Origin of the sequence: Holdemanella sp. MSK.7.32, from assembly GCF_024460475.1 — a bacterium.
Classification (GTDB): Bacteria; Bacillota_I; Bacilli_A; order Erysipelotrichales; family Erysipelotrichaceae; genus Holdemanella.
Genome location: NZ_JANFYN010000004.1, coordinates 1 through 57671, shown reverse-complemented (window position 1 = coordinate 57671; position 57671 = coordinate 1). Strand labels below are relative to the sequence as shown.

Genomic DNA, 57671 nt, shown 5'->3' with positions numbered 1-57671 from the left:
GTTTTTCAAAACAAGCTTACAAGGTACCAAAGATGCAAAGATAGGCATGTGATTTGGTAAAATTGTTGTTTCTCCAACCACCGTCTTTACATGGATACTTTTGACTTCCTGCTTTAAATATTCGCCTTTTGGTGTTACTACTTTAAAAGCAATCATGACTATTCACCAGCCATTTTTTTAGCTTTTTCTTGTGCTTCTTCAATTGTTCCAACAAACATGAATGCTTGTTCTGGAAGATCATCAAATTCACCTGCTAATAAGCGTTCGAAACTTCGAATTGTATCTTCCAAAGGTACATATTTTCCAGGAATACCAGAGAATACTTCGGCAACATTAAATGGTTGAGACAAGAAGTTACGAACACGACGTGCACGGTTAACAACTTTCTTATCTTCTTCACTTAATTCATCCATACCTAAGATGGCAATGATATCCTGTAAATCTTTATATCTCTGTAGAATATTTTGAACTCCACGGGCTACTTTATAGTGCTTTTCACCAACTACAAGTGGATCCAAAATACGTGAACTTGATTCAAGTGGATCTACGGCAGGATAAATACCTAATGCCGCAATGTCACGGTCTAATACCGTTTTTGCATCCAAGTGAGAGAATGTTGTTGCTGGAGCTGGGTCAGTCAAATCATCCGCAGGCACATAAATAGCCTGTACAGAAGTGATAGAGCCATCTTTTGTTGATGTGATTCTTTCTTGCAACTGTCCCATTTCTGTAGCTAATGTAGGCTGATATCCTACAGCACTAGGAACACGTCCTAATAAGGCACTAACTTCAGATCCTGCCTGTGTAAAACGGAAAATATTATCAATAAACAATAATACGTCCTGGTGTTCTACATCACGGAAATATTCTGCCATTGTTAGACCAGTTAATCCAACACGCATTCTGGCTCCTGGACTTTCATTCATCTGTCCATAAACCAATACTGTTTTATCTAATACGCCGCTGTCTTTCATCTCGTGATACATATCATTTCCTTCACGAGTTCTTTCTCCAACGCCTACTACAACGGATTTACCACCATGTTCTTTGGCAATATTGTGGATCAACTCTTGAATCAATACGGTTTTACCTACTCCGGCACCACCGAACAATCCAATCTTACCACCCTTTGCATAAGGACATAGTAAGTCAATAACTTTAATACCTGTTTCCAATGGTTCGCTTGTTGTACTTTGTTCATCAAATGCTGGTGCCTTTCTGTGAATTGGCATAGTTTGAGCATCTACATCACCTAAACCATCAATTGGTTTACCCAAAACATTAAACATACGACCCAATACATTTTCTCCGACAGGAGCCTGAATTGGTTTTTTAGTATCAATGGCATCCATACCACGAACCAAACCATCTGTACTTCCCATCGCAATACAACGTACTCTATCAGCACCGATATCTTGTTCGACTTCTACAATTAGATTTTCTTCATTTGGGCGTTCAATTTCAATTGCCGTTAATAAATCTGGTAAATTATTTTGTGAAAATTGAATATCCACAACCGGACCAATGATCTCAACGACTTTTCCAATATTTTGACTCATGTTTACCCTCCTTTATGAAAGTGCATTTGCACCACCGACAATTTCAGTGATTTCTTGCGTGATAGCACCTTGACGTACACGGTTATATGCAAGTTCAAGATTATCCTGCAATTCTTCTGCATTGTCAGTTGCACTCTCCATTGCCATTCTTCGAGAAGCCTGTTCACTTGTTTTACTCTCTAGATAACGAGAATAAAGGATTGATTTTGTCACCATAGGAATCATGTTTTGTAGCATGGTTTCCTTATCTGGCTCAAAAATCATATCCGCATGCATACCTGACTTCTTTTCTTCCTGAGGCTTAGAAACAGGTAAAACCGTTTCTAAAGTAGGAACAAATGTCAATGTGTTCTTATAGTGCGTATATAAAATTTGAATTTTTGAAATTTCTTTCTTTTCAAACAAGTCTAATGCATCCTGCATACATTTCGATAAAGCATCATATACATCATCCTCGTCAAGATCACTTAATACATTTTTAACGTTGTAGTTTCTTTTTGAAATCCATGCAGAACCACGAATCCCTATCATAACTACATGATCCTTTTCAGAAAACTCATCTTGTATCATACGATACACGTTTGCGTTGTAGCCACCACAAAGTCCCATATCACTTGTGATCACAAAGATAAAGCTTGGCTTTCCTTGATTCTCATTTAAATACATAGAATCATCTCCAGCACTACGAAGTACCATTGTGAATAGTTCTTGAAGACCTTGTGCATAACTACGGTTTTCTTCCATAATTTGTCTTTGTCTAGTTAATTTACTTGAAGCAATCAGCTGCATTGCTTTTGTGATTTTTTTAGTTGAACTAACGGAACTGATTCGGGCCTGAATAGCCTGTCTACTCTGTGCCATGTTGCGCACCCTTTTCTAGTGCATATTGTTTTGCGTATGCATCCAAAGCCTTCTTAATATCCGCTTCTAATTCATCGTCAATTGCCTTTTTCATTTCAATCTGATCTAAAACATAAGGATATTCACGATGTACATACTCCAACATTCCTTGTTCAAATTCACCAACTTGGTCTACTTCAACAGGTTTTAAATATCTATTTTTTGCAGCATACAAAGATAATACTTGTTCAGGCACTGTTAATGGTGAATATTGTTTTTGAATCAATAATTGAGTTAATCTTGCACCATGATCCAATACATCTTTTGTACTCGCATCCAAATCTGAACCAAACTTCGCAAAAGATTCCATTTCACGATATTGAGCTAGTTCAAGCTTTAATGAACCAGAAACCTGTTTCATTGCTTTTGTCTGTGCAGCACTACCTACACGACTTACACTTAAACCACTATCTACACTTGGACGAACGCCTTCATTAAACATATCTGTTTTCAAGAAAATCTGTCCATCCGTAATTGAAATTACGTTTGTAGGAATATAGGCAGAGATATCTCCGGCCTGTGTTTCAATAATTGGTAAAGCTGTTAAAGATCCACCACCATAATTCTCATTTAAACGTGCAGCACGCTCTAATAAACGTGAATGTAAGTAGAATACATCTCCAGGATACGCTTCACGTCCAGGAGGACGACGAAGAAGTAAAGACAGTGTACGGTAAGCTACGGCATGTTTTGATAAGTCATCATAAACAATTAATACGTCTTCTCCGTTTTCCATCCATTCTTCACCCATTGCACAACCTGCATAAGGTGCAATATATTGTAATGGTGCTGCTTCAGATGCAGTAGCCGCTACGATCGTAGTATATTCCATAGCTCCGTGTTGTTTTAATTTTTCAACGATTTGAGCTACAGTACTTGCCTTTTGACCAATCGCTACATAAATACATTTTACATTTTGACCTTTTTGATTCAAAATCGTATCGATTGCGATTGCTGTTTTACCAGTCTGACGGTCACCAATGATCAACTCACGTTGTCCACGACCAATTGGAATCATAGAGTCAATAATTTTTAAACCCGTTTGTAATGGAACCGATACACTCTTTCTTGTCATTACACCTGGGGCCACACGTTCTACTGGACGTGTTCTATCTGTTTTGATTTCACCTAAACCATCAATCGGTTGTCCTAATGCATTGACAACACGACCCATCAAACTATCACCAACTGGAACTTCAATGATGTGACCTGTACGTTTTACAACGTCACCTTCTTTGATATCGGAATTATCACCTAGTAATACGACACCTACTTGTTCGTCTTCTAAGTTCATGACCATACCATATACATCGTGAGGGAATAACAACAATTCACTCATCATGGCATTTTTCAATCCATATACCGTTGCGATACCATCACCTACTGTTAGGATAGTACCACTTTCATTCATTTCAAGATCCTGGTCGATACTTTGAATTTGAGCTTTGATTAATTTTGAAATCTCTGCTGGATTTAAACTCATCATATCACCTGCTTATCTATTAATTGCTTCCTTCATTGCGTCAATCTTCGCAATGACCGTATTATCCATCACTAAATCATTTGCCTGTACTTTAATACCTGCAATCAAAGATGGATCCACTTGTACTTCAAGTTCAAGTGTCTTATTCATTTTTTTCTCTAACATCTCTTTCAATCTTGATAATTGATCTTCATCTAGTTTTGATGCACTCGTTACTTTGACGATTTCAATTCTATGTTTCTTTCGATAACACTCTTCATACGCATCACTGATTTTATCAAGATGAGAAAGTTCATTATGCTCATTTAACACAAGCAAGAAACGAAATACAGTTGTATCTAATTCGGATTCGAAAGCTGTTTGGATGATTTCCTTTTTCTTTACTCGAGGAATACTTGGATGTGCTAGAATCTTGCTTAATTCTGGTACTGAAGTAATCACTTGCGCTACTTGCTTTAGCTCTGACATCCAAGCCATTTCTTGCTTTGAATCTTGTGCTAATTCAAATAGAGCCTGGGCATAAGGCGTGTAATCTACCATTGTTTATCGCCTGCCTGTTCAATAAAATCTTCCACAAACTGCTTCTGTGTTTCTTCATCCATTTCTTTTTTAATCAACTGACTAGCTGCGCTTAATGCAACATCGCTAATTGCTTTTTTCATTTCTTTTTGAGCGTCACGCTTCTGACGTTCGATATCTTCATTTGCGTTTTTCTTAATACGCAAAGCTTCGTCATTTGCTTCTTTTATAATCTGCTGTTTTTCTTGATCCGCATGTGCTCTAGCTGAAACAAGAATGGTATGAGCTTCTTGCGATACATTACGCAATTTTTCATCATACTGTTCTTTGACATCTTCAGCCTGCTTTTTAATAGCTACTGAAGAATCGATATTTTCTTGAATTAAATCTTGTCGTTTTTGAATTAATGTTAGTAATTTTTCCCAAAAGAATTTTTTGGCAAACATTACAATCAAAAAAGTAGAAATACAAACTAAAACAACATCGGTCAATGAAATTCGCAAATAATTGTCAATATTAAAGTCAATCATTACCGATTCTCCTAATCATTAACCTTTAATGAAAATCAATAAAATCGCAATGATCAAAGCATAGATACCTGTTGTTTCGGCTAAGGCGATACCTAATACCATGATAGATTGAATTTTACTTGCTGCATCTGGGTTACGACCAACGCTTTCTGCACCTTTACTAGCTGCAATACCCTGACCAATACCAGGACCTAAACCAGCAATCATCGCAATACCTGCACCTAAGCAAGCCATACCACGTACGAAAAATTCATTAAACATTTTATTTTCCTCCTATTTATTAATCTTCTTGAATCGCCACTTGCTGTCCTAAGAAGAACGAGCTTAGTGTAAAGAAGATATATGTCTGAATTACACCTGAGAATATATCAAAATACATATGCAAAAATGGTGTTACTAATAATCCTAACAATCCTATTGGCATCAACATTTTAATCAATGTATACACCAACATAGAAATGATATATCCTGCCAAAATATTACCAAATAAACGCATTGTTAATGAGATAGGCAACGCCAACTCTCCTATGACATTCAATGGTGTCAACAAGAACATCGGCTCTGTCAACTCTTTCATTCGTGCTAATAATCCACCTTTTTTAATACCATTACCTTGGATCATCAACCACATTGTGACAGCCAATGTCGCATTAAAACTTACATTGCTCGTTGGATTTTGAAGCCCAATCAAACCAATCAAGTTACTTACAATCATCATCACAATCAAAGTGCCAAACATAGGAATATATTTCTTTGTAGTTTCCCTTAAGTTATCTTTAATTACGTAAAGCACTAAGTTGTAGATCTCCTCACAAATATACACAATCCCTTTACTAGCTTTTGAAGGATCTTGTTTTTCAATTTTCTTCCCCGCAAAGTAGAAGAAAAACGCAAAGAAAACACAAATTCCAAGCCATACAAGAATAGATTGTTGAATCTGTAAAGAGAACTTTCCAATGTGAATGATAATTGCACTTACATCACTCATGGAAATCCTCCTTTTCTTTTAGTGCATATAAAAGAATAGCTCCTTTATTGCACATAAGCCCAACAAGAACTGCCAAAATTGGCAACTCCATTAATTGACAAATAACTAAAACTAGACCATACATAAGATATCTTTTCATGTATTCTTGTGTACCTATCTTTTTTCCAGCTATTTCATCTGTTGGAATATTTAAAGCCATTTGAACAATCTTACGATACCCCACTAAGCCTGTAAGGCAACCTATCCAAACCGCTATAAATACTTGAATCATTTGAGAATGAAAAATAACTGCACAAACCAAAGAGCAAAATAAACTAAATATCAAAGTATACTTTACTATTTTTTTATTCATTTGCTGCATTGCTTTACCTCGATTTTTTTATTAATAAAATAATACTACCAATAATGCTGTACATTAAACCTACAATCACAAATAAAGGCGTAGTATGTAACCAGCCATCAATATTATAACCAATAAGTCCAAATATGAGCATGCTTGTGCATAACATTCCCGAAAAAGCATAAGGTTTCATCAATTACTTCGTACCGAAAATACGATCTCCAGCATCTCCTAAACCAGGAACAATATATCCATGTTCATTTAAATGGTCATCTAATGAAGCTAAGTAAATATCTACATCTGGATGTGCTTTTTCAACTGCTTTAACACCTTCAGGTGCACCAACCAAACAAACCAACTTCACATTTGTAGCCCCTTGCTTCTTAACCATATCGATTGCTGCTACACTTGAACCACCAGTTGCCAACATTGGATCCACAACGATTGTGATCGCATCTTCTAAGTTCTTTGGATATTTTTCAAAATAAGTATGTGGCTCTAGCGTTTCTTCATCACGATACATACCAACATGTGCAATCTTTGCGGTTGGAATCAAATCCTGAATTCCATTTACCATACCTAGTCCAGCACGTAAAATTGGCACAATCACGACTTTTTTAGCCAATTCATAACCTGTGTACTGACAAATTGGTGTTTCGATTTCAATTGGTTTCAAAGGCAAATCACGAGTGATTTCATAAACCATTAATCCTCCAATTTCATCTAAATTTTGACGAAAATCTTTCGTTCCCGTTTCTTTTTTTCGCATAACTGTTAATTTATGCTTAATCAACGGATGATCAATAACTTTTAACATTTAAATTACCTACCTTTATAGCCATAATTATACCATCCTTGTCCATAATAGAAAACACTGAAAGAAAGGGTTTTCCCCAAATCTTCCAGTGCTTAATTATATAGATATTCAATTTTTTAATCAGTAAACAATTCTACTCAATTGTCAAAATTTCAAACTGCTTTGCCGCTCTTACATCAATTCCAGAAGGATGTAAGTCCTTTCGTAATAGTACATTCGAAAATGTATCCAATGCTAGATCTTGCGTATTCGCCTCTTCACTCAAATGCGCAAGAACAATATTTTTTGTCTTCGCATTGATCAAGGAAGTTAAATTTAAACTTGAATCTTCATTATTCAAATGCCCATTATCACTCAAAATACGCTGCTTTAAAAACATCGGACGCTTTGTATGCATCAAACGATCCACATCGTGATTGCTTTCAAAGATATAATGGTCTGCATTCGCAATATACGGTTTGATTTGATTGGGTACATAACCTGTATCTGTTACATACACAAGTTTTTCTTTATCCGACTCTACCACAAAACCAATTGTATGTGGCGAATCATGAGACAAACCTAGAAATTGAATGCTCAAATCTTTGATAATCAACTTTTGATTCGGTACTACATCATGTTTACCTAACGCATCCTTTAAATCACAATAAGAATACACATCCAAATGCTTAAAATGCTTTAACTGCGAAACATGATCCGAATGAGCATGACTAATCAAGACACCATTTGTATCATCAACACAAGCTCCAACCTTTTTAAAGCTTTCCATCAAATACTTTTTTGTTGAACCACAATCAATCAACAATTGCGTATCGTCATGACGAATCAAACAACTGTTGCCTTTTGAGCCACTACACAATAAATCAATGCGCATAAATATCATCTCCAGAGGCTTCTAAATTTGTAAAACGAGATATATTCTTTTCAAAAGCCAATTGAATCTTTCCAATACCACCATTACGATGTTTTGCCAAAGATAAATCAACAACTTCTGTTTCTTCTTGTGATTCCTTATCTTTATCATAATAATTACTACGATATAGAAACATTACGATATCGGCATCCTGCTCGATTGATCCAGACTCACGTAAATCGGACAATTGCGGTTCATGATCCGTTCTTTCTTCAACCTTACGAGAAAGCTGAGAAAGCGCAATAACTGGACATTCCATTTCTTTTGCCAAAATTTTTAAATTACGCGAAATATCACTAACCTCTTGTTGACGAGAATCTGCACGTGTTCCCGTAATCAGCTGCAAGTAGTCAATTACAACTAAAGAAATAGAGCCATTTTCACTCTTTAATTTACGACACTTCGAGAAAATCTGAGATACCTTGATACTACTTGTGTCATCAATATAAATCTTTCTTTCACTCAAATGTGAACCTGCCTCATATAAACGAGACATTTCTTCATTTGTCAATTTACCACTACGAAGCTTATCCGAATATACCTGAGATTCCGAACTCATTAAACGCTTCATCATCGAATCACTAGGCATTTCCAGTGAAAATATCGCAACAGCTCCTTCATTACGTTTCGCAACTTGAGCTGCAAAATTTAAAGCCAAGGCACTCTTTCCCATGGCAGGACGAGCTGCAAGAATAATTAAATCGCCTCGCTGAAAACCATTCGTCATACGATCCAATAAGACATAACCCGTTTCAATTCCAGTTACACCTTTCATCGTACGAAGCTCTTTTAATTCATTAATGACACGAGTAACGATTTCTTCACTTGATTCAAATTCGCTTCCCCTACGATGTCTAGTTACATCCATAACTAAACGTTCCGCATCATCTAAAACTGTATCAATATCTTCGCCAGATGAATAGCCTTCTTCACTAATTTTATCCGCAACATAAATCAACCTTCTTAGCTGTGCCTTGTTTTTGATCGTTTCAATATAAGATCTTGATGTTGCACTCGAAATAGCTGAGTCTGCCAAACGAATAATATAATCTGCTCCTTGACTAGACTCTAACTGATCTGTTTCCTGTAAACGATTGACCACCGTATTCATATCAATAGGCTGACCATTTTCATGAATTGTACAGATAGCCTGATAAATCTGCTGATGAGAAGGCAAATAAAATTCTTCTGCATGTAGATCGAGTTCCTGACAATCTTGAATGACTTTAGGATATACCATCAAAGAGCCAAGCACTGATTGTTCTAAGGAAACTGCGTTAGGCATTTCACGCGACATATTATGCCTTTTCACTTACATGAACAACAATTTCACCAATCACTTGTCCACGATATAAATCCACAGGAACACGAGTCACACCTAAAGATGCGATAGATTGTTCCAATTGAAGTTTTCTTTTATCTACACGAATCCCTTTTTTAGATAAAGCTTCCACAATTTGTTTACTAGAAACAGAACCAAAAGTAGCTCCATTTTTACCTGTACTCAAAGTAAACTCTAAAGTAATACCCTTTAAAGTTTCGCTCAAAGCTTCAGCTTCTTTTTTTAACTCAGCCTCATGTTCAGCTCTTTCTTCCATTTGTTTATCTAAAACTTTGGCAGAACCCTTTGTATACGCAATCGCCGATTTATTCTTAAATAAGAAATTTCTTGCGTAGCCATCACTTACCTCAACTACATCATCTTTCTTTCCTAATTTACGAATATCTTTAAGCAATATTACCTTCATTTTTAAGTTCCTCCTCTATACAATTTAAGATCATATCCTTCATCTGTTGCACGGATACACCTTCTCTTTCGACAGCAGCCGCACTAAAGTGGCCACCACCATTTAACTTTTCCATAATTTTTTGAACATTATAAGACCCATCACTACGAGCACTTACCGCAACGGCATTCGGATTTGTCTTTACCTTTGCGATGGTAAAACTAGCAACACAGCCTTTAATCAATAATAAAGCTTGTGAAACCTGAGCCATCATCGTCTTATCTAATGTTTCATCATCAATCGCTGCAATCATAAAATGATTGTAGTAAGGTTTTGCCTGCTGAATCAATGCATTCTTCATAGAGAAATACAAATAGTCTTCACACAAAGCTTTTTCAGCACGACTTGTATTAGCTCCCCAATTTTGTAAGGCAGCTGCTGCTTCAAACGTACGGGCATCCGTATGCATTTTAAAACGATTTGTATCCACTAAAATACCCAAATACATAATCGTCGCTTCCATTTCATAAATAGGAATATGATTTGGAATATTTTGAAGCAATTCAACAATTAATTCACACGCTGAACTTGCACTGCTTTCAACATATGTCAACAAAGTATTCTTAACAAACGCATCACTACGTCTATGATGATCAATCACAAGGATACGATTGCATTGATCCACAAATTCTTTGACACTTGATATTGCAGGAATACCATGATCAGCCATAATCAATAAATCTTTATTATAATCTATAGAATCCATCGCCTCATCTGGAGTAATCAAAGTATGTCTTTCTTGAATGACAGTAACAAATGAATTCATCATTTCTTGAAGCTGCTCATCCCTAGGAACATCCTTTAAAACAATAAATACTTCCTTGCCTAACGCATGTACCCAGCTAGATAAAGCTAGACATGCTCCCATACAGTCAAAATCACTCATAACATGCCCTGCAATATAGACACGATTCGATTCCATAATAGCTTCTTGAATAGATTGTGCCATAATGCGTACACGAACTTTAGAACGTGTTGAACTTGTTTCTGAGTTTCCACCCACAAATTGAACCGTTCCTCCACTTGAACGAATAGCCGCCTGATCTCCACCACGACTTTGTGCAAGTTCAATCAATTCATTGACCATATCATCGAGTACCGTAAAATCATTTGATCCATACGCAAAAGCCATACTTAACGTAATTGAAACATCTAATTTATTTGCCTCATCCTTAATAAGTTGTAAAATAGTAAAATTCTGCTTCCGTACTTCCGTTAAGATTTCTTTATTCAAAATCACCAAAAAACGATCTGAACGTAAACGTCTAACAAACATCTTATTATCTTTAGCCCACGTTACTAAAGCAGCTCTTAAATGTGTATTGATTTGGGCCATGATTTCTTCATTTTCATAAGACTGATATTCCATATAGTTATCTAGCTGCAACAACCCAATCACTATTTCATTGTCCAAATACTGCTGACGCATATTATAGTAATCTGTAATATCTTTCACATATAAAATTTGAGCATCTCTTTTTCTCGTGATTTCGTAAATTCGACCTTCCGATTTTCCAATAACCATATCCACATCGTCATCAAACAAAGTACGAATATTACTGATCCAGCTGGTTAATTTACTATTAGTCAACGTAATACCCTTCTCTTTAAAGAAAGGTGAAGCCCAAGTTACAATGTATTCTTCGTTATAAGTTAAGATACCCACATCACCAAAATTCAAAGCATCTTTGGCATCTTTACCTAAAACTCTTGAAATATCTACTTCCGTCTTCATTCCATGTTCTTTTAAAGATTTCCAAAAGCCAAAGAAAGCACAGATAAAAACAATCCATACAATCAAAGCGGCAATCATATATATATATTCTTTCTTTAAAAACAACAGGATTGATAGTATAAGGCCCAAAGCTAGACCTGTAATGCATAGACTACGCCACTTTTCAAACTGTTTCATATAGAAAACCTCTATTCTTTTCGTAACTGTAAAAGACAGTCCAACTCTCCCATAAACATCCACAATAAATTAAGTCCAGGCACAAACGCACCAAAAATAGAAAGAAATGACCATTTCTTCTTTTGGTATTTGACACATAAACTCATAAAATAAACAACTCCAAAATATAATAACAAGGTACAATCCACAAAGAAAATAACTTGTGCTAAATCAACGATCCCCGTTGGACATTCTATCACATTTTGAACAAAAAAGAACGCAATCCACACCACAACAGAACCTATGCCTATCCATCTTGGGCTTTGTACCTTAGATAATGGTTGCGGCGGAATAATGTCCATATGCATACGTAAACACACCATTAATGCTACTAAATGAATACATAATGCCTGTAATAGACCTAGTAATCCTATCATCAAGTATGTAAATACTTTTAAGCTTATGAAAGGAATATATTGTGAAATCAAGCGGAAATCCTCATAGAAATCAATGCCAAACAAAGTACTCCACAATAGAATAATGCATAAATTGGCTATAATAGAAAGAATAAAACAAATAATAAAATTAGTCATATTCTTAGCATGTTTAAACACGCCCACCCCATATATAAATCCAATTAATAATGAGGTCCAACTATAAAACCAGGTTGTAAAGCCACCAAAAAACATCGTCATCAAACCCATGCATATGGTAACCAATGCGCCCATTTTAACACCATTCATGGCTGTATAAATAAGTACAGGAAATGCAAAAATCCAAGAAGCGCTGGATTCAATCATCAATGCACTCTGTTGATTTAAAAATAATAAAGCTCCATAAATAGCGCAAACCATCGCGCCTTTAGTAATTTGTTTTGTTTTTATCATACGACTATTATATAAAATAAAAAAAAAGACTTCAATATATGAAGTCTAATTAGTCAACCACGTAAGGTAACAAAGCCATTTGACGAGCACGTTTAATAGCTGTTGCTAACATTCTTTGGTATTTTGCACGAGTTCCAGTCACACGTCTAGGAATAATTTTTCCGTTAGCGTTGATGAAACGTTTTAATAATTCTACGTCTTTGTAGTCGATTTCCTTAATTTTGTTCTTAGTGAAGTAACAAACTTTTTTACGACCCATACGTTGTTTTTTAAATGCCATAAGTAAGTCCTTCCTTTCTAGAATGGTAGATCATCACTAGCAATATCTAGTGAATCATCTGCATTGAATGTTGAATCAAATGCGTTATTTGTATTCTGCACAGGATTTGAATATGGATTTTGATTATATCCATTCTGTGCAGGAGCAGCATATGTATTTTGAGCAAAACCTTGATTCATTCCATAATCCTGGCTTGGAGCTGAATAACCTGATTGTGCATTTTTAGGTTCTAAGAATTGAACACTTTCTGCGACAACCTCTGTAACATATACCCTTTGTCCTTGTTGATTGTCATAAGAACGAGTTTGAATACGTCCTTCTAAACCAATCAATGAACCTTTGTGTAAATACTGTGTCATTAAATCAGCTGTTTTATTCCAAGCAACACAGTTAATAAAATCTGCATCTGGCTGTCCTTGTGTTGAAACACGACGACCAACTGCCATTGTGAATGAGCAAACACTTGTTCCACTTTGCGTTTTACGTAATTCAGGATCACGTGTCAAACGCCCAACCAATACTACTCGATTAATCATATTTATTTAACCTCGATTATTTTTCGCCTTCAGTTTTAACAACCATAACACGAATTACATTGTTGCTGATACGAGACAAACGTTGGAATTCGAAAACTCCTGCATTATTTGCAGTTACATTGATAACTACATAGTGTCCCTTTTTCATGTGATCGATTTCGTAAGCGAATTCTTTCACACCCCAGTCATCTACTTTGTCAATTGAACCACCGTTTTCAGTGATTGTTGCATGTAAACGATCTGAAACTGTTTTGAACGCTGCATCATCTAAAGATGCATTCACAATGTACATAATTTCATATTTTTTCATGTGTACACCTCCCTTTGGTCTTTTTGGCTTCTTACGAAGCAGAGAACAGGCATAAACCTGCTTAGTTATTATAACAAAAAAAGACTTTGCTTGTAAACCACAAAGTCTAATATTTTTTTAATTGATATTGAGCATTATAGTAAAGCTCATTATATTTTGTTCCTTCAAACACTTCTAGAACATCATTTAAACCTGAAATCAACTTATAATCATGAATATTTGACAGTGGAATCCACTTTGATTCTTCATTTTCAATTCCATTAAACACATTTGTTTTATATAAGAAAACAATATGTCTGCAATTATCACTCGAGATAAATTGTTTTGTTCCACACAAACATAACTGTTCAACATTTAAACCAGTTTTTTCTTTCACATCACGCATTGCTGATTGTACAAATGATTCACCAAGTTCAATATGACCAGTTGGCAATGTATATCCATTTGGATTTTTGCTATTTTGAACTAACACATTACCCTTTTCATCCTGAATCATAACCATATTTGTTAATTCGCAATATTCAGCTTGCTTATTCGCATTTAATCGTCTTCTTTCAAGTGCTAATTTACCATCCGCTACAATATTACGAATTTCTGTAGAAATACGACGTTCTGGGAAAGCTTTTGAAATATGTTTTTTTGCTTCTAAAGAGAAGTTGTCCAAACTGCTTTGGAATTCTTCTATACGCTGGGATAAATCAGGACGAGACAACATCCATTCTTGGAAAGCTTCTTGCGCTTCTTGAACACGCAATTGACTTTCGGCTTCGAAATCCTTTTTGAAAGCTTCCATTTGAACTTGTACTTTCTGGAATACTTGTTTGCGACGAAGTAAGGCAAGTACAGTAAATACACAGTCGATACCAAATCCAATTGTAAAAGCTGATAAAAAACTCATCAATGCCGTAAAAGGAATATCCATTACGATATCTTGAATTACAGGATGAATGATATAAACCACCACAATAGACATAATGCCAAATAAAGTGGAATTCAACAAACATACGCGCCCATTAATATTCATAAATCTTTCCGAATAATCCCACCATCTTGTTTTAAATAAAATTTCCATTACCCAACTTGTAATATATTCCAAAGCACTCGTAATAATGACACCTAAAACAAACACAAGTATAGGATAATCTTTCACAAACAATAAAGGATATAAAACCAGTAAAGCACCTACTCCATAGATTGGGCAATACGGACCATAAAAGAAGCCTCGGTTAATAAATTTCTTTGCGGGAATTCCACAATATAAATCTTCACAAACCCAACCTAAAAAGGCATACAAAACAAAGTAGGCATAGGCATATACAAATTCCATCATATACTTGCCTTCATTTCTTCACTTAACTTGGCATTTGCCAACATCAATCGAATACGATTTTCCTGATTTACCTTTGATGCGCTTGGATCATAATCAATCGCAACAATATTCGCTTTCGGATATTCATCCTTAATCTTACGAACCATACCTTTGGCAACGATATGATTTGGCAGACAACCGAATGGCTGTGCACTAATCACATTAGTAACGTCAGATTTAATAAGTGAAACAACTTCACCTGTTAAAAGCCAACCTTCACCCATTTTTACACCTGGATCAATAAATGCTTTTCCGTTATCAATGACTTCACTAAAATCGTCTGGTGCAATAAAAGTGCCATCTTTTTTTACTATATCTCTAAATGTTTTCTGCATACGCATAATCACATCTTTTACTATATTGTATATATAGTGATTTTTTTCGTGCATATGATAATACTCATAATCAATAATTGAATTTTCTACACAATATAGCGCAAAATCCATGACGCCAGAAAGCACTGGTTCAAAGCCTTCTTCAATTAAATAATCTTCTAAGTGTTGATTACCTAATGGAGAATATTTCATATAAATTTCCCCAACAATTCCAATACGAATCTTTATCTGAGTACGATCTTGTGGAATCGCCTTAAACATTTCCAACATCTTTTTATAAATACGCTTTGATTGTTTATAAGATCCATGTTCAAACATTGGAATCAATTCATCAATAAACTGATTTACCGCCTTATCTGTAGCTCCTTTTTCAAGTTCATAAGGCTTCACCTGATTGCTTAACCACATTAAAGCATCACCATATAAAGCTCCATAAAGAATGCGAAGAATCAAAGGCATTGTAAATTCAACGCTACTACCTTTTTCTAGACCATTCGCATTGGCAGATAAACAAGGAATGTGTTGCCATCCTTCCATAGCCAAAGCTTTTCTCAATAAAGAAAGATAATTACTTGCACGACACCCTCCTGCCGTTTGTGTAATAGCACAGGCTACATGATCCATATCATATTTTCCACTTTTTAACGCATCAATCATCTGTCCAATAACCAACAACGCTGGATAACAAGTATCATTATGCACATGTGCTAAACCTTCTTCACGTACTTGCTCCCCTTCATTTGTCAAAACTTCTAATTTATATCCGCTTTTCGCAAAGACAGGTGTCAATAAGCGAAAGTGAATAGGAAGCATAGAAGGAACTAAAATTGTATAATCCTTCTTCATATCTGAATTAAATAATGTATATTCTAAACTCAATTTTAGACTCCTTTCTGTTGGCCAATTGCCTCTTTCAACGAACGCAAACGAATTTTTGCCGCACCTAAATTATCAATTTCATCAATTTTGATTTGAGTATAAAATTTATTTCCATCCTTTAATATATCTCGAACCTCATCACTTGTAATGGCATCAATACCACATCCAAAGCTTACAAGTTGAATCAAGTTCATATCTTTATTCTCAACTACATAATGTGCTGCTTGATAAAGTCTTGCATGATACGTCCATTGATTTAAAACATTCACTTTATGATTCTTTTGACGAGGGACACTTTCCTCACTAACAACCACAAAGCCAAGTTGTGTCAACAACTGATTCATTTGATGATTAATCAGTGGATCTAAATGATATGGGCGTCCACAAAGCACAATAATTGGATGATTGTTTTCGCGTGCATACGCTACAGCTTTTCGATGTTCCTTTACTAATTGTTCATGGAATGCTTCATACTCATTTGTAGCTGCATTTTTCGCAATAATAATATCTTTTTCGCTAAAATGAATACCCACCTTTTCAAAATGCATACGAATGGCCTTCGCAAAAGTCGCATCATGATCAAAATTAATGAATGGATATACAATTTTTGTCTTATCAAAATCCATATTGGCCGCAATCACTTCTGGATAGTAGGCAACCAATGGACAATTATAATGGTTATCCGATTGATGTTCATCTACATTATAGGTCATACATGGATAGAAAATCACATCCACACCTTTATCAATCAATTGTTGAATATGTCCGTGCACAACTTTAGCAGGAAAACATGCCGTATCACTAGGAATGCTTTGTTGTCCTGAATGATACATTTCTTTAGTACTAGGTGTTGACCACACAATTTCGTAGCCTAAACTATCAAAGAAACGCGTCCAGAAAGGCAATAAGTCATAGTTATTTAAAACTAAAGGCATACCAATTTTTTTATCATGTTTAAATTTTTTCTTTTGCGCATTCAACATGTCCGTTTTGATTTTGTATAAGTCTGGTAATTCTTCCTTCTTTGTGTCTAAATTATGCACCATTTTTTCACATTTGTTTCCTGCAACTAAGCGTGTTCCATCATTGAATGTATTAATTGTCAATGAACAATGATTGTTGCAGCCTTGGCAAGCAACAGATTGTGATTTATGCGTAAATTTAACTAGTTGTTCATAATTCAAAATATTGCTTCTTGTTCGATGTAATTTTTTCGCATATAAAGCTGCTCCATAAGCCCCCATTAAAGGTGCAATGCTTGGTCGAATGACTTCAAGTCCAAGTTCTTGTTCAAAACAACGAAGTACAGAATCATTTTGGAAAGTTCCACCTTGCACAACGATATGCTTTCCAATATCGTCCTTATTTTTTGCACGAATAACTTTATATAACGCATTCTTTACAACAGATTTACAAAGTCCAGCCGAAATATCTTCAATACTTGCCCCATTCTTTTGGGCTTGTTTAACCCCTGAATTCATAAACACTGTACAACGAGTTCCTAAATCAACAGGGTGTTTCGATTTTAATCCAAGTGTCGCAAATTCTTTTGCATCATACCCCAATGATTTTGCGAACGTTTCAATAAATGAACCACATCCACTTGAACAAGCTTCATTCAATACAATATCATCAATGTGTCCATCACGAATTTTAAAACACTTAATATCCTGCCCACCAATATCTAGAATGTAATCTACTTCTGGATTGAAAGATCGAGCAGCTGTATAGTGTGCCATTGTTTCAACGATTCCACCATCCAAATGGAAAGCATGACGCATTAATTCTTCGCCATAACCTGTCGCATAGGATCCATAGATTTTAATATTTGGATTTGTTTCATAAATTTTCTTTAAATCCCCTAATACAACATCCAATGGATTTCCCTTATTTGATGTATAAGAATCATATAGAATTGCATCGTTTTCATCGAGTAAAACGAGTTTTGTGGTCGTTGAACCCGAATCAATTCCTAAATAAGCTTTACCTGCATAATTTTTTAAATCTGCATACTTCGCATCATGTGATTTATGACGTTCAATAAATTTTTGATAGTCTTCTTCACTTTCAAACAAAGGTTTTGATTCAGTTAATTTAGCCGGTGCATGCACCAAATCTTCTAAAGCCTTATACAATTCATCATATGTATATTCTTGATCTGCACAAATGGCAGTTCCTAAAGCCACAAAGTTAATGGCTGTGTCAGGACAATTTACTTGTACATCACTTAACTTTAAAGTTTCAACAAATCGATTTCTTAATCCACTCATAAAGTAAAGTGGTCCGCCTAAAAACAGAATGTTTCCTTCAATTTTTCTTCCCTGTGCTAGTGAAGTAATGGTTTGATCCACTACTGCCTGAAAAATACTGGCACATAAATCACATTTATCCACACCCTGATTGATCAATGGCTGAATATCTGTTTTCGCAAACACACCACAGCGAGATGCGATGGGATATAAACGATGATAGTTTAAACTAGCTTCATTCATTTCTTCCAAAGACATATTTAATAAGGTAGCCATTTGATCAATAAAAGCTCCTGTACCCCCAGCACAAGTTGAATTCATTCGTTGTTCTACACTTCCTTGAAAGAAAAGAATTTTCGCATCTTCTCCACCAAGTTCGATAGCACAATCTGTTCCCGGGTATAATTTACTAACTCCAGTCGCACTTGCAAATACTTCTTGAACAAAAGGCAATTCTCCTTGTTCGCTTAATCCTAAAGCCCCTGATCCGCTGATTGCGAATTTAAATGGTTCTTTTGTATATTTCTTTAATTCTACTAATTTATCTAAAGCTTTTTGACGCACTTGCGCCTTGTGCCTTTCATAACTTTTATAACAGATTTGGTTATTTTCATCTAAAACAACTGCTTTGATTGTTGTACTTCCAATGTCGAATCCTATACGATAACCCATAATCTCCTCCATTTTATTTTATTATCAGTATTATTATACTCATTTTTCATTTATTTTCATGTATTCAAATGAAAATAACGACAACTTACAAAATATGTTCACTTTGTTGTAGATTATTCGAGACAAAACATATATCATTAAATTAACGAATAGTTAACATGTTCAATACATGGGATTGTTATAATTATTTTTGGAAAGTTGGTAAATCAAATGAAAAACAAATTAACAAAACTTGAATTCAAGTGGATTTGTTACGACATGGGAAACTCTGCCTTTATTTTATTAGTCGCGACAATTCTTCCTATCTATTTTAATTATCTTTCAAGCTCACAAGGTGTAGCCGAACACAACTACCTAAGTTATTGGAGCTATGCAGCAAGTCTTTCAACATTAATTGTTGCACTTGCTGGTCCAATTCTTGGAACACTGGCTGACTATAAAGATCACAAGAAAAAAATCTTCTTAACTTGTGCAATGCTAGGTGCATTAGCCCTTGCATGTTTTTGGATTCCAAGTTCTTGGTTTGCATTTCTAGTCCTATTTATTGCTGCCAAAGTTGCCTATTCTTTATCTTTGATCGTATATGATTCAATGCTTACAGACATTACTACAGAAGAAAGAATGGATGCCGTAAGTTCAAAAGGTTATGCATGGGGATATATCGGTAGTGTTGTTCCATTTATTATTAGTTTAGTCTTTGTATTAATGTATGACAAAATGGGAATGACATTAAAGACAGCCATGATGATCGCATTCATCTTAAATGCTGTATGGTGGATTGCCTTTACACTTCCTTTAGTAAAAAGCTACAAACAAAAATACTATATTGAACCAGAAGCACATCCTGCATTAGATACATTTGCTCGTTTGAAAGACACTTTAATGAAGGCAAAAGAACAAAAGAAAGTCTTCTTATTCTTATTTGCATTCTTCTTCTACATCGATGGTGTTTATACAATTATTGATATGGCTACCGCCTACGGAACAAGTTTAGGATTAAATACAACTGGTCTTCTATTAGCTTTATTATTGACGCAAATTGTTGCCTTCCCCGCAAGTTTAACATTCGCTGTATTATCCAAAACAAAAGATACGGCTTCATTGATTAAGGTTGCGATCATCGCATACTTCTTAATTGCTTTATTTGCCGTACAATTGGATAAACAATGGGAATTCTGGATATTAGCGGTTGCGGTTGGATGTTTCCAAGGTGGTATTCAAGCTTTATCTAGATCATACTTTGCAAAAATCATTCCAGAAAATGCCAGTGGTGAATACTTCGGACTATTTGATATCTGTGGTAAAGGTGCTAGCTTTTTAGGAACTATGTTGATTGGTGTTGTAACACAGATTACGGGTAAACAAAACTTAGGTGTTGCCGCTATCTCCATCATGTTTGTGATTGGATATCTGATCTTTAATAAAGTATCTAAAATGGACGACTAAAAAAGATTGTACAAGTAACGTACAATCTTTTTATTTATCTAATTTCATGACCATTCTTATAATTCCATACATGGCTGCATATAAGACAGCTGCAACAGGCCAGATAATATAGGTGATATCCCATTGTTTTGTCCATAAGCTCCAACCAAGATAAACAGCTGTTACAAGACACCAATATGCACCCGTGAATGTTTCCGTTTTCTTCTTTGCGAGCTTTTCTTTTTTCGTAAAGTCACCTTCTTGCAGCAATGTATCATAGCTACTTTTTATTGTGGAAACACGAATTAGAATATTCACGCCAATGGAAACCAAAATTAGTAATACAGCTAAACATAATGTACACACATAATCAGATGTTTCCATGCAACCTGCAATGATCAACGGAATTACCGATAGGATACATAGAACAACACCACATGCTAGACAGAAAGAATAATGTTCTTGATAGCTTTGATTCTTTTCTTTGATAAGTCCTGTTACACCATATTCTGTTTCAAAGGGTTCTTGTTCCAAATATTGTAAAGGGCTCAATTTAATTCCTATTTTAATGAAGATAAATACTGCAAGTGCAACCATACCTAATAATGTGGTACACGCAATTCCAATGGCTAAGCCATTATTGAAAGTTGAAACTAGAAATAAAGGAATTGGACTTAGGATACATAATGTTGTCGCATTCGCAAGCATAGGTGCTGCTTTTTTCTTTTCATTCATATATGCATTTGCTTCTTCCATACTCATACGATGTAATTCACAATCTGTATCGCATATTGTCTCTGTATTTTCTTTTTCAACTTCATCTTTTAACAAGTAATCTGTACGCACTCCAAATAAGTCAGCCAACTGAATGATCTTTTTTAAATCTGGAATTGCTCCTGCACTTTCCCATTTTGAAACCGATTGTCTGGATACGCCTAGTTTTTGTGCCAAATCTTCTTGTGTCCATCCATTCTTTTTTCTTTCTTCAATTATTTTATCAGCTAGAATCATAGTTCTTCCTCCTTAGCCAAAGTTTACTAAAATTTGCAGTTGCATTCCACCAACAAGACTTGTCAATTTATCAATTTACAGTTGCATATACTAGAAAAGACTTGAATTCAAATCAAGTCTTTATCTATGCCACATATTTACTTAATATATGATTAAGCTTTTGTTCATCAATTGGTTTTGAGATCGAATCATTCATAATCGTTTGATTCATACTATATTCTGATTGCGCACTCATGGCGACAATTGGAATGGATGGATTGATTTTACGAATGCATTTAGCAGCTTCATCCCCATTCATTTTTGGCATCATAATATCCATCAAAATCAAAGAATACTTATTTGGTTGTTCCTTAACTTTTTCAACTGCTTCTAATCCATTCCATGCCTTATCTACATTGGCATGTACGGCATTCAAGTAAAACTCAGCCACTTCCATATTGATTTCATTATCTTCTACTAAAAGAATTCTTTTATCCTTTAAATCCAATTTTGAAGTATCTTGTTTTGCAGTATTGGATGTATCCAATTGATAAGCAAGAATGACCTTAATTTGTGTACCTACACCCACTTCACTTTTGACTTCAATACTTCCGCCAAGCTTATCCACTAAGCCTTTCACAATCGACATACCTAAACCAGTTCCTTCATATCTTGTTCTGGCATCTTGTTTAGCTTGTGAAAACGGCGTAAACAAGTGATTCTCAATATAATCTTCACTCATACCAATTCCTGTGTCTTTGATTTCAAACTCAAATGTAGCTTGTAAATCATCACTAGACACTTCTCGAACAAATGCATCAATCGTACCATTCGGTTTGTTGTACTTAATGGCATTCGTTAATAGATTTACAAGAATTCTTCTAAGTTGTAATGCATCTCCAATTAAATGCGTATGGACTACATTCTCCATATGCTTGTGATATGTAATATTTTGAAGTGATACTTGGGCATCAATCAAACTATTCAATTCTTCAACCATATAATTTAAATCAAATGGCTCATTCACAATCTCCATATGATCTGATTCTAATTTAGACATATTCAAAACATCTTCAACCAATTCATTTAAGTGTTTTGTCAAAACTTCCATCTTATTTAAAGAATCATCCAACTTATCCATATCACCCCAGTTTTTACGTATAATCTGCATCATACCTAAAATACCATTGATTGGCGTACGAATATCATGGCTCATACGATTCATAAAATCAGTTTTAGCTTTACTTTCTAAATCTACTTTTTGATATGCTAGTTGTAACTTTTTCTTTTCTCTATCTTCTTTCTCATGAAATGCCGATGTATTTCTGAACAAAATAATAGCACGTACTATATTACGTTCCTTTTGAATATCTATATCATAAATAACATCTTCACTCATCAATATCATTTCTTGAATCCAGATCACACCTTGATTTGGCATTTGAATCTGATATTCAACCGTAACATGTTTGTCCCCTGCTCTATATCGATTTAAAAGGCTTTGACTCGATTCAACAACGCTAAAGCTTCCCAAACAATCCTCTAACACATTCGCTTTTATTTGTTTAAAATATGCATTATAATCACATGGTAAATTCGGCTTTTTATCTGCACACATATAATTGTCGTAAATACCATCGATTTGATTCTGCGTTAAATTCACGGAGAAAATTGATTGTGCCATTGCCATCAAAGCTTCAATATAATGATCGTTTTCTAAAATAGATTGTTTCAACTGATCATAATAACGCATCAATTGTTGCTTCTCATCCATTTCAATTGTGTCATAATAAATTTTAAAGCCTAACGCAAAATGATGCAGATGATTCTTTTCATCGCTATCTAAATAAACGGCTATAATTTTCCCTTTTAATTTTGTACGCTTAATTTGATGACAATATGAAATTTCTAATACAGGATTTTCCTTTGTGAGACACTCATTTAAATAGTCAAGCTGTAACACATGACGATACTCTTCCTTCTTATTCTCTTCAAACAATTCATTTAGAATTTGCTCAACTGCACCCGAATAGATGCCATCTTCTGCTAAGAAAAAGGAATAGCTAGCCCGTAAAGTAAAATATGCATCGATTTTGGCATCACAATAAATACAATCCGAAAAATTATACCCTTTATCTTTTAATTGTTGTATAACACGAAGAATCAAATCACGTTTTTCTGTAGCCTCATTGATTTTCGCCTGGTTTTTATCAATATACATATTTTTATCCGCCTGACAAAATAACTCACGCATTGTTAATTTTGAAAAATCATTTGAATACGCAAAACCAGTCGCATAACTTAATGGAATTTCTGAACATTTAGCACATTCTTTTTTGATATTTTCTAAATTTCTTTTTACATCTTCCTTTGTCACATTTTTAAAAAAGGCAATGAATTCATCACCGCCACAGCGACCTACAAATTGATTTTCATCCACACCGTTACGAAGACTTTTCGCAAACGAGTTGATATATAAATCCCCTCTTTCATGTCCTTGTTGATTGTTGATGATTCTAAGATTATTTAAATCAAACACACAGATTGCCATATTTTGTTCAGCTTCTAAAGTTAAAATCTCTTCACACTTATTTTTATTTGGCAATCCTGTTGCTTCATCTAAATAAACTTTGTTCTTTAACTCACGATTTACTTTTGCATAACGCAAAGCCTTGATAAGCTCATATAAAATCATAAAGATGAGAATTACAATATCAATGATTGTCAACGCTTCAAATTGTCCTAAGCGTGTTGCGATTCTTTGTGCATATGTTTCTGCAAGCCCTGTGGCCACATCACATAGAGAAAAGAAAGTTTCACTCTTTTGAATAATATTCGTATTCTCATATCCAACTTGTCGAACAAGATCAATTTCTTGTTTTAAAGTATCAAAATACGCATCTAATTCTTCCATCTTTGCCTGAAAAGCCTTATCATCTAAAGATACTAAATCTAGTTCTTCACTACCAAAACGAAGTCCTTTTATATAGCCTTCCACATCCGCAATCATTTCATCTTGTGGCATTCCTGCATCTTCCAATTTAATAATTTGCTGTGTTTTTCCACGAACTAATCCTGCATAATTGACAACACGAGCCGTTCCTTGAATACGTGATACCATCAAAATGATGATTAAAATCAGTACAATCAAAAGACTGGTTAATGCCGTCATTAAAAAACGTATCATTTTTGAAATATGTTTTTTCCGTCTATCTTTCATACAATTATTCCTTATATACTTATTGTATTAAGAAAATGAAATTATCACAAGAAAATAATAAAAGGACAAACCTAACGATTCATCCTCTTATTGATCCATACTATGATCCAAATGCCAATGCCAATACACACTAAAGCTAAACCAATCAGCATTAAAGCAGTACCATCATGCATCATACCATCATATCCTACATATGCGTTTATTTTCCCCTTTAAAAGCAAGAAAACAGTTCCTGCAATCAAAAATAAATTCGCAACAAATGCAGGTGTAAAGACACGATCCTTTTGATCCATAATAACATCCCCTTATTGTTACCGATGTATTATATCATTTCATTCCTTTATTAAACCTTAAATTTCTCTTAACTTTCTTAGCATTTGATTGTACAATAGATAAGAATAAAAGAAGGAAGGATTCTTATGCAAAACATTGATGAATTAGTTGATTTACACGAATGCCCTCTATGTGAAGGTGGTTCGATTCTAGAAGAAGAAGGAAACGGATTCTATGCACAATGCATGGATTGTGGCTGCTATACAGTTCATGTTGATTATAAAAACGAAGAAGATCGTTTAGAAGCTGCTAAAAGAGCCGCTGAATTATTTAATACAGGTAAAGTATTAAAATCAAATCCTGGTGAATAAGAAAATGAGTGGAAATTCCACTCAATTTTTTTATTTAACTGAATTTTGATCTAACCACTTACCTCGAACCATACGAATAAAGAATATAATACCCCTAAATACCAGTTCGAAAGTCATTGTAGCCCATACACCAATAACACCATATCGCTTTGTGAAAATAATAATTGGTAAAACACGCATTCCCCACATGCTCAACGCATTTAGAACAAAAGGACGTTTACTATCTCCAGCCCCACGTAATGCCCCCATGACTACAATACTAATCGCAAATAACGGTTCAGAAAAAGAAACAATTCTTAAGCACTCACTAGCTCCATTAATAACTTCTTGACTATTCGTTAGTGTTGAAGCCAAAAATGGTGCAAACACAAACATGATAACACTCATAAATATCACTAGAGCAAAAGATAATAAGGTTGTTAAATACGCAAATCGTTTTGCCATATCCTTTCGATTGGCCCCAATACTTTGTCCAACCAATGTAGTTGCAGCACCACCAATTCCATAAGCTGGCAAATAACATAATCCTTCTGCTGAAACAGCCACATAATTAATAGCCACACTGATTGCACCCATCCCTGAAACGACACCCGTCATCACAACTTGAGCTAAAGATAGTGTCACTCTTTCAAGACCTGCTGGAATTGAAAGATTCACTACATTCTTCAAGATAGCTTTATCAAATTTCCACGATTCATCACCTAGAAGTCGTAATGATTTTTCCTTTTTGACTACAATATACATTAAGATAAAGCCTACAACCAATTGCGCCATTCCCGTTCCTAGTGCAGCTCCGGCAACGCCTAAATTTAGTATATAAATAAAGAAATAGTTAAAAATAACATCAAATACACACATTGAAATATTCATAAGACTTGGAAGCACGGCATTCCCTGAACATCTTAACATTCCTGAATGTAACATCGCCATCATATTAAATGGAATAAAAGCACCTACTATTGCCAAATATAAAGTGGCATCTCTACAAATTGATGGGTCTGCCCCCAATAATTTTGGCAAATAAAAACTGGATGCTACCACAACTGATGCCATACATAAACCAAAGATAATATTAAAGAGAATCGACTGACATACTACCTGTCTTGCCAATTTATTTTTACCAGCCCCTAAATATTGAGCTACCTGCACTGAAAAACCTAATACCGCAGCTGTACAAATTCCTCCAAAAAGCCATGTTGTACTGGCAACAACACCAATGGCTGCCGTAGCCTTATAACCTAGTGATCCAACCATAGCTGTATCAATATAACTCATGGCCGTTCCAACTAATTGTTCTAATATTGCAGGCACAGATAATAAAATGACGATTTTTAATTGATCTTTGAATTCTATTTTTTTATTTTCGCGCATTTGCGCTGTTATTTCCATCATGTTCATAAGATGATTATACAAAGAAAAAAGATGTATGTCACCATACACCTTTTAATCTTCTACCTCTTCACGCCACATTTTGGCTCCTAAATGAGCTAACTTTCCGTCCAAGTTATCATAACCACGATCAATGTGATAAATATCATGGATTTCTGTCACACCATCAGCCATTAAAGCTGCAATGACAAGCCCAGCACCACAACGAAGATCTGTTGCAGTTACTTTAGAACCATGTAACTTTGTCTTCCCGTTGATAAACGCACTTGGTGTGTGTACATCAATGTCAGCACCCATCTTATTTAACTCTGCACAATGTTTGAAACGTTCTGTATAAATTGTTTCTGTTACTACAGATTGGCCTTCACATTGTGTTAATAATACAGTAAATGGTTGTTGAACATCTGTGGCAAAGCCTGGATATGGTTTTGTCAAGATTTCTGTACGTTTCAAAGGTTTATCTGTTTTAAATACATGAATAAAATCCGAACCAACTTCCATATTGATTCCCACTTCTTGAAGTTTCATAACAATGGCTTCCAAGTGTTGAGGAATAATATTTTCGATGCGCATGTCATTGGCCATAGCGGCTGCCATAATCACATAAGTTGCTGCTTCAATACGATCTGGAATGATTTCATGAATACAGCCCTTTAAATATTCAACACCATCAATCACAAGAGTACTTGTCCCCATACCATGAATTCTAGCACCCATTTTATTTAATAATGTTGCGATATCAATAATTTCAGGCTCACGTGCGGCATTTTCAATAACCGTTCTACCTTTTGCGTAAACAGCTGCCATCATAATGTTGATTGTAGCTCCTACACTCGAAATATCTAAGAAAATATTTGTTCCTTTTAATTCTTTCGCATCCAATATATAACATCCATTTTCATATTGAATATTTGCACCCAAAGCCTCAAACCCTTTTAAGTGCAAATCAATAGGTCTTGGACCTAAGTAACATCCACCAGGCATCTTAATTTCTGCATGCCCAAATTTTCCTAACAAAGCTCCCATAAAATAGTAGCTTGCTCTTAATTTAGAAACAGCTTTAGATACCATAGGAATATTTTCCATATGAGTAGGATCTATATATAATGTTTCTTCATCTCGTTTTTCAACATAAACACCAAGTTCATTTAATAAAACGATCAAAGACTGTACATCTGAAATATTAGGTACACCATAAATTGTAACCGGCTCATTTCCTAAAACACATGCTGGAATTAAAGCCACAGTCGCATTCTTTGAACCACTAATACGTACTGTTCCATTTAAATCATGTCCACCTTCAATTTTAATGACTTTTTCCATTCATTTTCCCCCATTTCAAGGTAATGCCTATCTATTATAGCCTATTCAATCCGGATAATCTAGAAAAATATTGTAAATTCCAAAAGCCATCTATTTTAAATGTTTTTCCATCCAATTTGTGATTTCATTTAAACGACGCAAACGATGTTGAGGAAGTCCCGTACGTGATAAATCATGATTTTCACCATGGAACAAGCACATGCGAGCTTCAATATTCTGATCTAATAAAGCATTCAACATTTGTAGGCCTTCACAAAGTGGACAACGATAATCCTCATCAGAGTGAATAAACAATGTTGGTGTTTTCACATTACGTGCATATTTCAATGGTGAATGCCACCACAATTTTTCTGGATTTTCATCATATGTAGCAGATTGTTGATCTTGTGCAAAGTATGGTCCAATATCACTTGTCTGAGAGAATGAGATCCAGTTGGCAATACTTCTTTGACTAGCAGCACACGCAAAACGATCTGTATGACCAATGATCCAGTTTGTCATAAATCCACCATAGCTTCCACCAGTTACACCAACTCTGCTTGAATCAATTTGAGGATATGTTTCTAAGACTTTATCTGTAAACTGCATCAATTCATCATAATCAATCGTTCCATATTTTCCACGGATGTCCATAAATTCATTGCCACGTCCATCTGATCCATGAATATTACAGAAGAATACAAAGTATCCCTTACTTGCCCATACTTGCATTTCATGATAGAACACTTTTCCATATACTGTTTTAGGTCCACCATGAATATCTAAAATAGCCGGATATTTTTTTGTTTCATCATAATCTTTAGGCAATAATACCCATCCTGTTAAATCTTCACCAAAATTAACTTCTACAGGATCTGCCACATATGTATCTTCCATTTTATTAAAATCAGATAATTGAACGGCTTTACCATCTACAACTTTATACAATTGTTGAAGACTTGCCACATCAGCTCCAATAAAATATAATGTGTCATCTTCAAATGCGAAAGATTGAATTGTTCCTGACCATTCAAATACAAGTTCAATGTTTCCATTTTCTAATTTATACAAATTGTTGTGATCATAGATCGTAGAAACAAAATATAACGCATCTTTATTTACTAGAGTCGCATTACCTGCAACTAAAGCACAATCTGTACCTACACTGTTTCCAACACATTCTTGCCAATCAGCAATTAAATTAAAGTCTTGATCAAAGAATTTTGGATTCTCATTCAAACCATATTTTTCATGTGTGCTTGCGATAAGAACCAATTTACCATCCATAAAATCAAAACTTTGGATACTTCTTTCCTTAGCATCTACAACTGTACTTACAGAGCCATCATATTTATAAAGATTTTCATATAAAGCTTGTTTTCTTGTCCAATTTTGTCCTGTATAATACAAAGCACCATCATGAATCTTTGCGTTTGACACATCAAAAGTACCTTCTGTAACGCAAACAAGTTCTTTTGTGTCTAAATTATATGTATATAAATGCGTACGATGTTTATTGGTGATTCCCTGACCATTCATATAGAAAGGAATCTCATCAAACACTTCATAATCACTTTCTTCTTCAACAAGTTTTTCTTTAGTCATAAAAGCCAAAGTATTCTCGTTTAAATATCCCAAAACATTCATTCCTGGTTTATCAAAGCGAGCAATTTCTTTGGCTTCTCCACCATTCAATGCCAAACGATATAAAGATGTAGATTTTTCAATATTCTTACGATTTCCACAGAATAGAACCGAATTTTCATTTTCAATATAAAACCCTGCTTCTTTTCCAAAAGAAGTTAAATCATATACTTTATCGTCCTTTACGCATTTTAAAGTATATTCATAAGCATTGTCTTTTTCAGCTGCTACTCCATCAACAAAGACTTTTACTCCATCTTTCACTTTTAAATTTCCATAAAAGTGATAAGACAATAAATCATTAATTTCAACTGACTTCATATATTTCCCCTCCAAATTATGCAAAAAGCAGGCTTAAAGCCTGCTTTATTTAAAAACTTTAATTATTCAGCTTTTCCAGCAGAACCAAAGAAGTTTTCCATCATTTCTTTACATAATGCTGTGATTGCATCAGCACCTGGTTTTAATAATTTACGTGGATCGTATCCTTTTCCTTCTTGGTCTTTTCCAGCTTCGATGTATTTACGAGTTGCTTCAGCAAATACTAACTGACATTCAGTATTAACGTTAACTTTAGAAACACCTAATGTGATAGCTTTTTGAACTTGTTCACGAGGGATTCCTGAACCACCGTGTAATACTAATGGTTTTCCGTTTGTTACGTTTTGGATTTCTTCTAAACGATCAAAGTTTAATCCAGCCCAGTTTGCAGGATATTTACCGTGGATATTTCCGATACCAGCTGCTAAGAAGTCTACACCTAAGTCAGCGATAGTTTTACATTCTTGAGGGTCAGCTAATTCACCAGCAGATATGACACCGTCTTCTTCTCCACCGATTCCACCAACTTCACATTCAATTGATAATCCTTTTGAGTGTGCTAAGGCGATCATTTCTTTTGATTTTTCTAAGTTTTCTTCAAATGCATAGTGAGAACCATCGAACATTACAGAAGTAAATCCTGCTTCGATAGCAGCTTTTGCACCTTCATATGAACCGTGGTCCAAGTGTAAAGCTACAGGAACTGTAATTCCCATTGCATCGTGGATTTCTTTTACCATAGCAGCAACTGTTTTGAAACCACACATGTATTTAGCAGCACCTTCAGATACTCCTAACATAACTGGTGATTTAGCTTCTTCAGCAGCAGCTAAGATAGCTTTTGTCCATTCCAAGTTATTGATGTTGAAAGCACCAATCGCATAGTGCCCTTCGTGAGCTTTGTTGATCATTTCAGTAGCAGATACTAACATTACTCTATTCCTCCTTTAAACATTTCTGTCATAACTATTCTACTCCATAACGCCTAATTTGAAAAGTGAAATTATTAACTAACGACGTGATTTTCCGGATAATTCAACTGGTTTGGACAAAGTACGAATTCTTTCTAGAATTCTTAGACTCGCAATCGTATTATTTGGTTTATTCACAAGACGATACTGCTGTTCTAATTCTTCCATTGAATAATTTGATGTAAAGTATGTTTTCATTCCTTTATTCATACGCTCATCTAAAACAGGAAGTAAGATTTCATCTCGCGTCCATTGCGTAATACTTTCAGCTCCAATATCATCTAAAACCAAAACATCACTGTAGCGTAAATGGTTCATCACTCTTTGACGATATTCATTATCTGTCATAAACTGTTTCAATTCCTGAATCAATAATGGAACCTGTACAAAAGAAACACTCTTATTATTTTTGGCATAGTAATTACAGATTCCCTTCATTAAATAAGACTTTCCAGTCCCTGGATTTCCATATAAATACACACCTTGATTTAGTGGTATACTACTCACACTTTGGGTATAAGCTGCCATATAATCTTTTTCTTTGGCAGCACTTAAAAAGCAGGCATCATTTAAATCGATTAAATAATCATTTAAAGACATATGAGAAAAGCGAAATTTACTTTGATGAGCCAATTGCTGATCTCTTTTTTGTTCATACTGACAAGAAGCATAATATTCATTCAAGAAACCAGAATCGTCAATTTTTAATTTTGTAGCCTTACCACGAATCTTCTGTACACAATAATCCAATCCTTTACAGTTTCTACATGCACTCACACTCTTGATCCACTGCAACAAAACGCCACTATTTTCTTCTACAAAAGATGCATCTAAATGATTCTGTTCAAGAAATATTTGAATCCATTCATTCTCTTTTAAACGAGCAATATTCTGTTGTCTTTCCATCATTTGCTCTTCTGAAAGTTTAATATTTAAATTCACTACAACTTACCTTCTTTCAACATCTTTTGAAGTTCTAACATCTCCTGTTGGATTTGCGTATCTGATTTTTCTTCCTTTTGCGTATAGAACTTCTCATCAAGTACAACCTTTTCTTCTTTTTTCTCTCTTTTATTTTCTGTTGGCGCTTGGTTGATAATTTCCAATGCTTTCTTCCTAGAATCCACGCCCAGGCGAACCCAGCTTGCCGCAACTTTTTCAACGTAATTTCTAGAAAATTGTTGATGTGTTTGCTGCAAAGTATATTCAATCAAAGTATTCACAACTTCAACTGAAAGCTGGAATTGTGTGCATAAACGTTCAATCAATGCCTGATCCGATTTCACAACAGGAATACCATTTTGTTTATTCTGCAAAAATTTAACAGGTGGCATCTGATATGGATCTTTACTTGTTTCCATAACCTTACGATTACGCATAACCATCTCTTTTAATTTGTCCAAATCAAATACATGTGTTGAAGGATTAATACTTCTTTGCACGTATCTACGCATATCTTTGGCATCAATTCCATATATTTGTGCCATCTGTGCAATACGATCTAAATTTTCATTAGTTCGATAACGTACCGGAAAAACCCGATCCATCCCTTTGAAGAGTGTCGCAAAATCAAAATCATATTTTTGTTTAATTGTCGGTTTCACCTTTTCGTACGCAATCTCTTTAGATTCGTTCCACGAATCTAAAATTGAAACATCCAAAGGACTTTCTACTTTGGTATATACAGAAGAAATCGTCTTATCTTTATGAAGCATCGCCTTTATTTTATCAAAACACTTTGATCCTACACTTGCCAAATACAATCTTGAATACGTATCGTGACATAAAAATTTATCTGGTAATAATGGAGCATACAATAAAATCAACATGTCATCTTCATGAACATAGGTTTCAATTAAATGATATTGTTCTAAATAATTTCGTGCCTTATCAAATTGTGAAGCATTTATATTCAACAGTAAATATACGTCTTCTAATTCAACAGAATTTTGAATAGAACCTAAAAATTCATATAGACAAATTGAACTTTTACCCATCAAAGGACCATACAACAAATACAAAGATTGTCTTTGTTCAACAGATAAATGTTCTATGCAACGCACTTCAATCGCCATGTACCTTCTCCTCTTTTAATGCTTCTTCTATTTGTTTATGCAGCTGTTCTACCGTACCATTATTTTGCAGTACAATATCACTTTTTGCCATCTTCTCTTCCGGATTCATCTGTGATACAAGTCTTGCCAAAGCTTGTTCCCTAGTAAAATTGCGATAGGTTTGTAGGCGCGATAAGGCTACATCTAAATCAGCCACAACGCACCATATTGAGTCAAAATGATCTTGTGCAGAAATCTCAAATAAAATTGGCATTTCCACAAAGACAATCGAACTCTCTTGTTCATAAATCCATTTATGCATCTGTTCAAAAATCAAAGGATGCAAGATGGCTTCCACTTGTTTTCTATGTTCTGCCTTAGAAAACATATATGAAGCTAAACTTTCCTTAATGATTTGTCCATTTGAATCCAATTCAACAATACGCAAATCATTTAATTTCTGATAACCCAAATTTCCCTTTTTTAATAAATCCGCATTGACCTGATCACAATCTAAAACAGGATATTTTTTTCTTAAATATCGAGAAATCTCACTCTTTCCTGAACCCATAGATCCAGTGATTCCTATTACTTTCTTTTTTGACAATTTGGACATAGATAAGTCCCCCTTTGTGATACAGTTAATTTTTTAATAGCATGATGACACACTTTACATTGTGTTTGATCATGTACATTCAAATAGAGTTGAAAACGTCCCGTTACCCCTAAACTTGAGGTATAAGAACGAATGGTTGTTCCGCCAAAACGTGTAGCACCCTGCAAGATTCGCTTTGTCTGAAAAACTATTTTCTCACAATCTTTCTTTGAAAGCTTTGAGGCACGGCTTCTTGGATCTAATCCTGAGGCAAAACATATCTCATCCGCATAAATATTTCCAACACCTGCCATAATCGATTGATCTAACAGGCAGGATTTCAAATTTCGTTTTAACGAATGAACACAGGTATAGAAATACATTCCATTCACTCTTTCATCCATATAATCATATCCAACATTTTTAAAACAAGGATATGCATGAATATCTTCTTTTTTAGGATACAAATACATTCTTCCAAATTTTCTTGTATCATGATACGACATATAGGTTCCACTATTTAATTTAAATACTATATGAATATGTTTATTCTCACAAAGCATATTATAAAGATAAAATTTACCTTCCATTCTTAAGTGAACAACTAGATCATAGTCATCCAGACCAAAAATCAAATATTTTCCAAGTCGATTAAACGAATGGAATGTTTGCCCAATTAATTGATTTTTAAAAGTTTCTACTTCTACATTATCAATAATCTTAGGATAATATATCAATACATCTTCAATTGAAACATCTTTAATTTGTGCTTCCAACGTACTTAATACGGTTTGTACTTCTGGTGCTTCCGGCATTATTTTGCCTCATACCATGACTTTCCAACACTAATACTTGCCTTTAATGGAACCTTTAATTCCATTGCACTTTCCATTGTTTCTTTGACAAGTTTTTGCATCAAGTCCAATTCTTCATCTGGCACTAAGAAAATCAATTCATCATGGATTTGAAGAAGCATTTTTGATTTTACATCGGCATCCTTTAAAGCTTGATCCATTTTCAACATCGCAATCTTGATCAAATCGGCTGCACTACCTTGAATTGGTGCATTCATGGCAGCTCGCTTACCGAATTCTCGTGTCATAAAATTCTTATCGTTGATTTCAGGAATCTCTCTTCTTCTGTGGAATAATGTTTCGACATATCCATGTTCCTTACAGAAATCAATCAATTGATTCATATATTCGTGAATCTGAGGATAACTTTCAAAGTACATCTTCATAAATTCACCCGCTTCTTTTCGTGTGATATTTAATTGTGAAGATAAACCAAATTCAGTTTGTCCATATACAATACCAAAGTTAACTGTCTTGGCAATTCTTCTTTTATGTTCATCTACCGCTTCTGGTGAACAACTAAAAATTAAAGTTGCCGTTTTTGTATGAATATCCAAACCTTCATTAAACGCTTTTATCATGTGATCCTCATTGGCCATATGTGCCAACATTCTTAATTCAATCTGCGAATAATCAGCAGACAATAAGTGATAGCCATCTTCGGCGACAAACGCCTTACGAATTTCTTTACCTAACTCATCCCGAATACTAATATTTTGTAAGTTTGGTTCACTACTTGAAAGTCTTCCAGTTTGTGTCATTGTCTGATTGAAAGAAGTATGAATCTTTTGATCCGAACGAATATGTTTTTTCAAACCATCAATATATGTACTGGATACCTTCGCAATTTTTCGATACTCAAGAATATCATCAATGATTGGATGTTTTCCACGAAGCTTCTCTAATACATCTGCAGATGTTGAACGTTTTTTTCCACCTGAACTTAAGTTCAACTCATCAAATAAGACATTCGCCAATTGTTTTGGTGAATTGATATTAAAAATCATACCTGCATGTGAGTAGATTTTTTGAGCAAGAGCATCCAATTTCTCATTTAATAAAGCTCCATACTCATCTAAAAAACTTTCTTGAATCGAAATACCTTCTTGTTCCATTGAAAACAAGACATGTGTTAATGGCATTTCAATATCTTCATATAAAGACAATACATTTTCTTCTTTTAAAGAAGCACGAAGCTTGTCCTTTTTTTCATATAGTTGCTGAGTCAAACTATGATAGATTGCCTTTTCTCTTTCCAAACTATAAGCAGGCTCCTCTTTTGTCTTCTTAGATACATCATGGAAAGATTCTGGAAGGTGAATTTGAAGTGCTTCTAAGACTGCATCACTATCTGTTGCAGTAGAATTCAATAAGAATCCAGCAATATGCAAGTCATTACTAAAAGTATTCCATTTAAATCCATAGCGATCTAATAGATGCATCATTTCCTTTGTATCCCATGTACTCACTTCTTTTGTTTCCAACAATGTTTTAAAGTTTGTATCCTCTAATGCATGTTCTACTGAAATATAATAAACAGTTTTATCTTTTGGAATCATAAAACCATACAATTTTTGATCTAAATAAGGCTCTTGAGTACATACTGGCATAACCATAACGTCATCCATATTTTCAAATTCAAAATGGTCCACTTCTTTTAAAGGCCATTTTTCCTCTTTAGTCTGTTTAGTACGATTTACCAATGATCGCATTTCATATTTTTCATAGAATGCATTCACATTATCTTGAATTCCTGTAAACTCACAATCGCATAATTCAAATGGCAACTCCATCTTTGTATAAATAGTAGCCAATTCTAAAGACATGAAGGCATTATCTTTATCTTTTTCTAGCTTTTCTTTTAATTTTCCTTTTACTTCATCAATATGAGCATAAACATTTTCTACAGTGGAATATTGATTCAATAAACGCAAGGCTGTCTTTTCACCAACACCGGCTACGCCTGGAATATTATCGGCTGTATCACCCATTAATCCTTTCATATCAATAACTTGACTTGGAGTAATTCCATACGTATCCATTAAATTTTGTTCGTCCATTAGATCCATTTCACTTAAGCCCTTTTTCATCAAAAGAACATGTGTACTTGAATCAATCAACTGTAATAAATCACGATCACTAGTCAGAATTGTAGTTTGAACATCTTTGCAGCATTTGGCCATGCTTCCAATAATGTCATCAGCTTCATAACCTTCTTGTTCATAACGTTTGATTCCAGCCGCATCCAAGTATTCTCTAACAATTGGAAATTGAACAATCAATTCTTCATCCAATGGTTTTCGTGTTCCTTTATACGCTTCAAATTGTTTGTGTCTAAACGTAGGTTTTCCTGCATCCCAAGCCACTAAAATCTTATCTGGTTCAATAATGTCAATTGCCTTGTTCAACATCATCACAAAGCCATAAACCGCATTGGTTGGAATGCCATTGGATGTAGTCATTCTATGTGTATATAACGTTGCATAATATGCACGAAATAGCATGGAGTTTCCATCTAATAATAATAGTTTTTTCATACGCGTACCTCTTTTCTTCTATTTTAACATATATGAAAAGAAGGAAACGAATCCCTGACTCATTTCCTTCGAATATTTTGCATTTTCAACTTTTCCATCCGTTTAAATCGAATATCTTTGATTGTCGCATATCGCATGAATACTGTAATAATATAGATCAACACGAATATAGCCACACCATTAAAAATCAATGTCAAAGCTTCAACGTGAATAAACCATTTCACAAAGCTCATTGTGAGATATCCGAAGATCTTTGCGCCAAAAAAACAAATTAAATCATTCACAAACATCATTAGGAATACAATCCCAAATTGTACCCAGTGATCTTGATCCATCGCTTCTTGAAAAAAGCCAATAGCCCAGCCAAACAAGCCAAACAAAAGCATCTTAACAAGCCAGTCTGAAGTAAAAAACATTCCCACACAAAGGCCACATAAACAAGCATATAGAAACCGATTTAAACTTCTTTCATGAAACACTACTAATAGGCATCCACAAAAACATAGATGGCTAACTAAAGATAGTGAGGAATATGTAAAATCAACGCCAAACAAAGAAGCAATCAATTGATCTAACATAGCTAAAATGGCTAAGAAAATAAATGAATAACGTTCCTTATTTATCATTTACTCTCCTCTTTTCCAATCACAAGACAATAGTCAAAACTTTTCATATTGGATACAGGTGATACATAGACAGTTGAAATAATGGAGTCATCATTTAAAGATACATCTTTTACTTCACCTATCAAAATTCCACTCGGATAGTTTCCACCCTTACCACTTGTCGCAACTTTTTGTCCTTTTGTGACAATCGCATCATTGTCAAATAAAGATACTCGATATGCCTTTTTTTCTGTATCATACGATTGTAAAACACCTTCTACACTTGTACCATCTTCCAAAGACATCTTTATCGCAATATCATTACTTAAATGCTGGCTTGTCAACAATTGTACAGTGCTCGTCATTGTTTGAACACTTTCAACCAAGCCAATGGCACCATCACTTGTTGCCACAAGCATATTCTTTTCTACCCCTTGTTTTTTGCCAGCTGAAATCGTCACAGTCTGCAACCACGAATCACTTGAACGTTCTAAAACTGATACACTAATTGTTTTAGCATCCCCAAATCCGCCTTTCATTTCAAGCAACCCTTCAAGTTGTTTATTTTTATTTCTTTCATCTTCATATGCCGTCTGATAATTCTTTTGTTCTGCCAATTGTTTTGACAAATATTCATTATCATCATAAGCATGCCAAAGATTCGCAAAATCATTAACTGCATTTCCAATTGAAGACAGCGGATATTGAATCAATCCATACTTTAAATATGTCCATGCACTATATCCAATATTCGTGATGGAGTTTTGTCTTAAGCCAAACATTGCACATGCTAGTATACATAAAACGACAATTGTCGTCAGTAATCTTTTTTGAATTCGAGTAAATTTACGCATAATATCCCCCAAACTAACTTATATTATAGCGATAAAGCCTCCTTCTTTCAATCGAGATATTTATGCTCTTTAAACGAATAATATTGATTTTGTCCTACAATAATGTGATCAATTAAATTCACTCCCATTGTCATTGCGACATGAACCATTTTATAGGTTACCTCAAAATCTGCTTTGGATGGTGTACAATCACCAGAAGGATGATTATGGGCAATCAAAACGGAGTTTGCGTTTTGAAGAAAAGCCTCTTTAAACACTTCTCTAGGATGTACTACACTTTCATTCAATGTTCCCTTAAACAAAACACGATGAGAAATGAGTTTACTTTTTGTATCTAAATACAGAGCAATAAAACATTCTTGTGGCAAAGAGCCATACTCAAATTCAAACCATTCAATCACATCTTCAGGTCTCATAATGGAGGCATGATATACCTTTGATCTAATGACACGTTTACTGAGTTCCACACTTGCCAGAAGCTGTAAAGCTTTAACTTCTCGTATTCCTTGAATCTGCATCAATGTATTTACATGCATTGACATTAATTTTGATAAACCTTCACTTTCTTTCAATACATCGGATGCAATTTCGAATACGGAACGATTTTTATTCCCGCTTTGAAGAATCAAGGCAACCAACTCTAAATCGCTCAAAGATTCTAAGCCATAGCGTAGCGCTTTTTCTCGTGGGCGCTGTTCCACTTCCATCTCTTTTACCTTCATATACTCTTATACGAAAAAAAATACACTTTTTTTAATTTATTTTACTTTTTTGCTTGCAAAGTACAGAATCACATGGTATATTATTTAAGCGTCAAGCAAACATGGCGGTTGTGGTGAAGTTGGTTAACACAGCGGATTGTGGCTCCGTCACTCGCGCGTTCGAATCGCGTCAGCCGCCCCACTAAGATTTTTAAGCTTCGAGAAATCGGAGCTTTTTTATTTACTTTTTTTTATTTTATTTGTATATTAGGAACATGAAAAAAATATTACTTATACTTTTAACTCTTACATTATGTGCGTGTCAAGCACCAACAAAGAGTACAACTTCGACTTCAAAAAAAGCTTGTGATGTAACAAGCGAAGAAGAAAAGTGCAACGAAAAAGACAATACTAAAACAAATTTTAATGAAATTAGCTTTGATGAAGCCATTCAATACTTCACTCAAGAAAAATCGGGTGTTTTATATTTCGGATTTTCAAGTTGTCCTTGGTGCAAAGAAGCTAAACCCATTTTAAAGAAAGTCGCAAAAGACAATGGGATCGACATCCAATATGTAAAAGTAAGAGACGAAGAAAAGAATCGTCTTTATACAGATGATCAAAAAGCGATTATTGAACCATATATCCAAGATTATATGTCAAATAACGATGAAGGTGTTTTAACCCTATATGTTCCTCTAGTGCTAGTTGTAAAGAATGGAAAAGTCATTGATGGACATGAAGGAACATCAGAAAGTCATGATGCGACCGAAAGAAAAATGACAAACGATGAAAAAGAGCAACTAACAAAAATCTATACAAAATTAATGAGTGAAGCAAAATAAACTAGCTTCACTCATTTTATTTTCTTCGTATTTTGACTTGATCATCCAAATTCAAATGTCCAATCAATAAACTAGAGTTCACATCATGCATCTTATAGTTTGATACAATTTGTTTGGAATCAAAATTGGCGTAGCAATATTTGCATCCGTGTAAACATGAATTATAAGCACCAACATCCACCATATTCACGCAATGGCAATCTCTTGCCTTCCATTCTTTAAAAAGCTTGCCTGTTCTTTCAAAGGCATATTTAATGCTGATGCAGCAATCCTTTTCATCACCAATATGATATTTATTTTCCATACAACTAACAATCTTCATATCATTCTTTTCAAAAGCTTCTTTTAACTTAAGATATTCCTCATTAGAGGGTTCATGATAATCCAAATGATTATTTCGAACATTTTTATAATCATCCACAAAAGAGACAATTATTTTAGATACATATCCTTTTAACATTGTGCATAATTTATTAAAGGCACGAACATGATAATCAACATTATATTTGGAATTCAAAAGAATTGGATCATATCGCACACATACATTTTCTTTTCCTAGATAAGAAGACAGTTTTTGAACACACGCAATGATTTCTCCTTTGTCAGGTACTTGATGTTCCATATCTTTAAAGTATCCAGTGATGGTAACTTGTAGCTGAATGGGTACAGAAAATAAATGTATTGTATCAAGCAATGGCAATGGATTTTTTGTACAAAATACAATCATATCTACATCAGATACAAAGATACGACTGACAAGTTTTGGATTAAAAGGGTTTCTTACATCAAAATACCCTTCATTCCAGCAGTTCACAAACCAATCCATATAATATGCTACAATATCTGTTCTTCCACTCGCATTAATAATCATAGGTTTATTAAACTAAGAAACAAAACAATAGTCAATATAAAGAAAAAAGTCATCCTAAGATGACTTAAACTTCTAAATGGCGGTCCAGATGGGACTCGAACCCACGATCTCCTCCGTGACAGGGAGGCATGTTAACCACTACACCACTGGACCAATATTTAATTTTAAATGGAGCAGATGAGGGGAATTGAACCCCCGTATCAGCCTTGGCAAGGCTGTGTTCTACCATTGAACTACATCTGCATGAATGGCGGTCCAGATGGGACTCGAACCCACGATCTCCTCCGTGACAGGGAGGCATGTTAACCACTACACCACTGGACCATAATTTTCCAAAAATAAGATGGCGGAGAAGGAGAGATTTGAACTCTCGCGCCAGTTTCCCGACCTATACCCTTAGCAGGGGCACCTCTTCAGCCACTTGAGTACTTCTCCAAGAATATTTCCAGAATACTTATTTTTTAGAACAACCTGCGTTATCTGTAACGCCCGTTAATAATAACATGGATAAAAACTTATTGCAAGCAATTTTTTTAAAAAAGATAAAAAAAATTTAGAGGTCAATTTTTGACCTCTAAACTCTTACTTTCCAAACAATGTTTTGTTGTCTACTTCAGCTTTAAATTTAGCTAAAGCTTCATCTAAAGATAATGTAACACTATCCTTTTTACCACTCTGACGAATTGTAACTGTATTATTTTCTTGCTCTCCATCACCAACTACGATTTGGTAAGTAACCTTTTGTAGCTGCGCCTCACGAACACGATAACCCAATTTTTCGTTACGAGAATCTACTGTTGCACGCATTCCTAATGCTGTTAATGCATCACATACTTTATTTGCGTATTCAACATGTTTTTCGTGGTGTACTGGAATTACCACAAATTGACGTGGAGCTAACCATAATGGGAAGTGTCCACCAAAGTGTTCGATCAAAATACCAATGAAACGTTCAACTGATCCATAAACTACACGGTGTAACATAATTGGAGTTTTCTTTGTTCCATCTGCATCTACATATTTACATTCGAATCTTTCAGGCAAGTTCATATCCAACTGTACAGTACCACATTGCCATACACGTCCTAAGCTATCTTTGATATGAATATCCAATTTAGGTCCATAGAATGCACCATCTCCAGGATTTACTTTATATTCTTTACCTGCGTGAACACAAGCTTGTGCCAATGCTTTTTCTGAAGCATCCCAGATTTCTTCAGATCCAATATATCCACTTTCTGGACGTGTTGATAATTCAATTTCATATGGTAAACCAAATACAGAATAAATACGATCTACCAATTGTAATACTTTTTTAACTTCTTCTTCCAATTGATCAGGAGTTACAAATAAATGCGCATCATCTTGTGTGAATGTACGCACACGGAACAATCCATTCAATGCACCACTTGCTTCGTGACGGTGTACTTGTCCTAATTCCCCTAAACGCAATGGTAAATCTTTATATGAATGTAAAGTTGAATTATATACTAATAAAGCTCCTGGACAGTTCATTGGTTTGATTGCGAATTCACGATCATCGACCATTGAAGTGTACATATTGTCTTTGTAGTGATCCCAGTGTCCACTCAATTCCCACAATTCTTTTGACATCATAATTGGAGTCTTAATGAATTGGTATCCTTCTTTTGCGTGTTCTTGGTACCAGTATTGTTCCAAGATGTTACGTAAAATCATTCCATCTGGCAAGAAGATAGGCATACCTGGCGCAAATTCACTAATTGTGAATAAGCCCATTTCTTTCCCTAATTTCTTGTGGTCACGTTTTTTAGCTTCTTCTAAAGCTTCTAAGTGAGCTTCCAATTCTTCTTTTGTATCGAAACAAATACCATAAACACGTTGAAGCATTTTATTGTTTGCATCACCTTTCCAGTAAGCACCAGAATGTTTCAACAATTTAAAGTTTTTACACATCTTAACAGTCTCAACGTGAGGTCCACGACATAAGTCCGCAAATTCACCTTGACGATAGATTGTGATATTTCCATCTTCTAATCCGTTGATCAAATCAATTTTATAAGGATCATCCTTGAACATTTCTAAAGCATCTTTTTTAGAGATTTCTTCACGAACAATTCTCTTTCCGTCTTTGGCAATTTTCTTCATTTCTTTTTCGATTTTTGCCAAATCCTCTTCTTTTAATTTTACATCTCCTAAATCCATATCGTAGTAGAAACCTTCAGAAATAACAGGTCCTACCCAGAATTTAGCATTTGGATATAAACGCTTAACAGCTTGAGCCATCATATGAGCACATGAGTGGTTCAACATAGATAAATGTTCATTTTCTAATACATTCACTAATTCCATTTTACTTTCCTCCATTTTTCCATATAAAAAGCGACAGCCATCAAAGGACGTCTGTCGCACGCGGTACCACCTTTGTTTATACAATTACTGTATACACCTCAAACCTTTTAACGCAAGAATTACGGCACACTTTTTCAAGGGCAATTCAAAGGGAGTAAATACATACATTCGCAAAGTGTTTTCACCAACCACACTCTCTCTACATTTGAATAGAATGCATTCATATCCTTATCACTATTGTTGCCTAGATTATAGACCGAAATACAAGGTGTGTCAAAAGAAAAAATCAAGAATTAATGGCAACGTCCACCACAAGAATGACTTTCGCCAGATTCATGTTTTGTACAAGTCACATCCGTTGTAAATTCTAGTTGTCCACTTAAATATTTCTTAACAGCCTCATCCGCATTTCCGGTTACACCACCAAAAGAATGAATCCCAAAACCAGCCAATGCAGTTTTAGCCCCTTGTCCAATACCACCACAAAGTACAATGTTTACATTTTGTTCTTTTAGAGCATTCGAAACACTAACATGTCCATGTCCTTCGACTGTAATCACTTCACTCTTAATAATTTCATTATGATCAGTTTCATAGATTTTAAATTCTGAGCTATGCCCAAAATGTTGGAACACTTCTCCATCTTTATAACTGACTGCAATTCTCATACTATACCTTCTTTCTTATTTATTATACTTCAAAAATACATCACGATAAATTAAAACGCCCTTTAAATAAGGGCGTTGATTGTCTTTGGTGGAGATGAGGAGAATCGAACTCCTGTCTAAGCAAAGTCCCACGAGACAGCGTTTACAGCTTTTTCCATCTAGTTATCCAAAAGTTTTGGATGGAAACAAAAATTCTTTTGGGTTAGCTATAGTTGATTCAAAATAAGCAGCTAGCCAATACTTATTTCTATCTTCTTTTCTTTAACACTCAGTCTGAAATAAGAAAGCGAAATTTCAGAAAGGGGCTGCGAAGCCAAACGTAGGCAATAAAATTAAGCAGCGAAAGCCATGCTTTGGTTCATACCAAATACATTAGCAAGTTTATTTTTAGCAATTAATTTAAGTTGGTTATTACACGTATCCTTCGTGGCTGTGGCTGAATCCAAACATTTACTCATCGAATGCCTGAACATCCCCAAGGAACATCAGTATAATCTATTAATACTGATTTTTCAAGGCTTTTTGAATCTCTCTTTGCGCATCCTTCGCCTTTTGAGACTCACGCTTATCATGAAGATTTTTACCTTTCGCCAAAGCTATCTCAAGTTTAGCTAATCCTTTATATAAATAAATTCTCACAGGTACAACCGTATACCCTTTAACACGCGCAGATTGCTCCAATTTTTGAATTTCCTGTTTATGCATTAAGAGTTTGCGATCACGCGTTTCATCATGATTAAATCGGTTTCCAAATTCATAAGGAGAAATATGCATACCTTTAATAAAAGCTTCCCCTTTTTGAAAACTGATATAACTGTCCTTTAATTGAACTTTTCCTCTTCGAATACTTTTAATTTCTGTTCCCTGAAGCACTAAACCTGCTTCAAAACGATCATACAACTCATATTCATGTCTTGCCTTACGATTTTCGGCTATTGTCTTTTGATTTTGACTCATTCTAAAACCACCTCTACTCCATCACAATCTTGCATTACAGACTGGACAAACTGTTGCACCCATTCTTTTGAAAGATCATAATCCGAAGCTAAGTTATGTGTTTGTGCAAGCGAATCATTGTAATCTTCGATTGGGTAAGTCTTCCATGCATTATACCCTACATCAAACCATGTAATCAATGGAATAAATTTAGTATCTGCAAAAGACGTCTTTTTTGTGTTCGGATCATAGTTCAATGTAAAGCTTGCCATTCCACCAACCATTGTTGAATCCATATCCTGTGCACTTGTATAATTTCCTAATGAATAATACACAAGTGTATCTTGTTTCTTTCCTTTAATAACTTTTGCCGGTTCAATAACATGTGGGTGTGAACCAATCACAACCTCAGCACCTAGCTCATTTAAATAATTTGCCAAATCTTTCTGCTCTTCAGTTGGCTCTGTTTGATATTCTTCACCCCAATGCATAGAAACCAATTGGACATCGCTCACTTTGCTTAAGGTTTCCATATCTTTTTTCATTTGATCCTTATCAATCAAATCCACAAGCCACGGCTTATCTTCAGGCACACTAAATCCATTCAAGCCATAGGTATATCCAAGAAATCCTACTTTGATTCCATTGATTTCTTTTACTAATGTACGCTTTTTGTCCTTTAAAGACGTATGCGAACCCGTCGTAATAACATCTGGATAATTCTTTCGAATCAAATCAATCTGTGTTAATAAACCCTCAGCACCCCGATCCATAGAGTGATTTGAACTTAAACTCCACCAATCAAAGCCAGCCTTATTGACTGAAGACAGAATTTCTGTAGGTCCATTAAAAGTAGGGTATCCACTCAATTCATACTCTTCTCCTATGCATAACGTTTCAAAATTGATATATGCCAAATCTGCATTTTGTGTATATTTATTTGTCATTTCATAATAGGAATCAAAATTATAATATCCATCCCTCTGGTATGGGTACCAATACATCGCACCATGATACAAGTTGTCACCTACACCTACAAATGTAAATGATTTTTTTTCTTCCTGTTTTTTTGTAGAAACATTTTTTACAACCTTTGTCGCTTCTTTCGAATTTGGTGTGGGGTGTGTTAAAATAAAGCCCATTAAGCTGAAATTGAATATACATAATATAATGATCCATGTCCATTTCTTTTTCATAATTTAATTTTACCAAAAAAAGCTTGCATTTTCCAAAATTATTAGGTAATATTAAAAGGCACTTGGGGTGTTAGCTCAGCTGGGAGAGCACCTGCCTTGCACGCAGGGGGTCATCGGTTCGATCCCGATACGCTCCACCAAGTAAAAAATACGCTGTAAGCAAATTTGCTTACAGCTTTTTTGTTTTATTCAATTGCTTCAAAAATACCAGACTTTTGATAAAGAACCCATTTTCCAATGTTTACACAATGATCACAGATTCTCTCTAAATATTTACCAACAAGTAACACATCCACTAAAGTACCTGTATCAAGTTCTTTTTTAGCTAATAAGTCTACATAAACTTCTTTAGCTCGATTATATTGTTCATCTGCTTTTATGTCCATTTCAATCACTTGGTTTGCTGCCATTTCATCTTTTTGGACAAATGCTTCAATAGCCAGATTAATCATTTTCTTGGCAATTGAAAACTGTTGTTTAATACAATCATCCACAACTAAATCGTCCATATTCAATGCGCAAATTAATTCTGAAACTTCTTTTTCTTGATCCATAATACGTGTTAAATCACGAAGCGTATTTGTAGCGACAGTAATACGTCTTAAATCCTTTGCAACAGGATGTTGTAGAAGAAGAATCTTCATACAAATTTGTTCAGCTTCTCTTCCTTGTTCACTCACTTCTTCATGCATTTGCGAAACATCTTGAACTAAAGTTTTGTTTCCATCTAAAATAGCGTGCTTGCAAAACCACAATCCTTTTAAACAGTCTTGAGACATTTGTGTCATAGTCAGTTCTAACTGTCTTGTTTGTTTTAAAAACTTTGTAGGCAAAACCATTATCCAAACCTCCCTGTAATATAGTCTTCTGTTTTCTTTTCTTTTGGCGTTGAGAACAATGTTTCTGTATCACTATACTCAATTAAATCACCTAATAAGAAGAAGGCTGTTTTATCACTAATACGCATAGCTTGCTGCATATTGTGAGTAACAATAACGATTGTATAGTCTTTTTTCAATTCTAAAGTCAATTCTTCAATCTTACTAGTTGAAATTGGATCTAGAGCACTTGTAGGTTCGTCCATCAACAATACTTCCGGCTGCATAGCCAAGGCTCTTGCGATACATAAGCGTTGTTGTTGGCCACCTGACATTCCTAAAGCTGATTTATGTAGACGATCCTTCACTTCATCCCAAATGGCAGCTTGTCTTAAACTTCTTTCAACAATTTCATCCAATTCACTTTTCTTTTTGATTCCAAAAATTCTTGGGCCATACGCAATATTGTCATAAATACTTTTTGGGAATGGATTAGGCTGTTGAAATACCATTCCAACTCTACGTCTTAATTCAATCGCATCCATATTTTTGTAGATATCCGTTCCATCTAAACAAATATCACCTGTGATTTTAGTACTTTCCACCAAATCATTCATTCGATTCAATGTTTTTAAGAATGTTGATTTACCACATCCACTAGGACCGATAAACGCTGTAATTTCTTTTTCTTTGATATCCAAATTTATATTCTTTAAGGCATGAAAATCACCATAATATAAATTCAGATCATTCACTGTAAATTTATTATTCATACGTAACCTTTCTATTTCTCTAATCCAGCTTGTTTTTTGGAAATGTGTCTTGACCAGACATTGGCTCCAATACTAAATGCCAATACTAAAATTATCAACACAGCACTAGATAAATTAGCCAATGCTCGATCTTGTCCATTGGTTTGTAAGTTCCAGATTTGGATGGATAATGTTTCAGCTGGTCTAAGTACATTAATAGGTGATGTTGGAGATGTAAAACTAAAATTATTCCAACGCAAATCGCTTCCTGAACCAGTTGTATAAAGTAATACAGCAGCTTCACCAAATCCACGACCAGCCGCTAAAATAACACCGGTCATAATACGTGATAGGCATGCTGGCAATAGTACATGGAATATAGTTTGCCACTTTGTTGCTCCAAGTCCCATACTTCCATGATAATAGCCTTCAGGCAAACCTTTTATCGCATCTTCTGTAGTTGTTGTAATCAAAGGTAAACTTAGAATTGATATAGACAGGGCTCCTGCCAATAAACTTTTTGATAGTCCTAATACAACTAAGAAAATCAAATATCCAAATAAACCTACAACAATACTTGGTAAAGAAGACAATGTTTCAATACAAGTTCTTAAAAAGCGTGTTACAAGACCTGGTTTTGCGTACATCGCCAAATAAATGCCGGCTAATACCCCAATTGGCACTGAAACAAGTAAAGATATGAATACTAAATAAATGGTATTGAAAACTTGATTTCCAATGCTGCCAGATCGAGTAAAGCCAAACATTTCTGGTTTAGCCCCTAACAAGCCCCCAATAATAACTTTACCGGCAAAGCCTACAAGAAGTAAAAAGAAGAATAAGGCGATACCATAGAAGACGATTGTCATGAATTGATCCATCATTTTTGCTCTTTTAATTCTAGAATCCATCTCTATTCTCCTTTCGGTTTTGAAAACTTATGAATAATAGTAATAAACAATAACGAAATCAAGAATAACAATAAAGCCATTGTCCATAGGGCTGCCTTCATTTCTCCACCTTCCATCGCATTTCCCATTTGAGCTGCAATTTCCGTTGTTAGTGTTTTTGAAGTGGAGAAAATACTTGTTGGTAAAGCCGTTGTCTGACCAATGACCATCGCAACAGCTAAAGCTTCACCAAACGCTCTTGCGAGTCCTAATACAATACCTGAAATGACTCCAGGTAATGCAGCAGGAATTACAACACGATAAATTGTTTGCCAGCGTGTTGAGCCAAGTCCATAAGCAGCCATTCGTGTTTCTTTTGAAACAGCTCGAATCGCATCACTGGCAACACTGGTAATCGATGGAAATATCATAATGGATAAAACAAGACTTGCTGCAAGTATAGAGTGTCCTACCTGCAAATCAAATACTTTCTTTAAGAACGGAATCAAGACCGTTAATCCAACCCATCCATAGACAACACTAGGAATTCCGGCAAAAATTTCTACCATAGGACGATAGAATTTTTCACCAAACTTAGGTGAAATTTCTGTCATAAAAATAGATGATCCTAACGCAAATGGTGTGGCAATCAATAAGGCCAATCCACAAACACATAGCGATCCAACAATAAAGATCAAGGCTCCTACATGTCCTTTTGAACTGGCATTATCCATTGGTGCAAAGTTTGCACTGCCAAGAAACTCTTGTAGAGTATGATGAAATTTTAAAAATGTATCAGAACCTTTATAAACTAGAAAAGCTCCAATTAATAGAGTTACAAATATCACGAACAGACCACCAATTGTAACGAGAATCTGCCAAAAATATTCTTTACAAAACATGCTTTTACGACTCATCAAATTCCTCCAAACTAAATGAATAACGGACATATATTTCAATGTCCGTTAAAGAACTCGCAATTAGTGATCTGTTTTTTCCATTTTGCTAGAAACACCATAGCCTAATGATTCCATTTTCTTACCGAATTTTTCACCCATGATGTAATCTAAGAATGCTTTTGTAGCTTTATCTGGCTCTCCATTTGTATACATGTGCTCAAATGTCCAAACTTTGTAGTCACCACTATATGTGTTTTCTAATGTTGGTTCAACGCCATCAATTGCGACTGTATCTACATCGTCATTGTCTACTAAGTAAGATAATGCTACATAACCGATGGCACCCTTTGTATCTGTTACATTTTGTAACAACACACCAGAATCATCTGTTTCCATTGAAGCGTTGCTTGCTTCTTCATTTCCATCTAATGCATATTTTTGGAATGTGGCTCTTGTTCCTGATGAAGTTGGACGAGTAACTAAGACAATGTCTTCATTTGGTCCACCAACATCTTTCCAGTTCGTTGTTTTTCCTGTGAAGATATCAATCAATTGTTGTTTGGTTAAATCTTTAACACCAACATCTTTATTTACGATTGGAGCCATTGCTACAACACACACTTGGTGATCGACTAAATCTTTAGCTTGATCCTTATCTAATTTTTCTTCAGCTGCCACATCGGAGTTTCCTAGTGTAACCGTTTTATCAGCTACCTGTTTTAAACCTTCTCCTGAACCACCAGCATCTACTGTAATAGAAACATCTGGGTTTTCGTTTGAAAACTGTTCGGCTGCAACATCAACCAATGGTTTCAATGCACTTGAGCCTGCGGCTGTAATTGTTCCGCTTAAACTTTCATTTTTTGAATCACTGTCATCGGATGCAGTATTTGAACTACATCCTACCATAGCTGCAGATAATCCTACGATCATTGCGCCTTTTAAAAACTTATTCATATTTTCCTTGTCCTCTTTTCTTTCGACACACATATCATAATGCATGTTTGTTAAACAAAAAGAATGGTTCTGTTAAGGTTTCGTTAAATGATTTGTTTTGATTTTAAGTACACCTGAATTCAATTTATGAACAAATTCCTTGAAATATAATGTAAATAAATGTATAATCTTGAAACATAAAGAAAGGAAAGGTGGAAATATTTTCACCAAGGTAACAATATGACACGTGTATATAACTTTAGTGCCGGTCCCGCATGCTTACCAGGATGGGTCTTAAAAAAAGCTGCAAGCGAAATGTTAGATGCTCATAATAGTGGAATGAGTGTTATGGAGATGTCCCACCGTTCCAGTGAATTCCAGGATATTATAGATACTTGTAAAGCAAGATTAAAAAGATTGATGAACATTCCTGATGAATATGAAATTTTATTCTTACAAGGAGGTGCTTCTTTACAATTTACTATGATTCCTATGAACCTTGAAAAACATAACGTAGATTTGATCAATACGGGTCAATGGACAAAAAAAGCTTTAAAAGAACATGAAAAATTAGGAAAAGTAAATGTAGTCGCGTCAAGTGCAGAAGATAACTTTACGTATATTCCTAAAATTAAACAAGAAGATTTAAGTGAAGATTCTGATTATGTATATATTTGTGAGAACAACACAATCTATGGAACTAAATATAAAGAACTTCCTCCACATGAAGGAAAGTTATTAGTTGCAGATTTATCAAGTTGTATTTTAAGTGAAAGAACGGATGTTTCTAAATATGATTTAATTTTTGCCGGTGCCCAAAAGAATATGGGGCCTGCAGGTTTAACTGTGGTTATCATAAAAAAAGACTTGATTGGTTTAGCTGATGAAAAAACACCAAGCATGTTAAACTACAAAACATATGCTGACAATGATTCTATGTTCAATACGCCACCTACTTATGCCATCTATATTTGTGGTTTAGTACTTGAATGGCTAGAAACACAAATTGGTGGATTGGAAAACATGGAAAAGATCAATCGTCAAAAAGCTAAATTATTATATGACTATATCGATGCTTCTAAACTCTATTCAAATCCTGTTGTACCTGAAGATCGTTCTTATACAAATGTTCCTTTTGTGACTGGTGATAAGGATCTAGATACTAAATTTGTTAAAGAAGCAAAAGAAGCAGGAATTGTAAATATTAAAGGTCATAGAACGGTTGGTGGTATGCGTGCAAGTATTTATAATGCCATGCCACTTGAAGGTGTAGAAGCCCTAATTGCATTTATGAAGAAATTTGAAGAGGAGAATTATAATGTCTAAAATAAAACTCTACAACAATATTGCACAAATTGGTTTAGATCAGTTTACGCCAGATTATGAAGTAAACGAAAACATGGAAGATGAAGATGCCATTTTAGTTCGTAGTGCCAATCTTCATGATATTGAATATAATACCAACCTTAAAGCCATCGCTCGTGCAGGTGCTGGTGTCAACAACATTGATATTGATACTTGTACTAAAAAAGGGATTGCCGTATTCAATACTCCAGGCGCAAATAGTAATGCCGTAAAAGAACTTGTATTTGCGGGTATGTTACTTGCAAGTCGTGATATTTATCATGGTATTGAATGGATCAAAACGCAAAAAGAAAATGAGAACATCGCAAAAGATATTGAAAAACAAAAAAAGAAATATGCTGGACATGAATTAACCGGTAAATCACTAGGTGTCATCGGTTGTGGTGCCATTGGTATCCAGGTTGCCAATCTAGCCTTACGCTTTGGTATGAAAGTTTATGGATATGATCCATATATGTCAGTCGATGCTGCATGGAACTTATCTCGATATGTAAATCATGTCACAAATATTGATGATTTATATCGTCAATGTGATTTTATTACGATTCATGTGCCTTTAAATGATGGAACTAAAAACTTTATCAATAAAGATAGTTTTGACAAGATGAAAGATGGCGTCAAATTATTAAACTTTGCTCGTGGTGGCCTCGTTGATGAAGATGCTCTATTGGTAGCATTAGATGACAACAAAGTTGAATCTTATGTGACTGATTTTCCAAGTTTAAAAGTTATTCAAAATGATAAAGTCATTGCAATTCCTCACTTAGGTGCTTCAACCGAAGAGAGTGAAGAGAATTGTGCTGTAAAAGCCGCTCAGGAACTGATGGATTATTTAACTTATGGAAATATTTCAAATTCTGTCAATTTACCAAATGCGAAGATGGATATGAATTCACCATTTAGAATCACTTGTCTTCATGAAAATAAGCCTAAAATGATTTCTCAAATCACAGATATTTTTAAGGATGCTAATATTGAAAACTTAATGAATAAATCTAAAAAAGATATTGCGTATACAATTATTGATTTAGATTCAGAAGTTGATATTTCTCCAATTGAAAAAATCAATGGTATGATTAGAGTATCTACTTATAAGAAATAGGATGGGATGGTACTATGATTGACGCACATACACATTTAGAAAATGGTGATTTAAGCATTGAATATGTTCATAAGTTTATTGATGCTGCCAAAGAAAAAGGGATTACTCATCTTCAAATATTAGATCACACACATAGATTTTTTGAATTTAAAGACTGTTATAAAAGAGTTTGTGAAGTATCTAAATTACAAGAAGAGTGGTTTTTAAAGAAACAAAAAAACTCCATAGATGATTATTTAAAATTAATTGAAGCATTAAAAAAAGAAACTTTTGACATCGATGTACGTTTTGGCCTTGAAGTTTGTTATACGCCTGAAACAGAAAGTCTATTATCCTCCATCCTTAAAAACTACCATTTTGACTTTCTAGTTGGCAGTGTGCACTCTGTAGATGGTTATCTATATGATATGGATGCCTTTTCTAAAGAATTACTTTGGAACAAAAATGATCCTTCTAATATTTATAAGTCCTATTATGGCGCTATTGAAAAACTAATCCAATCCAATCTCTTTGATCAAGTGGGTCATCCAGATGTGATCAAATTGTATTCGATTGATCCAGGCTACGATTTACATCCTACCTACCATCATATCGCTCGTCTGGCAAATGAATACAACATTAAAATGGAAGATAACACTAAAGCTCATTATTCATATCATCATCCTGATATTGGCTTAAATGCTGATTTTAGAAATATCCTAAAAGAAAATAATGTACAAATTGTTACTGCAAGTGATGCTCATTATCCAAGTGATGTAGGGCGCTGCTTTGAATTATTAGATCCTAGATAAGCCTAGGATCTTTTTTTAGGCAAAGAAAAAGACAGAACTTAATCTGCCTGTGTTTCTTTATTGACTAAAAATACACTTAAACTTACAAGTAACAATGCAATTAAACTTGATAGTTGGAATGCCTGATTGGATTCATGTAATACAACACTTGATAAAATCACACCGATGATAGGTGTTACGCACATATAGACACCAATCTTACTAACAGGATTTACAGATAATAACAATCCCCAAATCGTATAGGCGATAGCGGATACAAGAGCTAAATGAATCAATACAAGAAGGCCCAGATTAAATCCAAATGTAATGTGTCCTCCCATTAAATATCCAATGATAATTAGTAAAACACCACCTAAAAAGAATTGGTATCCACTTAATAGTACGGCATTTTGGTTTTGTGTGAACTTCTTAATAAAGGCAGCCGATATAGATCCACAAAATTGTGACATCAATACAAAGCCTTCACCCACAAAGGAAAAACTGGCACTGGCTCCACTGATATTCATAAATAAAATGCCCAAGAATCCAATAAAACAGCCTAATGCTTTTCGTGCTGTAATTTTTTCATAATGAAAAATTAAACTAGCCACTAACAAAGATATAAAGGCACTGGTTCCTGAAATAATGGATCCGTTGACTCCTGATGTATGTGAAAGTCCAATATAATAGAAAAAATACTGTCCAGCTGTTTGAAAAAGAGCTAATGTGCATATGCCTTGAATATTCTCTTTTTTAGCTACTAATACTTTTTTCTGTAAGAAAGAACCAAATAATATGACTAAAAATCCAGCTAATGTAAAACGTATGCCTGCAAACATTAAAATACTAGGTACACCTTCAATATTAAATAGCTTATATCCCCATTTAATGAATGGAGCTGCACTTCCCCATAGTGTACAACATAGCATGGCTAGTAAAAATACATGTAATGGCTTTTTAAAAAATTCCCTGTTCTCCATGTCTAATTAAAACTTATCCTTCCTTTTTTTCCTCTAATTCCATCCAACGATTAGTTAAAGTTTCAAGTTCTTCTTCTTTCTGCGTTCTCAAATCACTTAATTCTTTTAATTTTGCAAAATCACTTTGACACTCATTCATCTGATGGTCTAAAGCTTCCATTTCACTTTCTAATACTTCCATCTTCTCAGGTAGTTGCTCCAATTCCTTTTTTTCCATATAAGATAATTGAGATCTTTTCTTCTTTTCAATCGGCTTTTGAACAACAACCTTCTTATTCTCATCTTTTGATTTCACTAAATAATCACTATATCCACCACTGTACTGTTTAAAAGTACCATCTTCTTGATGGACAAACACTTTATCCACAACACGATCCAAAAAATATCGGTCATGGCTTACAGTAATAATGGCTCCTTGGAAATCATCTAAATAATCTTCTAATACGTCTAATGTCAAAATATCCAAATCATTTGTTGGCTCATCCAATAACAGGATATTTGGTTCTTGCATCAAAACTCTTAATAGATAGAGTCTTCTTCTTTCTCCACCGGATAGTCTTGATAGCGTGGTATAGTGCATATTTCTTGGAAATAAAAATCTTTCAAGCATTTGCGAAGCACTTAGTGTCATACGATCGTATTCAATGACTTTAGAAACTTCTTCAATATAATCAATAACACGCATATTTAGATCGACACCTTGATCCGCTTGTCTGAAATATCCAATTTTAACTGTGGTTCCATATTCAATGGTTCCATGGGTTGGTTGTTTCAACCCTGCAATAACATCTAACAAAGTAGATTTACCGCATCCATTCTCTCCAATAATACCAATACGGTCTTGTCGTAATAATACATAGTTAAAATCATGAAATAATGACTTTTCTGGATAATCAAATCCTAAATTCATACATTCAATTGTTTTATTTCCCAATCGTTGCATAGTCGCATTTATTTTTAATGACTCTTCTTGCTGTTTAAAACGTTTCTGACGCAATTCTTCAAACCTTTGAAGTCGACTATTAGATTTTGTGCCACGCGCCTGTACGCCCGCTCTAACCCACTCTAATTCCTTTTTATATAAGTTCTTGTGTTTATGGGCTGCTAATTTTTCTTGTTCAATACGCGTTTCCTTATTTTCTAAATACACTTCATAATTTCCATTATGAATATATAGGTCGCCTTGATCTAATTCAATCATTTTTGTACAAACACGATCTAAAAAATAACGATCGTGTGTGACCATAAATATTGCACTCTTTGAACGAATCAAATAATTTTCCAACCATTCAACCATATCGTTATCCAAATGGTTTGTTGGTTCATCCAAAAGCAACAAATCACAACTTGTGCATAGTGCTAAGGCAAGGGCCACTCTTTTTCTTTGTCCACCTGACATATTTGACATGGTACTTTGATAATCTGTAATACCCAGTTTCGTTAGAATCGATTTTAATTCAAACTCTGCTACAGGATGCTCATTTTTAGAATTGACCAATTGAATTTCATCCCATACACAATCCGTTTTGAATTCTGGATTTTGAGGTAAATAATGAATCTTGATTCCATTCTTTTTAATAATGGTTCCTGAATCATAATTTTCAATACCTGCAAGTATCTTTAATAAAGTACTTTTACCTGTACCATTGACTCCAATCAACGCAATTTTATCAGTATCTTCTATTGTAAAACTCGCATCTTTTAAAATGCATTTATCATTTATATTCTTTTTTAAACTTTCTGTTGAAATTAACATAACATCACCTGAGTTTTATTATATAATACTTTTTGAGGTGACACGCATGAAACTTATTAAAAATATTCAAATTTATGCACCTGAAAATTTGGGAGTAAAAGATGTATTAATTTCAGATTCTAAAATCGAAAAAATTGATAATCATATCGAACTTTCTTATCCAATTGAAACAATTGATGGCACAGGATGCATTTTAACGCCAGGTCTAATTGATCGCCACGTTCATATTACTGGTGGTGGTGGAGAAGCCGGATTTATTTCTAGAGCTAGGCCTATAGATGTACAGGAAATATTAGATGCAGGTATCACAACTGTCATTGGATTATTGGGAACAGATGGTTATACAAGAAGTACAAAAGAATTATTTGCGAAAGCTAAAGAATTAACACAGAAAGGTGTACATACCTATATCTTAACAGGTAGCTATGCATATCCAAGTAATACGTTAACTAGTTCTATGGAAGATGATATTGTGTTTATTGATAGTATTCTTGGTGTAAAACTTGCTTTAAGTGATCATAGATCTAGTCATGTAACAGAGGAAGAATTAACTCGATTGGCTTCTAAAATTCGTACCGCAAGCTTAATTGCAGGAAAACAAGCGAACTTAACAATTCATATGGGAGACGAAAAACAAGCCTTAGACTTAGTTTTTAACATCTTAGAAAAAGCGGATATTCCCGTTTCTTTATTCCAGCCAACACACTGCACAAGAAATCCTCATTTATTTGAAGAAGCAAAAAGATTTACTGATATGGGTGGTACAATTGACATAACATGTGATGGTAATGGTAAAACTTTGAGTTACATTCAACAAATCAAAAATACTGAGAAAGTAACCATTTCTAGTGATGCTCAAGGATCTTGGTCTACATACAATGAAGATGGATCCGTTAAAGAAATCGGTATTACACCAATTTCAAACTTAAAGAAGGAATTCATTTATCTGAAAAATGAACTTGGGTATGAAAATGCTTTGCCATTCTTTACGAAAAATGTTGCGAATGTATTAGGTTTTAAACATACAGGACAAGTTAAAGAGGGATTTGATTGTGATCTTGTCATTTGGAAGGAAGATCAAATTCAAAAAGTAATCACAAAAAAATAGGCACTGATTCACTCAGTGCCTTTATTATTCATTAAATTACTTAACGAATTGTACAATTGCCATTGGAGCTGCATCTCCACGACGGATACGTGTTTTTA

The 57671-nt window shown here is 34.6% G+C and carries 56 protein-coding genes, 6 tRNA genes, 1 other RNA gene and 1 other annotated feature (1 of these 64 running past the window's edge); of the genes, 9 read left to right on the top strand and 54 right to left on the bottom strand.

Annotated elements, in window-relative coordinates; all coding sequences use genetic code 11:
* From atpC to NE544_RS01730, 22 genes are all read right to left on the bottom strand, one after another.
* A protein-coding gene (gene atpC, locus NE544_RS01835) for an ATP synthase F1 subunit epsilon (protein ID WP_227993836.1) crosses the window boundary here: on the bottom strand, nucleotides 1-156 show its beginning. The gene continues 240 nt to the left of window position 1, outside the view; 156 of the gene's 396 nt are visible here — the first part of the coding sequence; its start codon is at nucleotides 154-156; its stop codon lies off the left edge, out of view.
* Between the two features lie 2 nt (nucleotides 157-158).
* Nucleotides 159-1559: a F0F1 ATP synthase subunit beta gene (gene atpD, locus NE544_RS01830; RefSeq protein ID WP_117926255.1), complete on the bottom strand. Its 1401-nt coding sequence runs from the start codon at nucleotides 1557-1559 to the stop codon at nucleotides 159-161.
* Between the two features lie 12 nt (nucleotides 1560-1571).
* Nucleotides 1572-2420 carry an ATP synthase F1 subunit gamma gene (atpG, locus tag NE544_RS01825; RefSeq protein WP_118114295.1) on the bottom strand — a complete coding sequence of 283 codons (849 nt, stop codon included), beginning with the start codon at nucleotides 2418-2420 and terminating at the stop codon, nucleotides 1572-1574.
* Nucleotides 2407-3942, bottom strand: coding sequence for a F0F1 ATP synthase subunit alpha (gene atpA, locus NE544_RS01820; RefSeq protein ID WP_117572067.1), 1536 nt, complete (start codon nucleotides 3940-3942; stop codon nucleotides 2407-2409). Before atpA ends, atpG begins: the two co-directional genes overlap by 14 nt.
* A gap of 12 nt (nucleotides 3943-3954) precedes the next feature.
* Nucleotides 3955-4482, bottom strand: a complete 528-nt coding sequence (gene atpH, locus NE544_RS01815) for an ATP synthase F1 subunit delta (RefSeq protein ID WP_227993837.1) — start codon at nucleotides 4480-4482, stop codon at nucleotides 3955-3957.
* A complete protein-coding gene (gene atpF / locus NE544_RS01810; RefSeq protein WP_118114297.1) occupies nucleotides 4476-4991 on the bottom strand; it encodes a F0F1 ATP synthase subunit B in 516 nt (171 codons plus the stop codon). Before atpF ends, atpH begins: the two co-directional genes overlap by 7 nt.
* Before the next feature lie 18 nt (nucleotides 4992-5009).
* Complete coding sequence (gene atpE / locus NE544_RS01805) at nucleotides 5010-5252, bottom strand: ATP synthase F0 subunit C (protein WP_003864774.1); 243 nt, start codon at nucleotides 5250-5252, stop codon at nucleotides 5010-5012.
* A gap of 19 nt (nucleotides 5253-5271) precedes the next feature.
* Nucleotides 5272-5979, bottom strand: coding sequence for a F0F1 ATP synthase subunit A (gene atpB, locus NE544_RS01800; protein WP_118114298.1), 708 nt, complete (start codon nucleotides 5977-5979; stop codon nucleotides 5272-5274).
* Complete coding sequence (locus NE544_RS01795; protein ID WP_117926267.1) at nucleotides 5972-6340, bottom strand: hypothetical protein; 369 nt, start codon at nucleotides 6338-6340, stop codon at nucleotides 5972-5974. Before NE544_RS01795 ends, atpB begins: the two co-directional genes overlap by 8 nt.
* A 4-nt stretch (nucleotides 6341-6344) precedes the next feature.
* Nucleotides 6345-6488: an AtpZ/AtpI family protein gene (locus NE544_RS01790; RefSeq protein WP_227402493.1), complete on the bottom strand. Its 144-nt coding sequence runs from the start codon at nucleotides 6486-6488 to the stop codon at nucleotides 6345-6347.
* Between the two features lie 27 nt (nucleotides 6489-6515).
* On the bottom strand, nucleotides 6516-7136 hold the full coding sequence (gene upp, locus NE544_RS01785; protein WP_118114299.1) for a uracil phosphoribosyltransferase: 621 nt from the start codon (nucleotides 7134-7136) through the stop codon (nucleotides 6516-6518).
* A 133-nt stretch (nucleotides 7137-7269) separates the two neighbouring features.
* Complete coding sequence (locus NE544_RS01780) at nucleotides 7270-8010, bottom strand: MBL fold metallo-hydrolase (protein WP_256268118.1); 741 nt, start codon at nucleotides 8008-8010, stop codon at nucleotides 7270-7272.
* Complete coding sequence (gene dnaB, locus NE544_RS01775) at nucleotides 8000-9346, bottom strand: replicative DNA helicase (protein ID WP_117572075.1); 1347 nt, start codon at nucleotides 9344-9346, stop codon at nucleotides 8000-8002. Before dnaB ends, NE544_RS01780 begins: the two co-directional genes overlap by 11 nt.
* 1 nt (nucleotide 9347) lies before the next feature.
* Entirely contained in the window at nucleotides 9348-9797 is a 450-nt protein-coding gene (gene rplI / locus NE544_RS01770; RefSeq protein ID WP_117572076.1) for a 50S ribosomal protein L9, read from the bottom strand.
* A complete protein-coding gene (locus NE544_RS01765) occupies nucleotides 9778-11748 on the bottom strand; it encodes a DHH family phosphoesterase (RefSeq protein WP_199670791.1) in 1971 nt (656 codons plus the stop codon). The genes rplI and NE544_RS01765 overlap by 20 nt, the downstream gene beginning before the upstream one ends.
* Nucleotides 11749-11759: 11 nt before the next feature.
* Entirely contained in the window at nucleotides 11760-12614 is an 855-nt protein-coding gene (locus tag NE544_RS01760; RefSeq protein WP_117572078.1) for a DUF2232 domain-containing protein, read from the bottom strand.
* Between the two features lie 49 nt (nucleotides 12615-12663).
* Complete coding sequence (rpsR, locus tag NE544_RS01755) at nucleotides 12664-12894, bottom strand: 30S ribosomal protein S18 (RefSeq protein ID WP_003864783.1); 231 nt, start codon at nucleotides 12892-12894, stop codon at nucleotides 12664-12666.
* Nucleotides 12895-12911: 17 nt separating this feature from the next.
* Complete coding sequence (gene ssb / locus NE544_RS01750) at nucleotides 12912-13430, bottom strand: single-stranded DNA-binding protein (RefSeq protein ID WP_117572079.1); 519 nt, start codon at nucleotides 13428-13430, stop codon at nucleotides 12912-12914.
* Nucleotides 13431-13446: 16 nt separating this feature from the next.
* Entirely contained in the window at nucleotides 13447-13740 is a 294-nt protein-coding gene (rpsF, locus tag NE544_RS01745) for a 30S ribosomal protein S6 (RefSeq protein WP_117572080.1), read from the bottom strand.
* 106 nt (nucleotides 13741-13846) lie between these two features.
* Nucleotides 13847-15070 carry an NUDIX domain-containing protein gene (locus tag NE544_RS01740; protein WP_256268117.1) on the bottom strand — a complete coding sequence of 408 codons (1224 nt, stop codon included), beginning with the start codon at nucleotides 15068-15070 and terminating at the stop codon, nucleotides 13847-13849.
* Nucleotides 15067-16323 carry a 2-hydroxyacyl-CoA dehydratase gene (locus NE544_RS01735; protein WP_256268116.1) on the bottom strand — a complete coding sequence of 419 codons (1257 nt, stop codon included), beginning with the start codon at nucleotides 16321-16323 and terminating at the stop codon, nucleotides 15067-15069. The genes NE544_RS01740 and NE544_RS01735 overlap by 4 nt, the downstream gene beginning before the upstream one ends.
* A 2-nt stretch (nucleotides 16324-16325) precedes the next feature.
* On the bottom strand, nucleotides 16326-19244 hold the full coding sequence (locus tag NE544_RS01730; protein WP_256268115.1) for an acyl-CoA dehydratase activase: 2919 nt from the start codon (nucleotides 19242-19244) through the stop codon (nucleotides 16326-16328).
* Between the two features lie 210 nt (nucleotides 19245-19454).
* Here NE544_RS01730 and NE544_RS01725 point away from each other — a divergent pair, with 210 nt between their 5' ends.
* The gene (locus NE544_RS01725) at nucleotides 19455-20690 is read left to right on the top strand and encodes an MFS transporter (protein WP_256268114.1); all 1236 of its coding nucleotides are present in this window, start codon (nucleotides 19455-19457) and stop codon (nucleotides 20688-20690) included.
* A 30-nt stretch (nucleotides 20691-20720) separates the two neighbouring features.
* Here the strand turns inward: NE544_RS01725 and NE544_RS01720 are convergent, their stop codons facing one another.
* From NE544_RS01720 to NE544_RS01710, 3 genes are all read right to left on the bottom strand, one after another.
* Nucleotides 20721-21680 carry a helix-turn-helix domain-containing protein gene (locus NE544_RS01720; RefSeq protein ID WP_256268113.1) on the bottom strand — a complete coding sequence of 320 codons (960 nt, stop codon included), beginning with the start codon at nucleotides 21678-21680 and terminating at the stop codon, nucleotides 20721-20723.
* Between the two features lie 124 nt (nucleotides 21681-21804).
* A complete protein-coding gene (locus tag NE544_RS01715) occupies nucleotides 21805-24879 on the bottom strand; it encodes an ATP-binding protein (RefSeq protein ID WP_256268112.1) in 3075 nt (1024 codons plus the stop codon).
* Nucleotides 24880-24950: 71 nt separating this feature from the next.
* Nucleotides 24951-25172: a DUF3955 domain-containing protein gene (locus NE544_RS01710; protein ID WP_256268111.1), complete on the bottom strand. Its 222-nt coding sequence runs from the start codon at nucleotides 25170-25172 to the stop codon at nucleotides 24951-24953.
* A 126-nt stretch (nucleotides 25173-25298) separates the two neighbouring features.
* Here NE544_RS01710 and NE544_RS01705 point away from each other — a divergent pair, with 126 nt between their 5' ends.
* Nucleotides 25299-25523 (top strand): Lar family restriction alleviation protein, encoded by a 225-nt coding sequence (locus NE544_RS01705; RefSeq protein WP_117571665.1) that lies wholly within the window; start codon nucleotides 25299-25301, stop codon nucleotides 25521-25523.
* A 30-nt stretch (nucleotides 25524-25553) separates the two neighbouring features.
* Here the strand turns inward: NE544_RS01705 and NE544_RS01700 are convergent, their stop codons facing one another.
* The 12 genes from NE544_RS01700 to radC form a co-directional block, all read right to left on the bottom strand.
* Nucleotides 25554-26921 carry an MATE family efflux transporter gene (locus NE544_RS01700; RefSeq protein ID WP_256268110.1) on the bottom strand — a complete coding sequence of 456 codons (1368 nt, stop codon included), beginning with the start codon at nucleotides 26919-26921 and terminating at the stop codon, nucleotides 25554-25556.
* A 45-nt stretch (nucleotides 26922-26966) separates the two neighbouring features.
* Nucleotides 26967-28235 carry a UDP-N-acetylglucosamine 1-carboxyvinyltransferase gene (locus NE544_RS01695; protein WP_118114308.1) on the bottom strand — a complete coding sequence of 423 codons (1269 nt, stop codon included), beginning with the start codon at nucleotides 28233-28235 and terminating at the stop codon, nucleotides 26967-26969.
* 90 nt (nucleotides 28236-28325) lie between these two features.
* Nucleotides 28326-30179, bottom strand: a complete 1854-nt coding sequence (locus tag NE544_RS01690) for a S9 family peptidase (protein WP_256268109.1) — start codon at nucleotides 30177-30179, stop codon at nucleotides 28326-28328.
* Between the two features lie 62 nt (nucleotides 30180-30241).
* Nucleotides 30242-31111, bottom strand: coding sequence for a class II fructose-1,6-bisphosphate aldolase (gene fba, locus NE544_RS01685; protein WP_227993864.1), 870 nt, complete (start codon nucleotides 31109-31111; stop codon nucleotides 30242-30244).
* A gap of 78 nt (nucleotides 31112-31189) precedes the next feature.
* On the bottom strand, nucleotides 31190-32092 hold the full coding sequence (locus tag NE544_RS01680; protein ID WP_118114310.1) for an ATP-binding protein: 903 nt from the start codon (nucleotides 32090-32092) through the stop codon (nucleotides 31190-31192).
* Nucleotides 32092-33225: a DnaD domain protein gene (locus NE544_RS01675; RefSeq protein WP_256268108.1), complete on the bottom strand. Its 1134-nt coding sequence runs from the start codon at nucleotides 33223-33225 to the stop codon at nucleotides 32092-32094. Before NE544_RS01675 ends, NE544_RS01680 begins: the two co-directional genes overlap by 1 nt.
* Nucleotides 33215-33820 (bottom strand): dephospho-CoA kinase, encoded by a 606-nt coding sequence (gene coaE, locus NE544_RS01670; RefSeq protein ID WP_117925056.1) that lies wholly within the window; start codon nucleotides 33818-33820, stop codon nucleotides 33215-33217. The genes NE544_RS01675 and coaE overlap by 11 nt, the downstream gene beginning before the upstream one ends.
* Nucleotides 33793-34614, bottom strand: coding sequence for a DNA-formamidopyrimidine glycosylase (mutM, locus tag NE544_RS01665; RefSeq protein ID WP_118114313.1), 822 nt, complete (start codon nucleotides 34612-34614; stop codon nucleotides 33793-33795). Before mutM ends, coaE begins: the two co-directional genes overlap by 28 nt.
* Nucleotides 34614-37190, bottom strand: a complete 2577-nt coding sequence (polA, locus tag NE544_RS01660; protein WP_256268107.1) for a DNA polymerase I — start codon at nucleotides 37188-37190, stop codon at nucleotides 34614-34616. Before polA ends, mutM begins: the two co-directional genes overlap by 1 nt.
* A 59-nt stretch (nucleotides 37191-37249) precedes the next feature.
* Entirely contained in the window at nucleotides 37250-37816 is a 567-nt protein-coding gene (locus NE544_RS01655) for a hypothetical protein (protein WP_256268106.1), read from the bottom strand.
* On the bottom strand, nucleotides 37813-38649 hold the full coding sequence (gene mreC, locus NE544_RS01650) for a rod shape-determining protein MreC (protein WP_117925048.1): 837 nt from the start codon (nucleotides 38647-38649) through the stop codon (nucleotides 37813-37815). The genes NE544_RS01655 and mreC overlap by 4 nt, the downstream gene beginning before the upstream one ends.
* Before the next feature lie 47 nt (nucleotides 38650-38696).
* Complete coding sequence (gene radC, locus NE544_RS01645) at nucleotides 38697-39356, bottom strand: DNA repair protein RadC (RefSeq protein ID WP_158570457.1); 660 nt, start codon at nucleotides 39354-39356, stop codon at nucleotides 38697-38699.
* A gap of 119 nt (nucleotides 39357-39475) precedes the next feature.
* Here radC and NE544_RS01640 point away from each other — a divergent pair.
* A tRNA-His gene (locus NE544_RS01640) sits at nucleotides 39476-39552 on the top strand.
* A 73-nt stretch (nucleotides 39553-39625) separates the two neighbouring features.
* Nucleotides 39626-40195, top strand: a complete 570-nt coding sequence (locus NE544_RS01635) for a co-chaperone YbbN (RefSeq protein WP_256268105.1) — start codon at nucleotides 39626-39628, stop codon at nucleotides 40193-40195.
* Nucleotides 40196-40211: 16 nt separating this feature from the next.
* Here NE544_RS01635 and NE544_RS01630 read toward each other — a convergent pair whose 3' ends face one another.
* The 10 genes from NE544_RS01630 to NE544_RS01585 all read right to left on the bottom strand — a co-directional run bounded on the left by NE544_RS01630 (nucleotide 40212) and on the right by NE544_RS01585 (nucleotide 46197).
* Nucleotides 40212-41066: a DUF1848 family protein gene (locus NE544_RS01630; protein WP_256268104.1), complete on the bottom strand. Its 855-nt coding sequence runs from the start codon at nucleotides 41064-41066 to the stop codon at nucleotides 40212-40214.
* A 77-nt stretch (nucleotides 41067-41143) separates the two neighbouring features.
* Nucleotides 41144-41219: transfer RNA gene (locus NE544_RS01625), tRNA-Asp, on the bottom strand.
* A gap of 16 nt (nucleotides 41220-41235) precedes the next feature.
* A tRNA-Gly gene (locus NE544_RS01620) sits at nucleotides 41236-41309 on the bottom strand.
* Between the two features lie 5 nt (nucleotides 41310-41314).
* Nucleotides 41315-41390: transfer RNA gene (locus NE544_RS01615), tRNA-Asp, on the bottom strand.
* 20 nt (nucleotides 41391-41410) lie between these two features.
* A tRNA-Ser gene (locus NE544_RS01610) sits at nucleotides 41411-41501 on the bottom strand.
* Between the two features lie 147 nt (nucleotides 41502-41648).
* Nucleotides 41649-43397, bottom strand: a complete 1749-nt coding sequence (thrS, locus tag NE544_RS01605; RefSeq protein ID WP_256268103.1) for a threonine--tRNA ligase — start codon at nucleotides 43395-43397, stop codon at nucleotides 41649-41651.
* Nucleotides 43398-43437: 40 nt separating this feature from the next.
* Nucleotides 43438-43641: a binding site (T-box leader), on the bottom strand.
* 49 nt (nucleotides 43642-43690) lie between these two features.
* Entirely contained in the window at nucleotides 43691-44065 is a 375-nt protein-coding gene (locus NE544_RS01600; RefSeq protein ID WP_118114319.1) for a NifB/NifX family molybdenum-iron cluster-binding protein, read from the bottom strand.
* Nucleotides 44066-44151: 86 nt separating this feature from the next.
* Nucleotides 44152-44542: a transfer-messenger RNA gene (gene ssrA, locus NE544_RS01595) on the bottom strand.
* A gap of 21 nt (nucleotides 44543-44563) precedes the next feature.
* Nucleotides 44564-45022 (bottom strand): SsrA-binding protein SmpB, encoded by a 459-nt coding sequence (gene smpB, locus NE544_RS01590; protein WP_117571648.1) that lies wholly within the window; start codon nucleotides 45020-45022, stop codon nucleotides 44564-44566.
* A complete protein-coding gene (locus NE544_RS01585) occupies nucleotides 45019-46197 on the bottom strand; it encodes a CapA family protein (RefSeq protein WP_256268102.1) in 1179 nt (392 codons plus the stop codon). Before NE544_RS01585 ends, smpB begins: the two co-directional genes overlap by 4 nt.
* 64 nt (nucleotides 46198-46261) lie before the next feature.
* On the opposite strand from NE544_RS01585, the gene NE544_RS01580 reads away from it, so the two are divergent.
* Nucleotides 46262-46337, top strand: a tRNA-Ala gene (locus NE544_RS01580).
* A 45-nt stretch (nucleotides 46338-46382) separates the two neighbouring features.
* Here NE544_RS01580 and phoU read toward each other — a convergent pair.
* From phoU to NE544_RS01555, 5 genes are all read right to left on the bottom strand, one after another.
* The gene (phoU, locus tag NE544_RS01575) at nucleotides 46383-47036 is read right to left on the bottom strand and encodes a phosphate signaling complex protein PhoU (protein ID WP_256268101.1); all 654 of its coding nucleotides are present in this window, start codon (nucleotides 47034-47036) and stop codon (nucleotides 46383-46385) included.
* On the bottom strand, nucleotides 47036-47788 hold the full coding sequence (gene pstB, locus NE544_RS01570) for a phosphate ABC transporter ATP-binding protein PstB (RefSeq protein ID WP_118114322.1): 753 nt from the start codon (nucleotides 47786-47788) through the stop codon (nucleotides 47036-47038). Before pstB ends, phoU begins: the two co-directional genes overlap by 1 nt.
* An 11-nt stretch (nucleotides 47789-47799) precedes the next feature.
* A complete protein-coding gene (gene pstA, locus NE544_RS01565) occupies nucleotides 47800-48678 on the bottom strand; it encodes a phosphate ABC transporter permease PstA (RefSeq protein ID WP_256268100.1) in 879 nt (292 codons plus the stop codon).
* A gap of 2 nt (nucleotides 48679-48680) precedes the next feature.
* Nucleotides 48681-49574 (bottom strand): phosphate ABC transporter permease subunit PstC, encoded by an 894-nt coding sequence (gene pstC, locus NE544_RS01560; RefSeq protein WP_256268099.1) that lies wholly within the window; start codon nucleotides 49572-49574, stop codon nucleotides 48681-48683.
* 63 nt (nucleotides 49575-49637) lie between these two features.
* Nucleotides 49638-50513, bottom strand: a complete 876-nt coding sequence (locus NE544_RS01555; RefSeq protein ID WP_256268098.1) for a phosphate ABC transporter substrate-binding protein — start codon at nucleotides 50511-50513, stop codon at nucleotides 49638-49640.
* Nucleotides 50514-50732: 219 nt separating this feature from the next.
* Between NE544_RS01555 and serC the strand changes: the two genes are divergently transcribed.
* Genes serC through NE544_RS01540 form a run of 3 tightly spaced genes read left to right on the top strand, consistent with a single transcriptional unit; the run spans nucleotide 50733 to nucleotide 53750 of the window.
* Entirely contained in the window at nucleotides 50733-51818 is a 1086-nt protein-coding gene (gene serC, locus NE544_RS01550; protein ID WP_256268097.1) for a 3-phosphoserine/phosphohydroxythreonine transaminase, read from the top strand.
* Nucleotides 51811-52959 carry a 3-phosphoglycerate dehydrogenase family protein gene (locus tag NE544_RS01545; protein ID WP_256268096.1) on the top strand — a complete coding sequence of 383 codons (1149 nt, stop codon included), beginning with the start codon at nucleotides 51811-51813 and terminating at the stop codon, nucleotides 52957-52959. Before serC ends, NE544_RS01545 begins: the two co-directional genes overlap by 8 nt.
* Nucleotides 52960-52973: 14 nt before the next feature.
* The gene (locus tag NE544_RS01540) at nucleotides 52974-53750 is read left to right on the top strand and encodes a histidinol-phosphatase HisJ family protein (protein ID WP_118114328.1); all 777 of its coding nucleotides are present in this window, start codon (nucleotides 52974-52976) and stop codon (nucleotides 53748-53750) included.
* Between the two features lie 38 nt (nucleotides 53751-53788).
* Here the strand turns inward: NE544_RS01540 and NE544_RS01535 are convergent, their stop codons facing one another.
* Together NE544_RS01535 and NE544_RS01530 are read right to left on the bottom strand one after the other, a co-directional pair.
* Nucleotides 53789-54709: a DMT family transporter gene (locus NE544_RS01535; protein WP_256268095.1), complete on the bottom strand. Its 921-nt coding sequence runs from the start codon at nucleotides 54707-54709 to the stop codon at nucleotides 53789-53791.
* A 13-nt stretch (nucleotides 54710-54722) separates the two neighbouring features.
* Nucleotides 54723-56465, bottom strand: a complete 1743-nt coding sequence (locus tag NE544_RS01530) for an ABC-F family ATP-binding cassette domain-containing protein (protein WP_256268094.1) — start codon at nucleotides 56463-56465, stop codon at nucleotides 54723-54725.
* 46 nt (nucleotides 56466-56511) lie between these two features.
* Here NE544_RS01530 and iadA point away from each other — a divergent pair, with 46 nt between their 5' ends.
* Nucleotides 56512-57573, top strand: a complete 1062-nt coding sequence (gene iadA / locus NE544_RS01525) for a beta-aspartyl-peptidase (RefSeq protein ID WP_256268093.1) — start codon at nucleotides 56512-56514, stop codon at nucleotides 57571-57573.
* Nucleotides 57574-57671: the final 98 nt, after the last annotated feature.

Bases quoted from the DNA above. Each gene is read 5' to 3' on its own strand.
- rpsR (WP_003864783.1), bottom strand. From the start codon at position 12,894: ATGGCATTTAAAAAACAACGTATGGGTCGTAAAAAAGTTTGTTACTTC.
- rpsF (WP_117572080.1), bottom strand. From the start codon at position 13,740: ATGAAAAAATATGAAATTATGTACATTGTGAATGCATCTTTAGATGAT.
- NE544_RS01655 (WP_256268106.1), bottom strand. From the start codon at position 37,816: ATGATAAATAAGGAACGTTATTCATTTATTTTCTTAGCCATTTTAGCT.
- NE544_RS01795 (WP_117926267.1), bottom strand. From the start codon at position 6,340: ATGCAGCAAATGAATAAAAAAATAGTAAAGTATACTTTGATATTTAGT.
- NE544_RS01630 (WP_256268104.1), bottom strand. From the start codon at position 41,066: ATGATTATTAATGCGAGTGGAAGAACAGATATTGTAGCATATTATATG.
- NE544_RS01710 (WP_256268111.1), bottom strand. From the start codon at position 25,172: ATGGATCAAAAGGATCGTGTCTTTACACCTGCATTTGTTGCGAATTTA.
- NE544_RS01690 (WP_256268109.1), bottom strand. From the start codon at position 30,179: ATGAAGTCAGTTGAAATTAATGATTTATTGTCTTATCACTTTTATGGA.
- NE544_RS01585 (WP_256268102.1), bottom strand. From the start codon at position 46,197: ATGAAAAAGAAATGGACATGGATCATTATATTATGTATATTCAATTTC.
- NE544_RS01760 (WP_117572078.1), bottom strand. From the start codon at position 12,614: ATGATAAAAACAAAACAAATTACTAAAGGCGCGATGGTTTGCGCTATT.
- atpG (WP_118114295.1), bottom strand. From the start codon at position 2,420: ATGGCACAGAGTAGACAGGCTATTCAGGCCCGAATCAGTTCCGTTAGT.
- fba (WP_227993864.1), bottom strand. From the start codon at position 31,111: ATGTTAGTATCTGCTACTGAAATGATCAACAAAGCTCACGAAGGGCAC.
- NE544_RS01765 (WP_199670791.1), bottom strand. From the start codon at position 11,748: ATGAAACAGTTTGAAAAGTGGCGTAGTCTATGCATTACAGGTCTAGCT.
- NE544_RS01535 (WP_256268095.1), bottom strand. From the start codon at position 54,709: ATGGAGAACAGGGAATTTTTTAAAAAGCCATTACATGTATTTTTACTA.
- atpF (WP_118114297.1), bottom strand. From the start codon at position 4,991: ATGATTGACTTTAATATTGACAATTATTTGCGAATTTCATTGACCGAT.
- atpB (WP_118114298.1), bottom strand. From the start codon at position 5,979: ATGAGTGATGTAAGTGCAATTATCATTCACATTGGAAAGTTCTCTTTA.
- thrS (WP_256268103.1), bottom strand. From the start codon at position 43,397: ATGGAATTAGTGAATGTATTAGAAAATGAACATTTATCTATGTTGAAC.
- NE544_RS01730 (WP_256268115.1), bottom strand. From the start codon at position 19,244: ATGGGTTATCGTATAGGATTCGACATTGGAAGTACAACAATCAAAGCA.
- pstB (WP_118114322.1), bottom strand. From the start codon at position 47,788: ATGAATAATAAATTTACAGTGAATGATCTGAATTTATATTATGGTGAT.
- pstC (WP_256268099.1), bottom strand. From the start codon at position 49,574: ATGAGTCGTAAAAGCATGTTTTGTAAAGAATATTTTTGGCAGATTCTC.
- NE544_RS01635 (WP_256268105.1), top strand. From the start codon at position 39,626: ATGAAAAAAATATTACTTATACTTTTAACTCTTACATTATGTGCGTGT.
- rplI (WP_117572076.1), bottom strand. From the start codon at position 9,797: ATGAAGGTAATATTGCTTAAAGATATTCGTAAATTAGGAAAGAAAGAT.
- phoU (WP_256268101.1), bottom strand. From the start codon at position 47,036: ATGGTTTTGCCTACAAAGTTTTTAAAACAAACAAGACAGTTAGAACTG.
- coaE (WP_117925056.1), bottom strand. From the start codon at position 33,820: ATGTCCAAATTGTCAAAAAAGAAAGTAATAGGAATCACTGGATCTATG.
- mutM (WP_118114313.1), bottom strand. From the start codon at position 34,614: ATGCCGGAAGCACCAGAAGTACAAACCGTATTAAGTACGTTGGAAGCA.
- NE544_RS01555 (WP_256268098.1), bottom strand. From the start codon at position 50,513: ATGAATAAGTTTTTAAAAGGCGCAATGATCGTAGGATTATCTGCAGCT.
- NE544_RS01725 (WP_256268114.1), top strand. From the start codon at position 19,455: ATGAAAAACAAATTAACAAAACTTGAATTCAAGTGGATTTGTTACGAC.
- NE544_RS01700 (WP_256268110.1), bottom strand. From the start codon at position 26,921: ATGAACATGATGGAAATAACAGCGCAAATGCGCGAAAATAAAAAAATA.
- upp (WP_118114299.1), bottom strand. From the start codon at position 7,136: ATGTTAAAAGTTATTGATCATCCGTTGATTAAGCATAAATTAACAGTT.
- serC (WP_256268097.1), top strand. From the start codon at position 50,733: ATGACACGTGTATATAACTTTAGTGCCGGTCCCGCATGCTTACCAGGA.
- radC (WP_158570457.1), bottom strand. From the start codon at position 39,356: ATGGAAGTGGAACAGCGCCCACGAGAAAAAGCGCTACGCTATGGCTTA.
- atpD (WP_117926255.1), bottom strand. From the start codon at position 1,559: ATGAGTCAAAATATTGGAAAAGTCGTTGAGATCATTGGTCCGGTTGTG.
- NE544_RS01720 (WP_256268113.1), bottom strand. From the start codon at position 21,680: ATGATTCTAGCTGATAAAATAATTGAAGAAAGAAAAAAGAATGGATGG.
- NE544_RS01780 (WP_256268118.1), bottom strand. From the start codon at position 8,010: ATGCGCATTGATTTATTGTGTAGTGGCTCAAAAGGCAACAGTTGTTTG.
- NE544_RS01715 (WP_256268112.1), bottom strand. From the start codon at position 24,879: ATGAAAGATAGACGGAAAAAACATATTTCAAAAATGATACGTTTTTTA.
- atpH (WP_227993837.1), bottom strand. From the start codon at position 4,482: ATGGTAGATTACACGCCTTATGCCCAGGCTCTATTTGAATTAGCACAA.
- ssb (WP_117572079.1), bottom strand. From the start codon at position 13,430: ATGATTAATCGAGTAGTATTGGTTGGGCGTTTGACACGTGATCCTGAA.
- iadA (WP_256268093.1), top strand. From the start codon at position 56,512: ATGAAACTTATTAAAAATATTCAAATTTATGCACCTGAAAATTTGGGA.
- NE544_RS01540 (WP_118114328.1), top strand. From the start codon at position 52,974: ATGATTGACGCACATACACATTTAGAAAATGGTGATTTAAGCATTGAA.
- NE544_RS01600 (WP_118114319.1), bottom strand. From the start codon at position 44,065: ATGAGAATTGCAGTCAGTTATAAAGATGGAGAAGTGTTCCAACATTTT.
- atpA (WP_117572067.1), bottom strand. From the start codon at position 3,942: ATGAGTTTAAATCCAGCAGAGATTTCAAAATTAATCAAAGCTCAAATT.
- pstA (WP_256268100.1), bottom strand. From the start codon at position 48,678: ATGGATTCTAGAATTAAAAGAGCAAAAATGATGGATCAATTCATGACA.
- mreC (WP_117925048.1), bottom strand. From the start codon at position 38,649: ATGCGTAAATTTACTCGAATTCAAAAAAGATTACTGACGACAATTGTC.
- polA (WP_256268107.1), bottom strand. From the start codon at position 37,190: ATGAAAAAACTATTATTATTAGATGGAAACTCCATGCTATTTCGTGCA.
- NE544_RS01705 (WP_117571665.1), top strand. From the start codon at position 25,299: ATGCAAAACATTGATGAATTAGTTGATTTACACGAATGCCCTCTATGT.
- NE544_RS01695 (WP_118114308.1), bottom strand. From the start codon at position 28,235: ATGGAAAAAGTCATTAAAATTGAAGGTGGACATGATTTAAATGGAACA.
- NE544_RS01530 (WP_256268094.1), bottom strand. From the start codon at position 56,465: ATGTTAATTTCAACAGAAAGTTTAAAAAAGAATATAAATGATAAATGC.
- NE544_RS01545 (WP_256268096.1), top strand. From the start codon at position 51,811: ATGTCTAAAATAAAACTCTACAACAATATTGCACAAATTGGTTTAGAT.
- NE544_RS01675 (WP_256268108.1), bottom strand. From the start codon at position 33,225: ATGGCGATTGAAGTGCGTTGCATAGAACATTTATCTGTTGAACAAAGA.
- dnaB (WP_117572075.1), bottom strand. From the start codon at position 9,346: ATGTCGCGTGAAATGCCTAACGCAGTTTCCTTAGAACAATCAGTGCTT.
- atpE (WP_003864774.1), bottom strand. From the start codon at position 5,252: ATGTTTAATGAATTTTTCGTACGTGGTATGGCTTGCTTAGGTGCAGGT.
- NE544_RS01790 (WP_227402493.1), bottom strand. From the start codon at position 6,488: ATGTTATGCACAAGCATGCTCATATTTGGACTTATTGGTTATAATATT.
- NE544_RS01740 (WP_256268117.1), bottom strand. From the start codon at position 15,070: ATGATGGAATTTGTATATGCCTATGCCTACTTTGTTTTGTATGCCTTT.
- smpB (WP_117571648.1), bottom strand. From the start codon at position 45,022: ATGAGTCAAAATCAAAAGACAATAGCCGAAAATCGTAAGGCAAGACAT.